Annotated in this window: 37 protein-coding genes and 2 tRNA genes; 15 read left to right on the plus strand and 24 right to left on the minus strand. The window is 58.2% G+C overall.

Annotated features, from left to right (window positions below; translation table 11 throughout):
- Positions 1-320 precede the first annotated feature (320 nt).
- From rlmB to QFX05_RS07950, 9 genes are all read right to left on the minus strand, one after another.
- On the minus strand, positions 321-1307 hold the full coding sequence (rlmB, locus tag QFX05_RS07910) for a 23S rRNA (guanosine(2251)-2'-O)-methyltransferase RlmB (protein WP_279742181.1): 987 nt from the start codon (positions 1305-1307) through the stop codon (positions 321-323).
- A 95-nt stretch (positions 1308-1402) separates the two neighbouring features.
- The gene (gene cysS, locus QFX05_RS07915; RefSeq protein ID WP_279742182.1) at positions 1403-2821 is read right to left on the minus strand and encodes a cysteine--tRNA ligase; all 1419 of its coding nucleotides are present in this window, start codon (positions 2819-2821) and stop codon (positions 1403-1405) included.
- A gap of 71 nt (positions 2822-2892) precedes the next feature.
- A complete protein-coding gene (gene ispF / locus QFX05_RS07920; protein WP_279742183.1) occupies positions 2893-3375 on the minus strand; it encodes a 2-C-methyl-D-erythritol 2,4-cyclodiphosphate synthase in 483 nt (160 codons plus the stop codon).
- Positions 3376-3448: 73 nt separating this feature from the next.
- Complete coding sequence (gene ispD, locus QFX05_RS07925) at positions 3449-4195, minus strand: 2-C-methyl-D-erythritol 4-phosphate cytidylyltransferase (RefSeq protein WP_459550502.1); 747 nt, start codon at positions 4193-4195, stop codon at positions 3449-3451.
- A 12-nt stretch (positions 4196-4207) separates the two neighbouring features.
- On the minus strand, positions 4208-4891 hold the full coding sequence (locus tag QFX05_RS07930; RefSeq protein ID WP_279742184.1) for a response regulator transcription factor: 684 nt from the start codon (positions 4889-4891) through the stop codon (positions 4208-4210).
- Between the two features lie 41 nt (positions 4892-4932).
- A complete protein-coding gene (locus tag QFX05_RS07935) occupies positions 4933-6075 on the minus strand; it encodes a sensor histidine kinase (RefSeq protein WP_279742185.1) in 1143 nt (380 codons plus the stop codon).
- Positions 6076-6242: 167 nt separating this feature from the next.
- Positions 6243-6980, minus strand: coding sequence for a phosphoglyceromutase (locus tag QFX05_RS07940; protein ID WP_279742186.1), 738 nt, complete (start codon positions 6978-6980; stop codon positions 6243-6245).
- Positions 6981-7200: 220 nt separating this feature from the next.
- Complete coding sequence (locus tag QFX05_RS07945) at positions 7201-7518, minus strand: DUF2516 family protein (protein ID WP_279742187.1); 318 nt, start codon at positions 7516-7518, stop codon at positions 7201-7203.
- Between the two features lie 48 nt (positions 7519-7566).
- Positions 7567-8769 carry a trans-sulfuration enzyme family protein gene (locus QFX05_RS07950; protein WP_279742188.1) on the minus strand — a complete coding sequence of 401 codons (1203 nt, stop codon included), beginning with the start codon at positions 8767-8769 and terminating at the stop codon, positions 7567-7569.
- A 159-nt stretch (positions 8770-8928) separates the two neighbouring features.
- Between QFX05_RS07950 and tmk the strand changes: the two genes are divergently transcribed.
- Both tmk and QFX05_RS07960 read left to right on the plus strand, forming a co-directional pair.
- Positions 8929-9645: a dTMP kinase gene (gene tmk / locus QFX05_RS07955; protein WP_279742189.1), complete on the plus strand. Its 717-nt coding sequence runs from the start codon at positions 8929-8931 to the stop codon at positions 9643-9645.
- A complete protein-coding gene (locus QFX05_RS07960) occupies positions 9642-10781 on the plus strand; it encodes a DNA polymerase III subunit delta' (protein WP_279742190.1) in 1140 nt (379 codons plus the stop codon). Before tmk ends, QFX05_RS07960 begins: the two co-directional genes overlap by 4 nt.
- A 114-nt stretch (positions 10782-10895) precedes the next feature.
- On the opposite strand, the gene QFX05_RS07965 is transcribed toward QFX05_RS07960, so the two are convergent.
- The 3 genes from QFX05_RS07965 to manA form a co-directional block, all read right to left on the minus strand.
- Positions 10896-12251, minus strand: a complete 1356-nt coding sequence (locus tag QFX05_RS07965) for a PFL family protein (RefSeq protein ID WP_279742191.1) — start codon at positions 12249-12251, stop codon at positions 10896-10898.
- A 10-nt stretch (positions 12252-12261) separates the two neighbouring features.
- A complete protein-coding gene (locus tag QFX05_RS07970; protein ID WP_254756605.1) occupies positions 12262-12531 on the minus strand; it encodes an ACT domain-containing protein in 270 nt (89 codons plus the stop codon).
- 311 nt (positions 12532-12842) lie between these two features.
- Positions 12843-14030: a mannose-6-phosphate isomerase, class I gene (gene manA / locus QFX05_RS07975; protein WP_279742192.1), complete on the minus strand. Its 1188-nt coding sequence runs from the start codon at positions 14028-14030 to the stop codon at positions 12843-12845.
- Between the two features lie 137 nt (positions 14031-14167).
- Between manA and QFX05_RS07980 the strand changes: the two genes are divergently transcribed.
- The gene (locus QFX05_RS07980) at positions 14168-15574 is read left to right on the plus strand and encodes a phosphomannomutase/phosphoglucomutase (protein WP_279742193.1); all 1407 of its coding nucleotides are present in this window, start codon (positions 14168-14170) and stop codon (positions 15572-15574) included.
- 155 nt (positions 15575-15729) lie between these two features.
- Here QFX05_RS07980 and QFX05_RS07985 read toward each other — a convergent pair whose 3' ends face one another.
- The 3 genes from QFX05_RS07985 to QFX05_RS07995 form a co-directional block, all read right to left on the minus strand.
- Positions 15730-16911, minus strand: coding sequence for an FAD-binding oxidoreductase (locus tag QFX05_RS07985; protein WP_279742194.1), 1182 nt, complete (start codon positions 16909-16911; stop codon positions 15730-15732).
- 614 nt (positions 16912-17525) lie between these two features.
- Positions 17526-17996 carry an RrF2 family transcriptional regulator gene (locus QFX05_RS07990; RefSeq protein WP_279742195.1) on the minus strand — a complete coding sequence of 157 codons (471 nt, stop codon included), beginning with the start codon at positions 17994-17996 and terminating at the stop codon, positions 17526-17528.
- Between the two features lie 360 nt (positions 17997-18356).
- Positions 18357-20207 carry a phosphoenolpyruvate carboxykinase (GTP) gene (locus QFX05_RS07995; protein ID WP_279742196.1) on the minus strand — a complete coding sequence of 617 codons (1851 nt, stop codon included), beginning with the start codon at positions 20205-20207 and terminating at the stop codon, positions 18357-18359.
- Between the two features lie 498 nt (positions 20208-20705).
- Here QFX05_RS07995 and QFX05_RS08000 point away from each other — a divergent pair.
- From QFX05_RS08000 to QFX05_RS08020, 5 genes are all read left to right on the plus strand, one after another.
- Positions 20706-20781, plus strand: a tRNA-Arg gene (locus QFX05_RS08000).
- Positions 20782-21165: 384 nt separating this feature from the next.
- Positions 21166-22653 carry a DNA repair protein gene (locus tag QFX05_RS08005; RefSeq protein WP_279742197.1) on the plus strand — a complete coding sequence of 496 codons (1488 nt, stop codon included), beginning with the start codon at positions 21166-21168 and terminating at the stop codon, positions 22651-22653.
- Positions 22643-23896 carry a cell wall biosynthesis glycosyltransferase gene (locus QFX05_RS08010; protein ID WP_279742198.1) on the plus strand — a complete coding sequence of 418 codons (1254 nt, stop codon included), beginning with the start codon at positions 22643-22645 and terminating at the stop codon, positions 23894-23896. Before QFX05_RS08005 ends, QFX05_RS08010 begins: the two co-directional genes overlap by 11 nt.
- Positions 23897-24175: 279 nt before the next feature.
- A complete protein-coding gene (locus QFX05_RS08015; protein ID WP_005507166.1) occupies positions 24176-24496 on the plus strand; it encodes a 2Fe-2S iron-sulfur cluster-binding protein in 321 nt (106 codons plus the stop codon).
- 2 nt (positions 24497-24498) lie between these two features.
- On the plus strand, positions 24499-25407 hold the full coding sequence (locus QFX05_RS08020; protein ID WP_279742199.1) for a DUF4232 domain-containing protein: 909 nt from the start codon (positions 24499-24501) through the stop codon (positions 25405-25407).
- Between the two features lie 143 nt (positions 25408-25550).
- On the opposite strand, the gene QFX05_RS08025 is transcribed toward QFX05_RS08020, so the two are convergent.
- Positions 25551-26138 carry a malonic semialdehyde reductase gene (locus QFX05_RS08025; RefSeq protein WP_279742200.1) on the minus strand — a complete coding sequence of 196 codons (588 nt, stop codon included), beginning with the start codon at positions 26136-26138 and terminating at the stop codon, positions 25551-25553.
- Positions 26139-26287: 149 nt separating this feature from the next.
- Here QFX05_RS08025 and QFX05_RS08030 point away from each other — a divergent pair, with 149 nt between their 5' ends.
- Positions 26288-31876 carry a DEAD/DEAH box helicase gene (locus QFX05_RS08030; protein ID WP_279742201.1) on the plus strand — a complete coding sequence of 1863 codons (5589 nt, stop codon included), beginning with the start codon at positions 26288-26290 and terminating at the stop codon, positions 31874-31876.
- 273 nt (positions 31877-32149) lie between these two features.
- Here QFX05_RS08030 and QFX05_RS08035 read toward each other — a convergent pair whose 3' ends face one another.
- Positions 32150-32734: a TetR/AcrR family transcriptional regulator gene (locus QFX05_RS08035; protein ID WP_279742202.1), complete on the minus strand. Its 585-nt coding sequence runs from the start codon at positions 32732-32734 to the stop codon at positions 32150-32152.
- 571 nt (positions 32735-33305) lie between these two features.
- Here QFX05_RS08035 and QFX05_RS08040 point away from each other — a divergent pair.
- The 5 genes from QFX05_RS08040 (at position 33306) to QFX05_RS08060 (ending at position 38893) form a co-directional block, all read left to right on the plus strand.
- Positions 33306-34457 (plus strand): pseudouridine synthase, encoded by a 1152-nt coding sequence (locus QFX05_RS08040; RefSeq protein ID WP_279742203.1) that lies wholly within the window; start codon positions 33306-33308, stop codon positions 34455-34457.
- Between the two features lie 164 nt (positions 34458-34621).
- Complete coding sequence (locus QFX05_RS08045; RefSeq protein WP_279742204.1) at positions 34622-35884, plus strand: glycoside hydrolase family 76 protein; 1263 nt, start codon at positions 34622-34624, stop codon at positions 35882-35884.
- Between the two features lie 103 nt (positions 35885-35987).
- Positions 35988-36926 (plus strand): Dyp-type peroxidase, encoded by a 939-nt coding sequence (locus QFX05_RS08050; protein WP_279742205.1) that lies wholly within the window; start codon positions 35988-35990, stop codon positions 36924-36926.
- Positions 36927-37040: 114 nt separating this feature from the next.
- Complete coding sequence (tgt, locus tag QFX05_RS08055) at positions 37041-38351, plus strand: tRNA guanosine(34) transglycosylase Tgt (RefSeq protein WP_279742206.1); 1311 nt, start codon at positions 37041-37043, stop codon at positions 38349-38351.
- Between the two features lie 32 nt (positions 38352-38383).
- On the plus strand, positions 38384-38893 hold the full coding sequence (locus tag QFX05_RS08060) for an SRPBCC family protein (RefSeq protein WP_279742207.1): 510 nt from the start codon (positions 38384-38386) through the stop codon (positions 38891-38893).
- Between the two features lie 138 nt (positions 38894-39031).
- Here QFX05_RS08060 and QFX05_RS08065 read toward each other — a convergent pair whose 3' ends face one another.
- The 5 genes from QFX05_RS08065 to QFX05_RS08085 all read right to left on the minus strand — a co-directional run bounded on the left by QFX05_RS08065 (position 39032) and on the right by QFX05_RS08085 (position 44934).
- Entirely contained in the window at positions 39032-39730 is a 699-nt protein-coding gene (locus QFX05_RS08065) for a hypothetical protein (RefSeq protein ID WP_279742208.1), read from the minus strand.
- A 299-nt stretch (positions 39731-40029) separates the two neighbouring features.
- The gene (locus QFX05_RS08070; protein WP_279742209.1) at positions 40030-40554 is read right to left on the minus strand and encodes an acyl-CoA thioesterase; all 525 of its coding nucleotides are present in this window, start codon (positions 40552-40554) and stop codon (positions 40030-40032) included.
- A 346-nt stretch (positions 40555-40900) separates the two neighbouring features.
- Positions 40901-42406: an amino acid permease gene (locus QFX05_RS08075; protein ID WP_279742210.1), complete on the minus strand. Its 1506-nt coding sequence runs from the start codon at positions 42404-42406 to the stop codon at positions 40901-40903.
- 237 nt (positions 42407-42643) lie between these two features.
- Positions 42644-44098, minus strand: a complete 1455-nt coding sequence (locus QFX05_RS08080) for an amino acid permease (protein ID WP_279742211.1) — start codon at positions 44096-44098, stop codon at positions 42644-42646.
- 107 nt (positions 44099-44205) lie between these two features.
- Positions 44206-44934, minus strand: a complete 729-nt coding sequence (locus QFX05_RS08085; protein ID WP_279742212.1) for a queuosine precursor transporter — start codon at positions 44932-44934, stop codon at positions 44206-44208.
- A 567-nt stretch (positions 44935-45501) separates the two neighbouring features.
- Here QFX05_RS08085 and QFX05_RS08090 point away from each other — a divergent pair.
- Complete coding sequence (locus QFX05_RS08090; protein WP_279742213.1) at positions 45502-46197, plus strand: TetR/AcrR family transcriptional regulator; 696 nt, start codon at positions 45502-45504, stop codon at positions 46195-46197.
- Between the two features lie 91 nt (positions 46198-46288).
- Here QFX05_RS08090 and QFX05_RS08095 read toward each other — a convergent pair whose 3' ends face one another.
- On the minus strand, positions 46289-46612 hold the full coding sequence (locus QFX05_RS08095; RefSeq protein WP_279742214.1) for a type II toxin-antitoxin system VapB family antitoxin: 324 nt from the start codon (positions 46610-46612) through the stop codon (positions 46289-46291).
- 119 nt (positions 46613-46731) lie between these two features.
- Positions 46732-46820 (minus strand) — tRNA-Ser (locus tag QFX05_RS08100).
- Positions 46821-47010 lie beyond the last annotated feature (190 nt).

Consider the following 47010-nt stretch of genomic DNA (forward strand, 5'->3'; position numbering starts at 1 on the left):
AAGTTCTTCGAAAAAAGTTTAAAAACCTTCAAAAGAACCCAAAAAACCTGCAGAAGCTCCCTAAAGAGCCCATATAGAAGGGCGACAGAGCCCCTCAGCCTCAAGAAGAGGAGCCCCCCCCATCTCTGGAATCTCTGGATTACCTATATTTCTCTACCGCTACGATTCCCCGTTTCCCCGTTCTGCAGCCTCCCTATATATGAATATATGAACCCATATATATGGGGAGAGCGCAGAAAAGACAGAAAAGGAGGGCACCCCCTCACGGGGACGCCCTCCTCACTCAAGCTACAAGCCTGCAGCTCGCTAGCTTCAAAACTCTAGTTCACGGTAGCGCGACGACGAGAGACGTCGTACAGAGTAATGCCCACAGCCATCGCCGCGTTCAAAGACTCCATCGCAGAATCAATCGGAATCGACACAATCTGATCGCAGTTCTCAGTCACCAGGCGGGACAGGCCCTTACCCTCAGAACCAACCACCACGCACAGCGGCTCATTCGCAAGCTCCAGAGCCGGCAACTCAATATCACCACCGCCATCCAGACCAATCACGAAAATACCCTGCTCCTTAGCCTGCTGAATCACGCGAGTCAGATTAGTCGCCATCGCAACAGGAACACGAGCAGCTGCACCAGCACTAGTCTTCCACGCACCAGCAGTCACAGCAGCCGAACGACGCTCAGGAATAATCACGCCATCACCGCTAAAAGCGGACACGCTACGAATAATCGCGCCCAGGTTACGCGGATCAGTAATACCGTCCAAAGCAACAAACAGCGGCGGAGTCGACAGCTTACCCGAGTGCCAACGCTCCATAGTATCCAGCACCAGGTCAGTCGCATCCGGGTACTTATACGGCGGAATCTGCATCGCAACACCCTGATGCACAGAACCATCAGTCAAACGATCCAGCTCGCTACGCGGAATCTCCAGCATCGGAATATTGCGCTTATTCGCAATAGTCATGATCTCACGAACGCGGTCATCAACCTCAACACGGCTCATGATGTACAAGTGCTTTGAGGGAATCTCAGTACGCAGAGCCTCAAGCACCGCATTACGACCAGTCACCAGCTCATCGCTAGCACGCTTACCACCCAGACGAGTCTGGAACTTACGGTTCGTACCAGTAGCAGCGCGACGCTCAGCAGCACGCTTCATCTTATACGCCTTGTGATAAACGCGGTCCTCAGCCTTCGGAGTAGGCCCCTTACCCTCAAGCGCCTTACGACCGTGACCGCCAGTGCCCTTAGTAGCACCCTTCTTCTTGCTGGTAGCGCCCGGGCGCGAACCTGCCTTAGCCATTCTTCTCTTCCTTTGTCAAAGTAATGAATACGAGTCTACGCGAGAGAAACCCGCGGGACCTAAGCCTTACGCACAAACGCGTGGCACATCACCCTCTAGCCAACGCTCCAGCTCGAACCATTCGCGCCATCCTTCACCTGCACACCAGCAGACGCCAACAGATCACGCATCGCATCAGCCTTCGCCCAATCCTTCTGAGCACGAGCATCAGCACGCTCCGCCAACACCGCCTGAATCAGTGCATCCAGCGCCTCATGCTCAGCACCCGAAGTGCCCTCAGCGTTAAAACTCATCAGCTGAGCCAAACCCAGCACCTCCGCCATAGCCATCACAGCGTTAGCTGCCTCCGAAGCATCCTCACCAGCAGCAAGCGCAGCATTACCCGCACGAGTCTGCTCATGCAGAACCGCCAAGGCACGCGGAATGTTCACGTCATCATCCATAGCCTCAGCAAAAGCCTCCGGAACCTCACGGCCCGGCTTCAGCACATCCTGAGTTGCAGCAAGGAACGCCTCAACACGCTCAATAGCAGTTGCCGCCTCCTGCAGAGACGATGGACGGTAGTCAAGAATCGAACGATAATGCGCACTACCGAGATAGTAACGAACCACCAGCGGACGAGCCATCTGCAGCATCTGCGCCGGCGAAATCGTATTACCAATCGACTTCGACATCTTCTCACCCTCATAGGTGACCATGCCGTTATGCATCCAGAAGTTCGCGAAATCATCACCGGCAGCGGTCGACTGCGCCAGCTCATTCTCATGGTGCGGGAAACGCAAATCCAAACCGCCGCCGTGAATATCGAAACGCGAACCCAAATACTTACCAGACATAGCCGAGCACTCCAGGTGCCAGCCCGGACGGCCGCGACCCCACGGAGACTCCCACGAAGCAGTCAGAGGCTCGCCCTCTTTATAACCCTTCCACAGGGCAAAATCGCGGGGGTCACGCTTACCGCGCGGATCAGCATCTACCGAATCCTGCATATCATCAATGCTCTGATTAGTCAGCGCACCATACTTATCCCAGGAACGCACATCAAAATACACATCACCAGAATCATCCAGCGCAGGATACGCGTGGCCACGATCAATCAGACGCTGAATCAGAGAAAACATCTCCGGAATATGACCGGTCGCACGCGGCTCATAAGTCGGCGGATCAATACCCAGCGCCGCATACGCCTGAGCAAAAACCTTCTCAAAACGATACGCGAGCGCCCACCACTGCTCATTCGGGAACTCACCCTCAAAACCGGGCTCCATAGAATCAGCAGACTTCGCCAAGATCTTGTCATCAATATCAGTGACATTGCGGACCGTCGTCACCTTCAGACCGCGGTAACACATCCAACGGCTCAACTGGTCAAAAACCAACGCCGAACGGATATGGCCCAGATGTGGTTCACCCTGTACCGTAGCACCACAATAATAGATACGCGCCTCACCGGGCACGACGGGCTCAAACTCGCGAATAGTCGCGGAAGCTGAATCATAAAAACGCATAGTCACACTTTCATTCTACGGGGTCGGTTCAGACACCGGGACGGTAAGTTACGGAATAGGTCAAGCCGACCAGACACCTAAGGACGCTCGAACACCAGCGCCGTCGCAATAGCAGCCACACCCTCGCCGCGGCCAGTCAAACCCAAACCGTCAGTAGTCGTTGCAATCACCGTCACCGAAGCACCCACCGCCTCGCTCAGCACGCGGTTCGCCTCATCACGGCGCAGAGAGAACTTCGGGCGGTTACCCACCAGCTGAACGCTCACATTACCAATCTCAAAACCAGCAGCACGCACAATCGCCGCAGCCTCAGAAAGAATACGAACACCCGAAGCACCCTTCATATCCGGGCGGTCCACACCGAAATTAGAGCCCAAATCCCCTGTGCCGGAGGCGGCAAAAAGAGCATCCGCGGCAGCATGGGCCACCACATCACCATCAGAATGGCCGCTCAAACCACGCTCACCGGGCCAATGCAGACCAGCAATGTACAGAGGAGTGCCCTCCTCACCAAAAGCGTGGACATCAACACCGGTACCAACACGAGGAATAACAGTCATCATAGGACCCTTCAATCGATCAAAAATCTTCTCAGTAGCAGCGCCTCAGCACAAGAGACGTTAGGAGGCAGGCTTAGGCAGTAGAATCACCAAACAGCGCGCGAGCAATCCGCAAATCCATCGGAGTCGTCACCTTAAACGCATCCGCATCACCGGCAACCGTCAACACCGGCTCGCCCGCCGCTTCCATCGCCATTGCATCATCAGTGAGCAGCTCAGCCTCCTCAGCAGGCAGGGAACGGCTACGCTCATGCACCGCCAACAGGGCAGCCACCTCAAAACCCTGAGGAGTCTGCACCGCACGCATCTGCGCACGCGAAGGAGTACCCGTCACCAAACCAGCAGAATCCACAGTCTTCACCGTATCCACCACCGGCAACACAGGAATCACCGCACGCACAACACCCTGCGGGCTCTCAGAACCTAAACCCTCAAACACGCGGTGATACACCTGCGGCGGAGTAAAAGCACGAGCGCAATCATGAATCAGCACATAATCCACTGGAACCTGCGCATCCTTCAAAGCATCCAACGCCGCAACCACCGAAGCAGTACGTGTATCACCACCGGCAGTAATCAACGCACCGGCACGGCGGGCATCCTCCAAAAGCTCCGGGCAACTCACCGAACAATCAGCAGGAACAGTCACCACCACATGCTCAGCAACACCCGAAGCGAGCGCACCCTCCAACGCATAATCCAGCAAAGTACGACCATGCACACGCACAGCGGCCTTCGGAATCGGCTCACCCAGGCGAGTACCCGAACCAGCCGCCAAAACAATCACAGCAGTATTCGCCGCAGAAGCAGAAGTCATCATTCTCAAGCCCGCCTACACCTCGAACTTATAGCCCAATCCGCGAACCGTCACCACATACTGCGGGGCGGAAGAATCCGGCTCAATCTTCGAACGCAGACGTTTAATATGCACATCCAGAGTCTTCGTATCACCCACATAGTCAGCCCCCCACACGCGCTCAATCAGCTGGCCACGAGTCATCACACGACCCACATTGCGCAGCAGAATCTCCAGGAGCTCAAACTCCTTCAGCGGCATAGAAATCTCTTCACCATTAACCGTCACCACATGGCGATCAATGTCCATACGCACCGGGCCGCCCTGCAACACCGGCTCAGTAGTAGAATCAGTCTCCGCCGAACGACGACGCAACACCGCGCGGATACGAGCAATTAACTCACGCGCAGAATACGGCTTGGTCACATAATCATCAGCGCCCAGTTCCAAACCCAGAACCTTATCTAGCTCAGAATCCTTAGCGGTCAGCATAATAATCGGGACCGAAGACACCTCACGTAGCTTGCGGCACACCTCCATACCGGACATGCCCGGGAGCATCACATCCAGCAGCACCAAATCTGCACCCTCGCGGTCAAACACCGGCAGAGCGTCCAGACCGCTGTCAACAACAATCGTCTGGAAACCCTCACGACCCAGTAAAAACGCAAGGGGATCCGAGAGGGCCTCTTCGTCCTCAACAATCAGAATTTTAGACATCAATAACTTCCTTCGATTCCATAAAACCTATAGCGCTAACACTACACTTCGACCGGAGGCTCATTCAGCGGCAACGCCAACGTAAACGTCGAGCCCTCCTGCGGCATCGACCGAACCGTCACGCTACCACCGTGCTGAGTCATCACATGCTTCACAATGCTCAAGCCCAAACCAGTACCGCCCGTCTGACGCGAACGAGCCGGATCAACCCGATAAAAACGCTCAAAAATACGTTTCTGCTCATCCTCCGGAATACCCACACCCTGATCAGTAACCTCAACCAGTAGCTGATCAGCTACACGGTGGACCCAAATATCAACCTTCGTATGCTCCGGGGAATAACGCACCGCATTCTCCACCACGTTCTGCACAGCAATACCCAGTAGCTCGGCGTCACCATACACCTCGGGGAGCTCCTCGATGCGGGTAGAAATCTGAATATCCTTCTCCTCCGCCACAATATTCGAACGATCCACCGCATCAGCCACCAAAGAAAGCACCGACACCGGACCACCACGCGCAATCACATCAGTCGACTGCAGACGCGAAAGCTCAATAATGTCACGCACCAGCGCAGACAGGCGAAGAGTCTCCTTATGCAAACGACCCACAAAATACTCAATCGCCTCCGGGTCATCGCTCGCTTGCTCAATAGCCTCAGCCAACAGACTCACCGCGCCCACCGGAGTCTTCAACTCATGCGAAACATTCGCCACAAAATCATTACGCATACGCTGAACACGAGAAATTTCAGTGCGGTCATCTGCGAGCACCAGAATGTACTCGTCCCCCAGCGAAGCAACACGCACGTCCAAGACCAGCGCCTCACCCTCACCGCGGTCAATCTCAAAAGTACGCTCAACAAAAATACCGCGATGACGCACCGTGCGAATCATCTCCGCCAGCTCATCAGAGGCTACCGTATGACCACGCACCAGACCCATCGCATACGCACCCGGAGAAGCCTGGACCACGCCGCCCACCTCATCAATCACCAGGTAAGCACGACCAATCACAGCAAGCACCTGAGCGGCACCATCACGCAGCGCCGGTACCGACACCAAGCTACGCTCCTGCTCCCGCTCGCTACGCGCCACCGCATTCATGCTCAGGACGCCCACCAGCAGACCTATCATGCCCGAAATAAAGGCGATCAGACCGGCATCCATGTACTTCCCTTCCATTCGGGTACCCCATAAGTATAAATGTGGCCGATACCCAGCACTTGAGCGGACGCCCCCCTTCTCAGGCGGGCTACCCGTGCAGAAACCTTACAGAGAGCGCAATGAGCCGCCCACCTCAACGGTGGACGGCTCATCACAATGACAGGGGTGCAATCCTGCCGGAGATATTACTTACCCTGGTTTGCTACGGCAGCAATAGCGTCCTTAGCAGCCTCCGGGTCCAGGTACTCGCCAGCCTTGACGGGCTTGAAGTTCTCATCCAGCTCGTAGTACAGCGGAATACCGGTGGGGATGTTCAGGCCCGCGATGTCCTCATCGGAAATACTCTCTAGGTGCTTGACCAGCGAACGCAGAGAGTTACCGTGTGCAGCAACCAGAACGGTCTTACCTGCTGCGAGGTCGGGCTTGATGTCCGACTCCCAGTAGGGAAGCATACGGCCCAGAACGTCCTTCAGGCACTCGGTGCGGGGAGCGTTCTCAACATCCGCGTAGCGGGGGTCGTGCGCCTGCGAGTAGGGGTCGTTATCATCCAGCGGGGGCGGCGGAACGTCGTAGGAACGACGCCAGGTCATGAACTTCTCGTCGCCGTATTCCTCGCGAATCTCGGACTTGTTCTTACCCTGCAGAGCACCGTAGTGACGCTCGTTCAGGCGCCAGGAGCGCTTGACGGGAATCCACAGACGGTCTGCCGCATCCAGGGCAAGGTTTGCGGTGTTGATTGCACGACGCTGCAGGGAGGTGTGAACAACATCGGGGAGGATGTTGCGCTCTGCCAGCAACTCGCCGCCGCGCTTAGCCTCAGCACGGCCCTTATCGGTCAGGTTAACGTCCACCCAGCCGGTGAACAGGTTCTTCTCGTTCCACTCGGACTGGCCGTGGCGCAGGAGTACTAGTTTGTAAGTCATACCTCTATTTTTTCATTTACCCGCTGGTTTGTCATGCCTCAAGGCTTAGAAAGTATGCATTCTCCCAAAAATTTATAAGGGTCTTCCTTACCAGAACAGAAGACTCAAGAACCCCACTAGAAAAGGACAAAGCCCCGCACACCACCCGATCAGGCCAAACCCGTCAGACAGCGCACGAGGCTTCACCGTCTATCGCTCAAAGCGAGCGCACAAGCTAATGCTAGAAACGGCGGCGACCAACCGAAGGCCACACACCAGCAAGAAACACGCAGCTAATCACAGCCGCAACCAACTGAAGAATCAGCACAGTATTACCGCCGCCAGTCACCGCAGCAAAAACGCTAAACAGCGAAACCGCAGCAGAACCACCGGTCAAAGCCAACCACGTGTTCTTCGGGCGCTTACCGGCAAAATCGTACGCGTTTGCCGGAGACGCCCACGCACGCATAAAAGCCAGCAGACCAACCGCAGCACCAGCGATAGCCAGCAGCGTATCAACAAAAGTGGTCACATACCAGACCAGCAGAATAGGAGACATAGTATTCCTTAGAATCAGCAGCTTCTCTAGACAACCCTAGCAAAGCGCTTAGCGGACGACCTTAAAGGCCTCAACCAAGTCATTGTAAAGGTCATCCACGTTCTCAATACCCACCGACAGGCGCAGCAGAGACTCCGGAATCGAATCCGGCTCGTTACCGTGGCGACGACGACGCTCTACCAGAGACTCCACACCGCCCAGGGAAGTTGCCGGAGTCCACAGCTTCAGCGCCTCCACAACGTTACGGGCACCAGCAGCGTCCGTATCAAGAGTAACGCACAGAATCGCGCCGAAACCGTCCATCTGCTTCTTCGCAATCTCATGACCTCGGTCGCTCTCCAGACCCGGGTAACGCACCTCAGCCACGAAGGGGTGCTGGCTCAGACGCTCTGCAAGAACCTGCGCGTTCTCTACAGCACGTTCCACGCGCAGTGCCAAGGTGCGCAGACCGCGCAGGCCAAGCCACGCCTCCACCGGACCGGGGATTGCGCCATTGGTGATACGGTGGTGACGCATCGCCTTATACAGCTCCTTATTCGAGGTCAGAGCCATACCCAGCAGAACATCGGAGTGTCCCGCAAGAAACTTCGTCGCGGAGTGAACCACTACGTCTGCACCAAAATCCAGGGGACGTTGCAGAATCGGGGTTGCGAAGGTGTTATCCACCGCGGTCACAATGCCCAAGCGGCGAGCGGCAGAAAGTAGGGCAGGCAGATCAGCAACCTCAAGCATCGGGTTCGTGGGGCTCTCCAGCCACGCCAGGACCTTCGGCTCCGAGTAGTTCACGTTCTCCGGGGTCACACCGGTGCGGGATGCGGCATCCTCCATCGTAGCGATAACGCTCTCGGTGTCTTCAATGTCCACGCGAACGAGCTCAATGATGCCGCGGCGTTCCAAATCCTTACATATGGTTACAGACGCCATGTATGCGTGCTTCGGAATCAGCACAATGGAACCAACCGGCACCAGGTCGATGACAGCAGCGACAGCAGCCATACCAGAGGGGAACAGCAGACCAGGCTGGATAGCGTTCTCCAGCTTCGCCACAACCTCTTCCATACCCTCCCAGGTGGGGTTCGAGAAGCGGGCGTACACGCGGTCCTGCTCAATATTGACAGCATCCACACCGCGGTAGGTGGAAGAAAGAACGATCGGAGGGTTCACCGGCGCATCATGTTCGTGTGCCGGGCGGCCGCCAGAGACGACAAAGGTCTCTGCGGAGTAATTCATGTTGTGGTTATCTGCACTCATGTCCTTAAGCCTGGCACACCCGCGCCCAGAACGCACACCTGCACAGGTGACGGCACACAGGATTTACATGTTTTTTACCTTTATGCGCGCTCAATCCCACGCGGATGTATCACCAAAACCGCACCGGTGCCGCTAAGAGACCCGGTACCCTTAAGGGTGATGGATACTCTCAGCTACACCCCCGATGCACAGAATCTTCCCGCTGACCCGACCGGTCGCCGCGGGCTTTTTATCGTGGTCGAAGGAGGCGACGGCGCCGGCAAAACCACCCAACTCACCCTGCTGAATGAAGCGCTCAGTGCCCGCGGATACCGTGTCATCACCACCCGCGAACCCGGTGGCACCGAGATTGGCGAGAAGCTTCGCACCCTCGTCCTGGAAGCAGGTCAGGGCACCATTGACGACCGCGCCGAGGCGCTGATTTTTGCAGCGTCCCGCGCGGATCACGCCTCCCAGCTGATTCGCCCCGCACTCGCTGAGGGCGCCATCGTGCTCAGCGACCGTTATATTGATTCCTCCGCTGCGTACCAGGGGGTCGGCCGTGATTTGGGTATTGAAACCATCGTCGATTTGAGCCGCTGGGCCACCGCCGACTTGGTTCCCGACGCGACCCTATTGCTGAGTGTGCCGCTGAGCGCCGAGCAGGAGCGCATGGACCAGCGCGGCACCGTCGACCGTATTGAGGCTGAAGGCGCGGCGTTCAAGGCACGCATTCACGGTGCATTCGAGCAGATCGCACGCGAGGACACTAACGGTTCGCACCGCATCATTGATGGTGTGGGCACGATTGAGCAAGTACACGCGCGCGTGCTTAAGGTGATTGAGCCTCTGCTTGCCACCCGCGAACTGGTCCGCACCGGTCAGGAGGACTCATGAGTCTCTGGGATACCCTGCTGATTCCTGCCGATAAGCTCCAGCAGCTACGCACGGATGCCGCTGCCGACCGCCCCACGCACTCTTGGCTTTTCACAGGTGCAACCGGTGCGCCCCACCGTGAGGCAGCAAAAATTTTCGCTGCCGCACTGCTGTGTGAACAGCCCGACCCCCAGAACCGCGGATGCGGTCAGTGCAAGGGCTGCGTAACAGTCATGAACGGTTCGCACACAGCTTTTACGCACTTTAGTACCGAGGCGACGCACATCAGCATTGATGAGGCACGCGAGCTGGTCATGAAGGCTCAGGACCGCCCGGCCGTGGGTCGCTGGCGCGTGATTCTGGTCGAAGACACCGAGCGCATGCCGGAGCGTACCTCCAATGTATTGTTGAAGGCGATTGAGGAGCCACCACCGCATACGATTTGGTTGTTGACGGCACCCTCCCCCACCGATGTGCTGGTAACGATTCGTTCGCGTTGCCGCCCAGTGCAGTTGCCGGTTCCTACCGATGCACAGGTGCACGAGTATCTGCTTACACACGGTGTAGCTGATCCTTTGGCGCAGCGTGCGGCGCGTCTGGCTCTGGGCGATGCGCAGGAGGGGTACCGTTTGGCGACCGATGAGCAGGCTATGGCTCATCGGGAGTTGATTACCTCCCTGATTCTGAATGTTCGTTCTATTTCTTCAGCTTTCAACGCAGCAGAGAAGCTCACCGACCTTGCTGACCAGGACGCACAGGCTGTCTCCGCTCTCAAGGATGAGAAGGAACGCCAGGAGCTTCTGGCGCTGCTGGGTATTCGCGAGGGTGAGCGTGTTTCTCCGTCTTTGCGAGCGCAGGTTCGCCGTCTGGAGGAGGAGCAGAAGCGCCGCGCTAAGCGTGTTTCATCTGATACGCTGTTGCGTTCCGTGGCGCAGGTTCAGACGGTTCTGCGTGATGCATTGACGGTGGCTCTGTCGGCTCAGGCTCCGCTGGTCAATGAGCATTTGCGTGAACCTCTGGAGGCGTTCTGCACCCGCCGTTCCGCCCAGCAGCTGCTGGAGGATGTGCAGGCGGTCGAGCTGACTCTGCGTCGCCTGCGGACGAACGCGAATGCGCGTCTGGCGCTTGAGGCGTTGATGAGCCGTTTCGTGTATTAGTAGCTTCTTGGTAGCTTATACAGCACACAGGGGAGGTACCGAAGAGATGATCTTCGGTGTCTCCCCTTTTCTATTGGTTCTCAGCGCCCCTAGAGCTTCGTTACGGAACCGAGCTTAGTTGCGGAAACCGTGAACCAGCGACGGAATACGACCGCAGCGGGCGATGAACGCCTCCGCGCTGGGGGTGTGGGTGGGCATGACGGGCGCGCGACCGAACAGGCCACCGAATTCAATCATGTCGCCTACGCCCAGGCCGACCGCCGGGATGACGCGGACCGCGGTGGTCTTGTGGTTCATCACGCCGATTGCTGCCTCGTCGGCAATCATTGCGGCGAGGGTAGCAGCGGGAGTATCTCCGGGGACCGCGACCATGTCCAGACCGACGGAGCATATGGCAGTCATTGCTTCAAGCTTGTCCAGAGTGATATATCCAGTGGCTGCGGATTCAATCATGCCGATATCCTCAGAAATCGGGATGAAGGAGCCGGAGAGACCACCAACATTTGAGCACGCCATGAGGCCGCCCTTCTTCACCGCGTCGTTGAGCAGCGCAAGTGCCGCAACAGTGCCGTGGGTACCGACGGTTTCCAGACCCATCTCTTCGAGGATGTGCGCGACCGAGTCGCCAATCTCTGCGGTGGGTGCCAGGGAGAGGTCAATAATGTTGAAGGGTACGCCCAGACGCTCGGAAGCGAGGGTACCAACCAGCTGACCGACGCGGGTAATCTTGAAAGCTGCCTTCTTGATTTCTTCGGCGCAGGTGTCGAAGGATTCGCCCCGGACCCTCTGCAGGGCGCGGTGTACCACGCCGGGACCGGAGACACCCACGGAGATGGTGGTGTCTGCCTCCTGCACACCGTGGAATGCACCCGCCATGAAGGGGTTGTCGCTGACGGCATTCGCGAAGACGACGAGCTTGGCGCAGCCGAAGCCGTGTGCATCCTCGGTCAGGTCTGCGGTGGCTCGGATGGTTTCGCCCATGAGCTTGACTGCGCTCATGTTAATGCCAGCGCGGGAGGATCCGATGTCTACGGAGGAGCAGACCACGTCGGTTTCTGCGAGCGCTCGCGGGATGGAGCGAATCAGCTTCTCGTCAGCGAGGGTCATGCCTTTGTCGACGAGGGCACTGAAGCCACCGACGAAGTTCACTCCGACTGCTTTGGCTGCTGCGTCAAGGGTGCGGGCGAATTCTACGTAGTCCTCGTCACTGGAGGCGCCTGCCACCAGTGCGATGGGGGTGACGGCGATACGCTTGTTGACAATCGGGATGCCGAGCTCAGTTTCGATACCTTCGCAGACGCTGACGAGGTTTGCAGCGCAGCTGGTGATTTTGTCGTAGATTTTGCGGCGGGCTACCTCACCGTCAGAGTCGGCGCAGTCGAGCAGGGAGATACCCATAGTGACGGTGCGAATGTCGAGCTTCTGCTCCTCGATCATTCGGAGGGTTTCTAAAATGTTGGTGTTGCGCATAAGTGGAGCCCTAGATGGTGTGCATTGCCTTGAAGATGGATTCTGCCTGGATGCGAATCTGCACCTTCTGTTCGTGCTCGACACCAATCATGGCTTCCTGCAAGTCAATGAGGTTCTGCTGCGCTTCGTCGAAGGAGCAGTGCATAATCATAGTGAAGTATTCGCCCATGATGGTCTGGGAGACGTCGAGGACGTTGACCTTACGCTCGGCGAGGGTTGCGGTCACGGCGGCAATAATGCCTTCGTGGTCGATACCTGTGACGGTGAGGATGATCTTCACGGTGTTCTCCTAGCGGTTTGGGGCTGCGTACCTGAGGAAGAGGTGCATAAAAGCACAGGTAAACGCATATTTATAAGACCAATTATAGGTTACTTAGAACACATTCTGTAGGGTCAACACAAAAAGCCCTCCCCCCCCCGAGCATCGGGGGAATAAAAAATCCACGTACCCTCACCTTATTCAAAGGTACGAAAGAACGTGGATTCTTTATGAGCATTATTAGCGGAGCGATCTCTTTTGAATGCTCCATTTATCTGTCTGGACTTGAGTGTCTAGAGACATCTCCCAGACATAACGTCTAGAGGTAAGACCTAGACGTAAGAAGCGATGTACAGCTCACCACTACCGCTCAGGGTTGCCACCGAGGGCTCACCCACGTGCAGCACCGACTCGGTAGCACCCAGTACGAATTCCTCAGTGCCGTTGCCGTCTGCTGCGTGAATGGTGATTTCGCCAGATACGCTCAGTGCGGCGCTAATGCCCTCGAAGGTGTATTCCTGCCATTTGCCCTCTTCAACGCGGATGCGGGTCACGCTCATGCGCTCATCCCACATGGCGTAGGTGCCAACGGGTGCATTCTCGGGGGTGGGGCTCTGGATGACGGGGGCATCCTGGCTCTCGCCGAGAACCTTAATGAGCTCCTCAGTATCGATGTGCTTTGCGGTCAGACCCGCACGCATCACGTTATCGGAGGGGTTCATCAGCTCAATAGCGGTACCGGAAACATAAGCGTGCACCTGACCATCGGGGGTAAAAGCGGATTCACCCGGTGCCAGGCGAACCAGGTTCATGACGAATGCTACGAGCAGACCGCGGTCGCCGGGGTACTTGCCGGCAACGATCTGCACGAGCTCAGCGGCGTCAGCAATAGCAACGTTTTCGGAGTCGGCCAGCTGTGCTGCCGCCTCGACAAGCTGCTCAACAGCCGCGGTGGCGGTCTCTTCGGGCATGCGAATAATCTCGGTTAGCAGTTGCTTGGGGGTAAGCTCCACGCGCTCTGCCAGCCAGCCAGCCTTGAACGCCTCGGCAAGCTCTGCCACCTGCGCTGAGGTACGCACGCCGGTGAGCACACGCATCGGTGTCAGCGCGATGACGGTTTCAGGCTTGGAGTAGCGATCCTTGTAGTTACGGTGCGGAGCGTCAATGGCGATACCACGTGCCTGCTCATCCTCGAAGCCGGCAATAGCCTGCTCAGGGGTGGGGTGCACCTGAATCGACAGGGGTGCATCAATCGCAAGGATCTTAAAGAGGAAAGGGAACCAGTCGGAGGTACGATCCGGGCGCAGGAATCGAGAGGGCTCAGCCTGAATCAGCTCGTTGAGCGGGGACTCAGTGCCGTCAACGGTTGCGCGGGAGGGAGCAGCCGGATGCGCACCAACCCACACCTCAGCCTCGGGCTGCTCGGTGGGCACGGGTACCCCGCGCATGCGTCCGAGAATTTCGCGGGAACCCCACGCATAATTCTGAATCTGGTTTTTTAGGGAAAAAATCTCACCCATGGGGGAAAATACCTCTCGACGTGAGTTGTTTGAAGCAAACGACGTGATAAAAAACCCATACATTCAGCGGAATTTATAAGGTTTTACCAGCCCATTATAGAGGCTAGTTGTATTTCTTTACCGCTAGAATAAAAGGCGTGACTACTATTAATCTACATGACTCATTCAAAGCGTACGACGTGCGTGGCATTGTCGGTGAAACCATTACCGCAGAGACTGTTCGCGCTACTGGCGCGGCTTTCGTAGACGTTCTGGGCCTGGAGGGCCAGACTATCCTGGTCGGCGGCGACATGCGCCCCTCCTCCCCTGAATTCATGGATGCATTCGCCCAGGGTGCAACCGCTCGCGGTGCAAATGTTGAGAAGATTGGTCTGATCTCCACTGACGTTCTGTACTTCGCATGTGGCGTTGAGAACGCTGCCGGTGTTACCTTCACTGCTAGCCACAACCCCGCAGAGTACAACGGCATGAAGATGGCTAAGGCTGGCGCTGTTCCGCTGTCTTCCGAGTCCGGCCTGTTCGACATTCGTGACCTGGCTCAGAAGTACCTGGATTCGGGCGAGATTCCTCCGGCGGAGAAGGTCGGCACCGTTTCTGAGAAGGATGTTCTCAAGCCTTACGCAGATTACCTGCGCAAACTGGTGGACCTGTCCTCCATCCGCCCCTTGAAGGTTGTTGTTGACGCCGGTAACGGCATGGGTGGTATGACCACTCCCGCTGTTCTGGGTAACACCATCCTGCCGGGCCTGCCTCTGGAAATCGTTCCGCTGTACTTCGAGCTGGACGGCACCTTCCCGAACCATCCGGCTAACCCGCTGGAGCCGGCTAACCTGGTTGACCTGCAGAAGGCTGTTGTTGAGCACGGTGCTGACATTGGTCTGGCATTTGACGGTGACGCTGACCGTTGCTTCGTTATCGATGAGAAGGGTGAGCCCGTCACTCCTTCGGCTGTGACTGCTCTGGTTGCTGAGCGCGAGATTGCTCGTGCGAAGGCAGAGGGCAACGAAGAGCCCGTCATCATCTACAACCTGATTACCTCGAAGGCTGTTCCTGAGCTGGTTGAGAAGCTGGGCGGCCGCTCCGTGAAGACCCGCGTGGGACACTCCTTCATCAAGGCTGTTATGGCCAAGGAGAACGGCGTTTTCGGTGGCGAGCACTCCGCTCATTACTACTTCAAGGACTTCTTCAACGCAGACACCGGCATGCTCGCTGCAATGCACGTGCTGGCTGCTCTGGGTGGCAATGACATGCCCCTCTCTGAGATTAGCGCGAAGTACTCCCCGTACGTTGCCTCTGGTGAGATTAACTCCGAGCTGGAAGACAAGGCTGCCGCTGTGGACCGCGTGCGTGCACACTACGCTAACGCTCCTGTGGTTATTGAGGACTCCGACGGCACCACCTTCACTAACACTGAAGAAGGCTGGTGGGTCAACCTGCGTCCTTCAAACACTGAGCCTTTCCTGCGCCTGAACCTTGAGGCACCGGATGCTGCGACCATGGAGCGCGTCCGCGACGAGGTTCTGGCTTTGGTTCGCCAGGGCTAAGCACTAGCTAGCTACTAAAAAATCCCGCCCCGCAGATTATTTCTGCGGGGCGGGATTTTTGTTTTGAATTCTCAATCCGGCCATGTTCTTCTGTCTCAGAGAAAGAACCTAGTCGGGCATAAGAAAGCTAACCGGTAATCCGGTGTGCGCAGTTTTTAATCCTCGCGTGCCTGATCGTGGAGCATCCACTGGTCGGGGCCGAAGATTTCGTAGTTGATGTTCTTGCCGGGGACACCTGCCTCTACCAGTGCGGAGCGTACGCCCTGCATGAAGGGCAGCGGGCCACAGAGGTAAACGTTAGCGTTGGCGGGAACATCTAGCTTGGAGACGTCAACACGGCCGGTGAAGTCGCCGCCTTCACCCTCAATAAAGGATACGAGGTGTGCATTGGGCAGCTTACCGACGAGCTCGGTAAGCTCTTCACGCAGGGGCCAGGTATCCAGGCGGCGGTCTGCGTGCACTACGGTCACGGGACGCTCAGAGCCCTTCTCAGCCAGCTCGGAGAGGAAGCTGAGCATGGGGGTGGTGCCAATGCCTGCGGAGAAGAGGTACAGGGGTGCCTGGGGGTCGCCAAAGCCTTCTAGGGTCAGGTCACCGTAAGGGTTGGAAATCTCGACAACAGCGCCAACTTCGAGTTCGTGCAGGACAGAGGTCATCTCACCGTTGGGGTCGAGCTTCACACCAATGCGGCGCTGGTTCTTTTCGCTGGGCAGCAGGGTGTACTGGCGTGCCTGGCGCAGGCCATCGCGTGCGGGAACGATGATGGAGATGTACTGCCCGCCCTTGGACTCGGTCATGGGGGTCTTGTCGGCAGGTTCGAAGGTCAGCACGACAACGTTCTCCCCAGTCTCCTTGCGGTCAACGAGCTTGAAGGGTGCGAACATCACATCGTTTGCCTGAGAAGCATACAGGCCCTTCTCCAGCTTGATAAGGGCGTTGCCCATGAGCCAGTAGACCTCGGTCCATGCCTCAACAATTTCGGGGGTAGCCAGGTCGCCCAGGTTAGCGGCGATTGCCTCGAAGAGATACTTGTAGACGGTGGGGTATTCTTCTTCCTTCAGGCCCAGGGATGCGTGCTTGTGTGCTACGCGGGAGAGGACCTCGTCGGGGTAGGAGTCCGGGTTCTGGACGATATAGGAAGCGAACACAGCGATGGAGCCAGCCAGTGCCTTGGGTTGGGTTCCTTCGAGCTGAGAGGAGCGGGAGAACATGCCGTCCATCAGGTCGGGGCGAGCGGCGAACATTCGACGGTAGAAGTCGGGGGTGATGTCGTTGATGCGCTCAGCAATGATGGGTAGCGTTGCCTCAATAATGGGGCGGGACTTCTCGGAGAGCATGTCTTGCCTTCTTCCTGTACGGTCACCGCGGTCGTTGTGGTGACACCCTTGATATATGTGATGCGGGGGCGTTCACTCGGACAGCTCAGTTGGTGACGGAGTGTTTATAAAGCACCCTTACCGTAGCATTTTGCAGGGTGTTTGCGCTGAGTGCAGGTCACTCTCTAAGGGGTGTTGATGGGTTTAGGTGAGGCTTATGGTTCAGCCTGACTCAAAGAGAGAGCCCTGCATCACACTATATATTTTCAGTGCTACCTTTGAGTTCGCCGCGTGACTAGCCCCGGAGTGTGCATAAAAATTCTGGCATCAAAATATATTTACTGCGGAAAGTATGCAATGCAGTGCAAAAATGAACATGGTCACATTTTCCGCATCTGAAAAGTAGATTTGCAATATTTTGTATTTCCTGCACAAATTTAGGATTCATGCAGACTCCAACAGCCCCCTCAAATAGAGGCAGTATACCCCCGATTTCCTTCGAAAACTCTATAGAAAGTCATCACAGAAAATCTCCAGCAACCCCGGTAGTGGTCACAGAATTCCCCTTTAAAACCCTGTGGAGCCTCCCGCCGGGAAGCTCCACAGGTATCACGTATCCCTTTTAGCATGCAGACTTACCACACAGACAGCGCTTCCTCCGGAGGTGCAAAGCCCAGCTCCACAAACACCGGACCCGCGGGGCGCGCACCGGCAGGCAACTCGCTAATCACAATCGAATCCACCGAAGCGTAGAACGCCTCACGCGCCTTCGCCAGCACATTGCGCAGTCGGCAGAACTTATCGAGGGGGCAGTGGCCGTTCTCATCCTCGCACTCAATCATGGGGATATCTCCCTCAGTAGCCCGAAGAACCATGCCGACGGTCACAGAACGACCCGCATCCGAAAGCATGACACCACCAGAACGACCACGAGTCGAATCCAGGTAACCCATGTTCACAAGGAAAGCCACAGCCTTCGCCACATGGTTATAGGGGGTGTCCACTCCCTCAGCAATCTTCTGAGTAGAGAGCTTCTGGCCGGGCTCCAGGGCAGACAGGAGCATCAGAACACGGAGCGAGACATCCGAAAATGCTGTCAAACGCATGGATACTCCTTCTATCCTCTCGTGTTAGCACCATCTTAACAGAGGCAATAACGGGTGCTCCGAACCGTCACAGGCTCAGAGCGCTCAAAATCTTACATTGGAATTGTATTCCGTGCAGTGAGAGTGCAAGAAATTAAGGTGAGCAACTACCAAAACCTTCAGTGCTCCCCAAAAATTTTTTGAGTATTTCTCAAGAGCAAGTGGACTGCATAGCCTTGCACTCACACTGTTGAGAGAAAACTTATCATTTCACATCTGATAGGGATTCAAAAATTTCCCCTAAATACTAGGAAGGAGCGAAACCTCACAGCGAGATTCCGCCCCTTCCAAACGCCTAACCATGCGGTTCAGCAGAGAACTTTAGTCTTCCAGGGCCTTAGCCAAAGCATCGCGCTGCTCACGAACCTCAGCAGGCAACTTGTCACCGAACTTAGCCAGCCACTCGTCGATGCCAGGCAGCTCAGCAGTCCACTCTTCCTTCGAGACAGCCAGAGCAGCCTTCAGCTCATCCTCGGAGATTTCCAGACCAGTCAGGTCAAGGTCTTCCTTGGTGGGAACGGTGCCCAGGAAGGTCTCCTGGCCGCCAGCCTTACCGTCCAGGCGGTCGCAAATCCACTTCACAACGCGAGAGTTCTCACCGAAGCCCGGCCATGCGAAGCCGCCATCGGGGGTACGGCGGAACCAGTTGACGTAGTAAACCTTCGGCATATTCTCAGCGCCGTGCTTCTTACCCAAGTCAATCCAGTGCTTGAAGTAGTCACCAGCGTTGTAACCGATGAAGGGCAGCATAGCCATCGGGTCGCGGCGAATCACACCGACAGCACCCTTAGCAGCCGCGGTGGTCTCGGAGGAGAGAGTAATAGCGCGGAAGACGCCCTGCTCCCAGCTCTCAGACTCGGACACCAGCGGGATGGTGGTCTTACGGCGACCACCCAGAACAATAGCGCTCAGCGGCACGCCCTCGGGGTCGTAGTACTCGGGAGCGAGCATGTCGACCTGGGATGCGGGGGTGCAGAAGCGAGAGTTCGGGTGAGCTGCCGGGCGGCCAGACTCGGGGGTCCAGTCCTGACCGGTCCAGTCAATTAGGTGCTCGGGAGTCTCGTCGGTCTTGCCCTCCCACCAGACGGAGCCGTCGTCGGTCAGTGCAACGTTGGTGAAGATGGTGTTGCCCTTGGCGATAGCCTTCATAGCGTTCGGGTTGGTGGAGTAACCGGTGCCCGGTGCCACGCCGAACAGGCCAGCCTCGGGGTTGACCACGCGCGCCTGGTGGTTCTCGTCGAACTCGATCCATGCGATGTCGTCGCCGACCATCTCAGCCTTCCAGCCGTCAATGGTGGGTTCCATCATTGCGAAGTTGGTCTTGCCACATGCGGAGGGGAACGCTGCGGAGATGTAGCGAACCTTACCCTCGGGGTTGGTGACCTTCAGGATGAGCATGTGCTCTGCCATCCAGCCCTCATCGCGACCGATAACGGATGCGATACGCAGTGCGTAGCACTTCTTACCGAGTAGTGCGTTACCGCCGTAGCCGGAGCCGAAGGACCATATTTCGCGGGTCTCGGGGAACTGGACAATGTACTTCTCGGGGTTGCAAGGCCAGGGGACATCTTCCTGACCGGGCTTCAGGGGTGCACCAACAGAATGCAGAGCCTTGACGAAGAAACCGTTGGTCTCGTTCAGCTTGGCAAGAACGTCCTTACCGATGGTTGCCATGATGCGCATGGAGCAGACAACGTACGCGGAGTCGCTGAGCTCAACAGCAATCTTGGGGTTCTTAGCCTTCAGGGAGCCCATGACGAAGGGAATGACGTACAGGGTACGACCGCGCATGGAGCCCTCGAACAGACCGGTCAGGGTCTGCTTCATTTCGACGGGGTCGCGCCAGTTATTGGTCGGGCCTGCGCCTTCTTCAGTCTCGGAGCAGATGAAGGTGCGCTCCTCGACACGTGCAACGTCGTCAGGATCGGAGAAAGCTGCATAAGAGTTCGGGAATTCGTGATCACTGAGGCGAACGAAGGTACCGGCGTCAACCAGTTCCTGTGCCAGGCGGTCATATTCTTCCTGAGTGCCATCCACCCAGTAGATGTGTGCGGGCTGGGTCAGTGCCGCAACCTCGCGAACCCAATCCAGGAGGCCCTGGTGGGTGGTGGGTGCGCTCTGCAGCTCCTTTTCGAGTTCAGCAGAGAGAGTACGAGTTGAGGTGTCAGCCATTGACGTTTTCCCCTTCAATCGGTGGCCCGGATACTACATTGATCCGGTTAGGTCTGCGGTAACAAAGAAGCAGTTAAACACTACAAGCGTGCAAACAAAGGTGAATATGCACGCTTGGACAGTCTCCACTTCCTCGTGATGCTTACAGAATAACGCATTAATGGCCTGCAGAGCTTTCTATGACGCCATTTCTTAAGTTCTGCGCATCACATTCTTAGAGTACGGGAGATTTCTGTAAAGAATTTTTAGGTCGTATGGTGGGACCCTTCGGGGATTTCAGGGGCCCACAGCATCGATTTTAGGGCGCTGAGAAAATATTTTGAAAAAATTTTACGCCACCAAAAACCCTGGAATCATGCGGCAAAACAGGTTGTTATCAAATTTTTCGGAGAGAATTTTGGGTCAATTTCGAGCTTTTCGGCTTGCATACCCTTGGGGACATCCGTATAGTAGTACCTGTTGCCGCGACGGGTTGAACAAATCCGAAACGAGGAACATGCGCCTGTAGCTCAACGGATAGAGCATCTGACTACGGATCAGAAGGTTGGGGGTTCGAATCCCTTCGGGCGCACCACCGATCCCCGGTTCTTCGGAACCGGGGATTTTTTATATACCCAGAAGATATACCCCGGAAGACACACCCGGGAAGATGTCTTTGGGAAACAAGCACACAGAAAACGCTCTGACACAAGCCCCGGGCAGAGCTCAAGCCACCGCATAGTACAACATGTTGCAGTACGACACGTTGCAGGGTCTAGCTAGGCGTAGCAAGGATGCTTCACCAGCTGACGCTGCCCCATCCGTGCCAAAAGCCGCACCTAAAAGTACCCCAACCTGTGAATTCACAGATTTACGCGCCCAGATGACGTGCTCCGGGGCACACCCGCCAAAAAACGCCTAGGATGGAAAGAGGACCCTCCACGCATAGGTTGGAGAGTAGACAACGCAAAGGAGTACTATGGCACAGCTATCCATTCCGCAGTCCCTGATAGGTACGCTCATTGATATTGCTGACTTGGGCACCCTCGATTACTTCCCACCCACCGAACGATGCGCCCACTGGTCCCTCTATGACGCGCATCGCCAAGAACTCCTCTGCCCTTGCGCACCCGCCGCCAACACCACCGCAGAAAAGCTCTTTGAGGCCGCGGCGAAGATTCTCTACGAGAATTTCCCCCGATATATCGACTCACCTGAGGAAATCATTCCTTATACTTCCCGTCAGGAACTCATTGCCGCCCTCCGACGCGGCGATGAGAAAACCAGCGACAGCAAGCCTCTTAAAGAAGAACAGAACGACCTGCAGGCAACCGAAACTACCGCAGACTCCACTGCTGAGGCTCCCGTTGCAGAGGCCAACGAGGGTGCAGTCAGTGAGGATGCCGTGGTAAGCGCAGCCGCCACTCCCAAGCCTGCAGCGCCGAAGCCTGCAGCGCCGAAGCCCGCAGCCCCCAAGCCTGCAGTGCCTACTCCCGGTGCTCCCTCCCCCGGCATGTTCCGCAAGTCCACGCTAACCTACCGTCCGCCGCGCATCGAAGAGTACCTGGAGGGTCTGCGTGCCCGTCAACAGACTGCCGAAGCTGCAGAAGCTACTCATACGGAAGCATCTAGCGAGCAGGCACCTGTTGAAGAGTTGCCCGTACTCAGCCAGCCCCTACCGAGTGCGCCCGCCGCCCCGGAGATGAGTGTCCCGAAGCCGAGCAAGCCGAAGCCCGCAGCCCCGATCCCCACGGCTACGGCAGCCATCAGCGCGCCCGCCACTCAGCCGGTAACCACTGAACCGACCGCGCCTCGCGGCATCAGCGAAGAGGACCGCGAACGCAGCTACCGCCTGCGCCCGAGCCTGCGTGCCCGCCTCGAACGCGAAAACATCAGCGAAGAGATCGTGCGCACCATCCTGCGTAAAGGCGCGGTAGAACAACTCAACGACTGGACGATTCGCTTCACTCACGATGATTACCGGGTGGACGTTAACACCGCCTCCGCAGAAATCATTACCGTCATTGACGAATACGACGCCGAATACAACGAAGCGGCACAAGTATCCCTGACGCACGGCAAATACAACTCGCTCAACGCCCTGGAACTCGAATTCAGCGAGCGCGCCCGTACCTTCTTGAAGAAGAACCCGCCTTTCGTCTTCGACCTGATGCTTCATGCCCTGAGCAACCCTGAGAGCGTGCGTATGGCTGAAGGCTGGACCCGCATCTACGCGGCACAGGGTCTGGAAATTGCAATTTCGCCCGATGAGCGGACCGTTATGGCTCTTGCGAAGAGCCCGGACTTCCATCACCTGCACGCCGAAACCCTGCGCAAGGCGCAGCTCGAAGAGCTCAGTAATGCGCTGGCTCAGCAGGCGGAAGACTCAGAAAATGCCACTGACCAGGCAGAAGATGGCGTAACTCAGGCAGAAAACACCACCGAGGAGGAAAATAATGTCCGTTAAGCAGATCACCGTTCCTCTTGAGGTGTACGTTCGTCTGCAGGAACTTGCCTCCCTCGCCGCCTATAGCTACCGCGATGAGCAGGGTTCCGAAGATAGCACTGCAAACAATAAGCCGTGGGATTTGCTCTCCAAGGACGGCGCATCCCTGCTCGATGAGAACGGCGCGCTCAAGCCCGAAGCAGCAGAGCTCTACTTCACCCTCCTACCGCTCATTGCCCAGGAATTCATGGAGCAGCAGCAGGCACTGGTGGACGCGTACCGTCAGGCACCCAAACCCGCCGCCGCACGCGCCAAGATTCGCCCCTCCAACCAACGCCTCATTCCGCTAACCGAGGTACCGCTGGAGAACCAGCGTATTGCCGCGCGCATTGAGAAGGAATTCTACGGTGACGTGCCGCCGCACCGCCGCATCTACGGTGTGCTCCCCGGTGTAATGGATTACATGATGCGCCACGGGCTCACCTACGAGCTGCTTCTGGATATCATCGAATCCCCCGCAAGCACGGTGGTTCAAGAAAGCGCACAAGAGAACCGCTACGGCCGCGAAGTTACCCTCTACACGCATGAAGAGGAAGGCTACCAGGTGGTGCTCAACCCCCTGACCGCCGAAGTGCTCGCGCTACGACCGCTGCAGGCTCTCGCTGGAGGCTATCAGCTCTCCCCCGAGGCTCAGGCTCAGCTCAAGTCGCTCGGACTGACCGGCGAGTACATTGCCCGCATCCTGGATGAGGCCGAGGACCGCCGCCCGATTCCCGGTAGTAGCCGCACCGTGTACTCGCTCAACGGCTACCAGATAGAGTTCTCGCACTCCGACCAGCAGGTAGTTCGTATTAGTCGCGGCACCGCACCCAACCGTAACCCCTTCGAGTCGCAGCCGAGGATGAGCGGTACCAAGAGGCAGCGCGGCCGTAAGATCCCGCACGATGTGGATGCATTCGTGCACTTGCTGCAGGAGCACGGCTTCACCATCACTATGGGCGGTAAGCACTACGATATTCGCCACGAGAAGCTGGCTCCGGGTCAGAAGGCGGTCACCTCCGTAACCCCCTCGGATTCGCAGCGCTGGCACCTGAACTCGGCTCGCCAGATCCGCAATACCTTCGGTATCGACCTGCGCTACGCTGATCCGCGCGATAGTGTATGCGGTATTGTGCGCGGCCCCGGAGGAAGCGTCCAGAACGCCGATCACCACAGCGCAGACACGCAGGACACCGAGAAGACCTCGGAGAAGGAATCCGAGTAGGTCTTCGTCACCATTAAAGCGAGCCTACGTGCCGGTTCTCTATACTGCCCCCAGCATGTCTTTCCATCTGGGGGCAGTATTCATATATGCCTATATCCTGCGCTGTCAGGGCTTTAAGCGGTAGACTGGGAACAATACAGACATGCTATTCAGCATAAAAATTATTCTGCGTTCCCGTGATATGCGTGACGGTAGGGTTGGGGATACACCACAAAGTACGGTGAATAACAGTCCCTACCTCTACAATAGAAACGCATCACTACAGAAGAAGGAGAACGCATGGGCGTAACGATTAAGGTCACTGACGAAGCAGGCGTAAACTACGATATTCAGTGGGAAGACCACCACACCCTCCTGGAAGCCCTCCAGGCTAACGGCGTACCGGTCCTCGCAACCTGCGGTGGTAACGCATCCTGCGCTACCTGCCACGGCTTCATCGACCCCGAGCACTTCGAAGCTTCCGGTGAACGCACCGAAGCTGAGCAGGATCTGCTCGACATGGTCGATGATGTTGCAAACGAGTACTCTCGCCTGTGCTGCCAGGTCGAGTATGCCCCCGGTATGGACGGAGCAGAAATCCAAATGCAGGCGGCGATGTAACTATGTTCAAATCGGCTCAGGTGCTCGCATCAACCACCTTCCTCTGCTGCGCGCTCGCGCTCAGTGGATGCGGCGCGTCCCAGGCCGGTCAGGAAGCTGAAGGCACCTCAGCAAATCCGAGCGCATCAGCTTCGGTCAAGCCCGGCACGATTCGAGTAGCCTCTGACGGGGCTACCGCTTCGGTGACACCGGGCTCCATTACCGTGGTGAATTCCCCCGAGGCGGAGAACCACGAATCTTCCTCTGAACACTCCGAGTCTTCTTCCCACACCGAGACTCACAAGTCTGAGCAGAACTCTGACTCTCATTCTTCTGAGTCCTCCCGCGAGGGTTCCGATCAGAATAAGTCAGACAACTCTGCAGATTCTCAGAAGAGCTCAAACTCGTCTTCACAGTCGGGTTCCAACTCTTCAGGTAGTTCCTCGAACTCCTCGGGTTCTTCGAGCTCGTCGAAGAAATCCTCTAGCTCCTCCAGCAATACTGTTGCTGAGGGCCCGACCCAGTGCGATCTGGATGATTTGAACATTTCAGTATTCATTGGAAATGGCTCTCCCGGCGCCCGAAACTATACCCTGTACTTCCAGAACTCTTCGGATTCTTCCTGCACCCTGCGCGGCTACCCGCGTGTGGTACATGCGGGTCCTTCAGGCACCTGGATTGGTCGTGAGGCATCCACCTCCGACGAGTATATGAACCCTGCAGGCGTAACCCTCAACCCCGGCGATAGCACCACCGCGGTACTGCGTTCGGTGTACCCGGCACGCTTCGGTGATGATTGCGGTAGCCGCCCGGTTCAGGGTTTTCTGGTGGGTCTTCCCTCGGGTTCCGGCGGCGTGATTGTTCCGCTGGATACTACCGCTTGTTCCTCATCTGTTCCGCAGCTGTCGGTGGGTCAGTTTGGTGCCCGCTAACGCGCCCGTTGCAGGTGTGAATACTCTGGCACCTCTTGTGGACCTATAGTTCAAGGGCGGTTCCCCATGATGGGAGAACCGCCCTTGAACTATCTATAAGTCTAAATCTAGGGTTTAGCTTTAGCTATACCGTAGGCGCTCGCTTAGAGAGAGCGAGTAACCTCATCGTAGCTGAAGCGTGCACCGCGCGGGTATGCGGGACCCTCACCGTGACCGAGGTTGACGATCAGGAACGGGATCTCGGCATTGTCCGCGAAGAATTCTTTCCTGATGCCGACGAAGTCTGCGCCGGTCATGGGGCCAGCATCCAGACCGAGGGCACGGATTGCGGTGATGAAGTAGCCTGCCTGCAGGTGAGCGCTCAGCTCAGCGGCGGGGGTGGCAAGCTCCTCAGTGGTGTAGTAGCTCTTGATGAAGCCGGCAGCATTGGGGTTGAAGGTGTCAGCGTGCTCTACCCAGTTTGCGTCTGCGGAGAGAATCGCAGTCACCGGTGCCGCCTGAGTCTTTGCCTTATTGCCGTCTGCCAGGTGTGCGACGAGGCGCTCGCGTGCCTCGGAGCTCTTGACCCAGGTGATGCGCAGGGGCTGGTTGTTGAAGGCGGTGGGGCCGTAGAAGGTCAGTTCCTGGATGCGGCGCAGCTGCTCGTCGGTGACGGGCTCCTCGGTGAAGGAGGAGGCGGTGCGCGGCTCGTGGAAGAGGTTGATGAGCTGTTCTTCGTTCAGGCGGGTCATGGTGAGGCTCCTTTTGGTTGTTCCCTCGGTCGATTACTTTACGGGTAAAACATTACATGCTCTGTAGAAACCCTGTCAAGCACATCTTCCTCCCCCCAGCCCCCAACAATTCAAGAGGTGCACACCATAAACCCCGCCATAATAGATACATGACCGACGCACTCTCCCATTTCTCCGCCCCCGTACGCGACTGGTTCCGCGCCACCTTCAGCGCACCCACCGCTGCCCAAGAATGCGCCTGGGAGAGCATCCGCAACGGCAACAACACCCTCATTATTGCCCCCACCGGCTCCGGCAAAACCCTCGCTGCCTTCCTCTGGGCACTCGACGCCCTGCACCGCGAACACGAAGCCGGAACCACAGGCGGCACGCGCATCCTCTACATCTCGCCCCTCAAGGCACTCGGCGCCGATGTTGAACGCAATCTGCGCGCACCGCTGACCGGAATCACACGCCTGAGCGGAAACAACACAGACGAACCGAACATCAGCGTGGGCGTGCGCAGCGGCGACACCCCCGCACGCGAACGCCGCCAGCTCATCAGCAACCCGCCCGATATTCTCATCACCACCCCCGAATCCCTCTACCTCATGCTCACCAGCGCCGCCCGCAACACCCTCGCGGGCGTGACCACCGTGATCGTGGATGAGATTCACAACCTCGCCGCCACCAAACGCGGCGCACACCTGGCGGTCTCCCTCGAACGCCTCGACGCGCTCCTCGAAAAGCCCGCACAGCGCATTGGACTCTCCGCAACCATCGAAAACCCGGAGACAGTCGCCCGGTTCCTCGGCGGCATTCAGCCGGTGACCATCATGAGCCACCCGGGCACCAAAGAATGGGATCTGCGCCTGAGCGTGCCCGTACCCAATATGGCGGCGCTCGGAGGCGCCAACGACTACGGGCAAGGGCTCTACGCATCCTCGGAGGTAACGGGCGGCGGGGGCTCAGAATCTACCGGCTCACCGCGGGGCACAGCACACCCTACCTCTAGCGCAGCAAATACCCCGGTGAACGTGCCCTACACCCTGGAAGATGCCATTGGCGTATTCCCCGGACAGGAAACCGGTCAAGAAACCGGACAGGCAAACCCGGCGAGAAAGGGCGATAACGCCGCGCCCAAAAATACGCTCACCGTTTCGGAAGAGGTATTGCGAGAAGGGGCGCTGCACGAAAAGGCGTTGCGAGACACAGCCAATAGCGAGCGCCCCGAGACCTCCATCTGGCCGCGTGTGCAGGAGCGCATCGTCAACCATATTGAGAACAACCGTTCTACGATTGTTTTCGTTAACTCGCGCGGACTAGCGGAAAAGCTCACCGCGGCACTCAACGATATTCACCTGCGCCGCGTCCTCGCAAAGCAGGGAATCGACCCCGAAGACTACACGGCAGGCATCTGCGACATCACCGAGGTACCACCGCTCGCCCGCGCACACCACGGCTCCGTATCCAAGGAACAACGCACCCTCATCGAGGAGGCACTCAAGGGCGGAACCCTGCGCTGCGTCGTCGCTACCAGCTCCCTGGAGCTGGGTATCGACATGGGCCACGTGGACCTCGTAATCCAGGTGGCCGCACCTCCCTCAGTCGCCTCCGCACTGCAGCGCGTGGGCCGCGCCGGACACCGCGTGGGGGAAATTTCGCGCGGATTCTTCTACCCCAAGCACCGCGGCGACCTGCTCGGTGCAACCGTCACACTCACCGGAATGCGTAGCGGAACCCTCGAACCGCTCACCATCCCCACCAACCCCCTGGACGTACTCGCACAGCAGACCGTCGCCGCCTGCGCGTTGGGACCCATTAGCGTGGACTCCTGGTACGAGGCGCTACGCCGCAGCGCACCCTACGCCGAACTGCCGCGCGCCCTCTTCGACTCCGTGCTCGAAATGCTCGCCGGACGCTACCCCTCCGACGAGTTCGCCGAACTGCGCCCACGCATCATCTGGGACCGCACCCCCACCGAGGAGGCGCCCTCCGGCAGTATTGAGGGCCGCCCGGGCGCACAGCGCCTCGCAGTCACCAGCGGCGGCACAATTCCCGACCGCGGGCTCTTCCCCGTCTACCTGGTCAGCGGCGATGAAGAGCGCGGCCCGAAGCGTGTGGGTGAGCTCGACGAGGAAATGGTGTACGAATCCCGCGCCGGCGAGGTTATTACTCTCGGCGCGAGCAGTTGGCGTATTGAAGAAATTACGCACGATGCGGTGCGGGTCTCCCCCGCGCCCGGTCAGCCCGCGCGCCTACCCTTCTGGCACGGCGACCGCATGGGCCGTCCCTACGCCCTGGGCGTGCAGACGGGTGCATTCACGCGCGCGCTCTCCAGCCTGGACGCCATCGATAGCGCCGCCGCCCGCCAGCAGCTCGAACAGCTCGGACTGGACACCTGGGCGGTTGATAACCTGCTCACCTACCTGCGTGAGCAACGCGAATCCACCGGGGCGGTCCCTTCCGACACCCGCATGATCGTGGAACGGCACCGCGACGAACTGGGCGATTGGCGCGTGATCCTACACTCACCGCTCGGCTACGGGGTGCACGCGCCCTGGGCTCTAGCGGTACGCGCCCGCATTGAGGAGCGGTACGGGGTGGATGCCTCCGTCATGGCGAGCGATGACGGCTTGATTCTGCGCCTGCCCGCCATGGAGGATGTGCCACCCAGCGCTGACCTGTTCCTTTTCGACCCGGATGAGCTGGAGGCAATCGTCACTGAAAGCGTGGGCGATTCAGCGCTTTTTGCGTCTCGGTTCCGTGAGAATGCGGCGCGTGCCCTGCTGTTGCCACGCCGTGATCCGGGTAAACGCACCCCGCTGTGGCAGCAGCGTCAGCGCGCTGCGCAACTGCTGGATGTGGCGCGTAAGTACCCTGACTTTCCGGTGCTTTTGGAGACGGCACGCGAGTGTCTGCAGGATGTCTACGATGTTCCGGCGCTAGTTCAGGTACACCGTTCGTTGCAGTCTCGGGCGGTGTCCATGCTGGAGGTTGAGACAAACGACCCTTCGCCTTTTGCAAGAACTCTACTCTTTGAGTACGTTGCCGAGCACCTCTACGACGGGGATGCGCCCGCCGCCGAACGCCGCGCCGCCGCGCTGTCGCTGGACCCCGCGCTACTGGCTGAATTGCTGGGGTCGAGCGGTCTGCGTGACCTGCTGGATCCGGCGGTGCTGGTGCAGACTCAGCAGCGTCTGCAGCGCACAGGTGAGCGTTATCGTGCCTACGGTGTGGAGGGCGTGGCGGATCTTTTACGTCAGCTGGGTCCGTTGAGCGCGCAGGAGTTGAGTCTGCGTATGCGGACTGACAGCCTGCAGGCTGCGGCGCACGGTTCGCAAGATTTCGGCGAGTCCGAGGACTCTGAACACTACGGCGAGGAGTACGGCGCGCGCGCCAGCACGACTGAGGCGCATGCCCTAGCGGAGGAGCTGGTGCGCTCACGTCGCGCGTTCTCGTTCATGGGAGCTGCCGGTAGTTCCGCCGAGCCGCAGCTGTACTATGCGGTGGTTGAGGATGCCGCGCGCCTACGCGATGGGCTGGGTATTATGCCCGCCGCGGCGATTCCTACTGCCCTGTTGGAGCCGGTCGCCGAGCCTTTAGAGGATCTGGTTTCTCGCTATGCGCGCACCCATATTCCCTTTACGGCGCAGCAGGCGGCGGAGCATTTTTCGCGTCTGACCCCGGTGGGTGTGGGTGTGCTGGCTCCGGTGTTGCAGCGTCTTCAGCAGCAGCGCCGTCTGAGCTCTGGTGAGTTCCTGCCCGAGGTGTTGCGTGCCTCCGGGACGGCTGGTGTTGAGTGGGTGGATGCGCAGGTTTTGCGCACGATTCGCGCCCGTTCTCTGGCAGCGTTACGTGAGGAGATTGAGCCGGTATCGGCGCAGGTCTATGGCATTTTCCTACCTTCGTGGCAGAACGTTCGTTCTTTATCTGTGCGGGTTGCGCAGACCCTACCGGAGGCAAGCGCCTATGGTGCGTTCATACCCTCCCGCCGCGCCGCCGCTGTGGTGGGCGAGAGGGTGGCACCCCTCGGCTCGGCAGCGCCCAACCCGATGGCACTCAACTCGGCGGCACTCACCCCGATAGCACAGAACGGTGCAGAAAACGGCATCGCTCATGCGGGCCAGGATTCCGCCTCCACCACGGAGGATCTGCTCACCGCCATCGACCAGCTCGCGGGTGTGCGCGTACCGGCTTCTGCACTGGAGACGCTGATTCTTCCAGCACGCGTGCCCGGTTACCAGCCGCACATGCTGGACGAGGTCATGGCCAGCGGCAGGGTGTTCTTCACCGGTGCCGGTCAGCTCGGCGGGGGTAGCACGCAGAAGTCTGACGGCTGGATTCGCCTGCATTTGAGCGAGAGTTCTTCGCTGACTCTGGGTGAGGACTACCCGGAGCAGCTATTGCGCACGGAGAACCCGGAGCTCTGGGAGGCGCTGCAGGCTCCGGGCACGCTCGAGCACGCCATCTATGAGGCGCTGGCTCACGGCGGCCTGTTCGTGTCGGCACTGCGTGAGCGGGTGGTGCAGCTGATGAGGGCGGCGGCACCTGCTGGTCAGGTAGTGACTTTCCCGGATGCTGCGGAGGTTTCGGCGGCATTGTGGCGCTTGGTGTGGGCTGGTGCGGTGACGAACGATAGTTTCGCACCGGTTCGGGCGATGCTTGCCGGTGTCCGCAGTGCGCATCCGACTCCGGCGGCTGCCGCGCGTCTGTCGCGGGTAGGTCGCCGCGGTGCGGGTCGTATTGCGGCGGCACGCGCCTCCATGGGTAACGGCATGGCGGGCGGTTTCAATGCTGGCAATTATGGTTCCGGCGGCTACTCTGCGCCTGCCACCGGGCGCGGTCTGCATTCCCTGCGCAACAATTCCCTCCGCGGCGGGCTCCATACCATCACTCCCACTGTTGCCCCGCAGGATAGCGGTCGCTTCTCACGCGTGGACACGCTGCTACAGGAGCCTGTAGAGGCAACGGTTGCGGCACTCGCACGCGCCGACCTGTTACTGGACCGCTACGGTGTGCTGACTCGCGGATGCTTGCAGGTGGAGGATTCTACCGGCGGATTCTCGCAACTGTACCGGATTTATTCGGCGGCTGAGGATCGTGCGCTGGTACGTCGCGGCTACTTTATTGAGGGTTTGGGTGCGGCGCAGTTCGCCGCCCCCGCAACCGTGGACCTGCTGCGTTCTACCGCCGATAATCTCAGCGTTCCCACAGGTCCACAGAGTTTTGGTGCGAGCGCCTACACCCCGCAGCGTACAGATACGGAACAGGTGTACGGCACGTTCACGGTGACCCTGTTGGCAGCAACCGACCCGGCGAACCCGTACGGTGCGGCGCTGAGCTGGCCCACGATTCCCTCCTTCGCGCATGAGGGGGCGGGAGTCGTCAAGCACCGCCCGGCACGCAAGGCGGGCGCCTGCGTAGTACTGGTGGACGGCGCACCGGTGCTGTATGTGGAGCGTGGCGCGAAGACCCTGCTGGCTTTTACCACCGACCCGATACTTCTGGAGGCGGCAGCCCCCGCCCTGGCGCGCCTGGTGTCTGCCGTTGGTGCGGAGAAGATTTCGGTGGAGAAGGTCAACGATGTGGAGCTTTTGAACACCCACACACTGGATACATCCACACCGGGCGCATCTACACTGGGCATCTCTGGCGGCGAGGTTATGGAGCATCCGGTGGAGGCACTGCGTGCAGCACTGCAGGCGCAGGGTTTCTACGCAACGGTTCGTGGCCTGTCGCTACACCGTTCCATTTAGGCTGAGCAGAACCTCAAGCTTAGCATCAGATTGAATTATTTCTCTCACCCTCAACCTGAGCATCATAATACCCCGCACCCTCACGGAGGGGGTACGGGGCATTATGTTTCCCTACTCACGAACCGGGTGGTGTTTCCGGAATCCACCACGTCGCAAGCGGCGCGGCGGAGGAGTAACTACCCGGATGCCCACGGCATCTTCACCCTGGAGCACATAACCAAACATCGGAGCGGGAAGTCTAGGGCGCTCCCCTAATAGCTTCAGAATTGTCGGCTAGTAGCCACCGGTGAGGGTGTCAACGGCACCCAGGCACAGGTCGATGGCTTCTTCGAGCCCGAGCCCGCGGGAGCGAACGGTACGCTGATCGCGGGGGTTGAGTTGCACAACGTGCAGGGCGAAGTAGTCGACAAGTTGCAACCAGCCTCCGAGAATGACGCGGGTGCGGTCATTAATCGGCATACCAGTACGTTGAAGCATCCATTCGAGGTAGTCGGTGGGGTTGTTCGGGAAGTCCTCCCCACCGGGGGTGGGGACACCGGCTACAACGAGGAAGTAGGTGCGCAACGCCCTGCGGAGTGCTTCCTCGGGGTTTTCGTGATGCTCACCAAGAGCCTCAAGGACTGAGTTGGCTTCGCGTCGGGTGACGGCTGCCGCCAGGGAGTCCTTGCCGGGGAAGTAGTGGTAGAGCAGAGCGCGGGTAATGCCTGCATCGCGGGCGATAGCGCTCATGGAGGCACCGAGCACGCCACGTCGAGCGAAATGTTCTGCAGCAATTTTTAGAATTTGCTCTTCGCGTTCGTGCGGGTCCATACGCAGGGCACCGGTGCGAGGCTCCGCATTCTTTTGTGAATGTTCCATACCCTCTCCTATCGCATTTTCCGGTGCTTTGGAATTGTCCGATTGCACCGCTGTAATTTGGGGTTTTCCTTTAATCTGTGCGCCCTTGCGCTGTTTCTGTCCCATTTCGACCCCTTCGTTCGAAATATCGAACTTCTGTTTCTTAATCGTACCGCTTTAAGGGTAATTTCAGTCTTTATTAAGGCTTTTATGACGTAGGTTGCCTAGCTTAGCAGGTCTTTAATTGCTTTACATCTTTTATACTTAGAAAAACCACAGGGGCTAAATTGAGGCTTATTAGTTTCTGATTTGACAGTATTTTCGAAAATACCGCACTTAAACGCTGTTTTTTGCAAAAATAATGCAGTTTTTTAAATTAAATGTCCGATAATTTCAAGAATTTGTGAAGTTTTCGTTTTTTGTTCCACATATTCGCACAAACATTCATGAGTGTCAGACAAAACTGTATTCCCCAACCGCACATCAAACCCACGACAATATTTCTGTCTGCCTCATCAGCAGGCAATCCGGTTCAGCTTACCTCGACCCCAGCCCCGCTCAGGTGATAAGGTTCAGGCGGTAGAGTAGAGCCATGCCCACACAGAACACCGCACGTACACAGCCTAACGCACGCCCCGATACACAGCAGAGAATACAGCCCGATGCCACCTATCAGGCAAAACCGGCACGCCGCACGCATCGCCGCCTACTGACCCCTCCTCTGACTCAGAAGAATGGTATCGACCCGATTCAGTTAACCCTGCCACTCTTGGAGGAGCTCCCCGCCGAGCTCACCCCGAACAATGCAGCTCCGGTAACCATTGCGGATTATCTGGTTGCGCGCTTCTACCCAAACGACCCGCAGATTATTCACGCCCGTTTCAATACCGGTGAGGTGCGTCTGGATGGCGGCACGATTCTGAGCAGCGATAGCCCGTACATGCCGGGCGAGCGCATCTGGTACTTCCGTGAGCTTGCCGATGAGCCGCAGCTACCCTCCGATATGCCGGTGCTCTACGAGGATGAGCACGTGCTGGCGATTGATAAGCCGCATTTTCTGCCGACCACCCCGCGCGGCTCCTATATTGCGCAGACCGCGCTAACCAAGCTGCGGGTGCGTGAGCAGAACCCGTTGCTGATTCCAATTCACCGTCTGGACCGCCCAACCGCCGGCGTACTGCTTTTTGCTAAGACGGTTCAGGCGCGCCGCCCTTTCCAGATGATGTTTCAGCATCGTCAGGCGTCGAAGACCTACCGCGCTGTGGCGCCGGTTCCCTCCGATGTTACCGCCGCCGAGCAGGCGTTGAGTACGGAGGGACTGCAGGTGCGTTCGCAGATTCAGAAGATTCGTGATCAGCTGCAGGTTCAGCAGCTGTCCGAGCAAGAGTGTGCGGCACAGGGCGTGGAGCCGAATACGCTAACGACCGTAAAGATTCTGCGGACTTTCACCCCGAGCGCGCAGGCTGTTGAGGGGTGGCGTGCCGAACCTGCACTGAACAAAAAACAAGAATGGGCGCTCTATGATTTCGAGCCTCACACCGGTAAGACCCACCAGTTACGGGCGCACCTGAACCTTTTGGGTTCCCCCATTCTGGGCGATGTGCTCTACCCGCAGGTGCTGCCCGACACCCCAGACCGTCCCGAGTACCCGTTGCAGCTGCTGGCGTACAGCCTGCACTTTGAACACCCCATCACCGGCGAGCGGGTTGACCTACACAGTGGGCGTTCACTGGCCGCCGCCTAACTCGTTTTTGAGTGGCGTTCACCCCGTTCCCCGCATTGTGTCTTCTCGGCAGGCTCTCGAAAAGGGATCACACCCGAGAGCCCACCCCACAGTGTTCAGGCGCTCAGAGGGCAAAAAGTGGGATAATTTCAGACGTAATACTTCACCACAACTACAGAGGGTCCATGAAATTCCAGCCGCCTTCCCACAACGAGCAGTCTCTGGAGTCGATTAGCGAGTACGCCCAGCGCACCTCCTCGCAGGCTGCTACCGCAGCCGACAGCGTCACCGACACCTTCGTGCACCGCATCCTCGGTGTTCCCGGCGCCCTCATCGGTTCGGTGCAGGTTCCCGACCCGCGCCCGCTGAGCCAGCGTCTGAGCACTTGGCACTACTGGTGGCAGGCGCACCTGCTGGACTGCATGATTGATGCCGGTCAGCGTCACCTGCGTGAGGGCGATATGACTGCCGCCCAGGAACAGTTGCACCGCGCCCGCGCACTATTGCGCGGCATTAACATGCGTAACTACGGCCGCTTCGCCAACGATTATTTTGACGATATGGCGTGGCTGACCCTCGCGGTGGACCGCATGAACTCCTTCTGCATTGACCTGACCGGCGCTACTGACGTTGCCGCCCAGGACGCTGGCGCAGCTCTTTTTGAGCAGCTAGCAAAGGGCTTCTCCTCGGTGGGCGGCATGAGTTGGCGCAAGTCCAAGCGTGATTTTGTAAATGCTGCAGCGACCGCGCCAACCGCTCTGGCGTATGCGCGTGCAGGCGACCCGAAGACTGCCGCCGCACTCATGGACTGGATGAACGAAACCCTCTGGGATGCAGAGCATTCGCTCTATATTGACGGTGTAAACGTGCGCGGCGACAAGTACGAATACGAGCACAGCGAATTCACCTACAACCAGGGAACCGCCCTGGGCGCCCTACTGGGCCTCGCCGCATCCGATGTACCCTGCGAGGTGGACCCTGCAGAACGCGCCGAGCGTCTCATCGTCGGCATCGTCAAGCACATGACCGAAGAGGTAGAATTCCTCTCCGGTGTGCGCGGCCGCATCCTCATCTCGCACGGTGACGGTGACGGCGGCCTATTCACCGGCATTCTTGTGCGTTACCTAGGCGTGGCAGCTTCTTCACCACTGCTCAGTGACGAGGCTCAAATACTCGCCTCGACCCTGGTGTACTCAACCGCACGCGCCCTGTGGGAGGGCCGCCGCGAGTTCGACCCCAACCTGCCGATGAACGAGTACGGCATTGACCCGAATGAGATTCGCGGTAAGGCGCTCGTGCAGTTCTCCCCGCGGTTCACCGAGCCGATGAGCAAGGTTGTGAAGCCCGGTGCGCCGGTGGAGCTGTCCACTCAGGTGCAGGCGTGGACTATTTTCGAGACGGCGGCACGCCTGGCACATGCGCGTCACCTCGCCTCCCACGGCCTCTAAAAACCTACGATTCTTTGCCCCACCCCTCATCTTCTCCGTTCAGCGCAGAAGGTTAGGGGTGGATTCATTGCAGGGGCGTACACACGGGCGTACGGTGAATTTTATGCTTGCTTCAGAATCACAACAGGTCACTGCCAGCCCGAACACTAACACCATTTTCATGGTCTGGAAGTTCAAGGAAGGTATCTCTCAGGACGCGCTCATTGAGGGGTTCCAGAACCTCTGCGGGCTCGTCATTAACCTTAACCACACCGCCGCGAACCGCTACTCGCCCGAGAATGCCAGCATTGTGCTGGGTATCAGCCACAGCGCGTGGCTGGCCCTGGACCTGCCCAAGCCGCTGCCGCAGGAACTCGTGGAGTTCGAGGAGATTCGGGGCCCCAAGTACACCGCAGTGTCTACTCCCGGCGACTTGCACTTCCACATCCGCACGACCCATCCGTCCGTTGCCTACGATATGGCCTCCGCTATTACTGCAACTCTACGCGATATTGCTGAGAGCGTGGATGAGGTACACGGCTTCCGCTACTGGGACGGCCGCTCCATTATCGGTTTTGTGGACGGCACCGAAAACCCGCAGACCCCCGCGGCACGCGAATACTTCGGCCTCATCGGTGACAACGACCCCATGTACAAGGGCGGCAGCTACCAGTTCGTTCAGAAGTACATCCATGACATGACCGCGTGGAATGCCCTGCCCGTCTCCGAGCAGGAGAAGGTCATTGGCCGCTCCAAGCACGACGACATCGAGATGAGCGAGGACGAGAAGCCCACCAACTCGCACTCCGCTATTGCCAATATCGGTGACGACTTCAAGGTCATTCGCGATAACATGCCCTTCGGCACCGTGGGCAACAACGAGCTGGGTACCTACTTCATCTGCTACGCCAGCACCTTCTCGACCGTTCAGAAGATGCTCATGAACATGTTCATGGGAGTGGATGGCGCCAACTACGACCGTCTACTGGATTTCAGCACCGCGGTGACTGGCACCCTCTTCTTCGTGCCAACCGTAGATATGCTCGGCGACTTCGCTGGCTAAGATCAGCTACCCTGAGCTGAAATCTCGTGAACTCCGCCTCCGGCAAGAGAGGCGGGGTTTTCCGGTAGGCTAGGGTGTAGACATTCAGACGGAAAGCAAACAATCGAGAGAAGAATGAGCGTTCTAGATAACTCTTTCCCCACCGAGGACTTTGGCTTCGCTATCACCAGCCGCCTGGCGGACACCGCATCCCCCAACGCTGAACGTGTAGAAGCCAACGGCGGACAGTTCCGCGGACGCACCGGTGTTATCACCACCCCGCACGGACAGATCGAGACCCCCGCCTTCACCCCCGTGGGCACCAAGGCAACCGTCAAGGCGGTCCTGCCCGAATCCATGAAGGAGCTCGGCGCTCAGGCTCTGCTCTCCAATGCCTACCACCTGTACCTGCAGCCCGGCCCCGAAATCCTCGACGCGGCAGGCGGCCTGGGGGCCTTCATGAACTGGGACGGTCCCACCTTCACCGACTCCGGCGGCTTCCAGGTTATGAGCCTGGGCTCCGGCTTCAAGAAGGTGATCGACATGGGTACGGTCGCGGACGCTAAGGGTGCCGACGGCCGCCCCCTCGGTGACGACGACGTGGCACAGGGCAAGGAACGCCTTGCTCACATTGACGATGACGGCGTGAACTTCAAGTCGCATATTGACGGCTCAATTCACCGTTTTACTCCCGAGGTGTCCATGCAGGTTCAGCACCAGATCGGTGCCGACGTCATGTTCGCCTTCGACGAGCTGACCACCCTCTACAACTCCCGCGGCTACCAGGAGGAGGCGCTCGAACGCACCCGTCTGTGGGCGCTGCGCTGCATCGCTGAGCACCAGCGTCTGACCGCAGAGCGCGTGGGCAAGCCCTACCAGGCACTATTTGGCGTCATTCAGGGTGCACAGTACGAGGACCTGCGCCGCAAGGCATGCCAGGACCTCGGCTCCATGCCCTTCGACGGCTTCGGCATCGGTGGTGCGCTCGAGAAGGAAAACCTCGGAACCATCGTGCGCTGGTGCGCCGAAGAGCTGCCCGAATCCAAGCCCCGCCACTTGCTCGGCATCTCCGAACCCGACGATATCTTCGTCGGCATCGAAAACGGTGTAGACACCTTCGACTGCGTCTCCCCCACCCGCGTGGCACGCAACGCCGCCCTCTACTCCCCCACCGGCCGCTACAACATCACCAACGCGCGCTTCAAGGCGGACTTCTCGCCCATCTACGAGGGCTGCGACTGCTACACCTGCACCCACTACACTCGCGCCTACCTGCGTCACCTTTTCAAGGCGGACGAGCGTCTGGCGGCCACCCTCGCCTCCATCCACAATGAGCGCTTCATCGTGCGCATGGTGGACGACGCCCGCAAAGCCATCAAGGACGGCACCTACTTCGAGTACCGTGACGAGTTCCTCGGCAACTACTACTCCGGCAAGAAGCCCTAAACCCGCTCTTCAACCCGTTTAAGGAGAACCCTATGAGCATCACTCATGTTCCCGATGAGGAGCTTCTCGTCTTCGACCACGAGATCGCAGCCTCGGTCGAGGATATCTTCGGCGCCTACCTGGATCCCGAACTGTTGGTCCGCTGGTACGGCCCTGCCGGCTGGCATGTGCGCCCCACCGACGTTGTGGTGGAGCCCGTCGTCGGCGGTCTGCAGCGTCTGTCCATGATCAACGAGGTTGACCCCTCGGTGTCCTGCATTCTGCAGAGCCGCTTTTTGAGCATTGAACCGTTCAAGGAGCTCGAATACGCCGAGCAACTGCCCGACCACCTGGGCAACCCCGGTAGCGTGCTGGTGTACCAGCGTCACCGTTTCTTCCCCGAAACCGTGATTACCGCCGACGGCGTGGGTTCCGGTACCCGCATCGTCATTGAGATTGGCCCCATGCCCGCCTCGGTCCACGAGGAGGTGCGCACCACCTGGCGTTCGACCTTCGCCCGCCTGGATGATGTGCTTGCCGCCCGCGCTCGCGGAGAGTTCTAACTCGCACCAGCTCTAATTCTGCCCGCCTGCAAGTGGGAATACTAAAGCGCCGCGTTGACGAATGATTCGTCAACGCGGCGCTTGTGTGTAATACCCGTGCCTTGCCGGGGGTGCGCCTAGCCGGGTGTGAGTCGTAAACTAGTTGGTCAGCTTTACAGTAATGACGGTGCTGCCACCATCCAGGGACACGCACTCGGGGGTTGCACGATCCGCGCCGTCACCCGGCTTCCAGTAGCAGCGCGCCGACATAACGGTACGCTCACCATTCGCCTTATCGGTCACCTCTGCGGGGTTCTGCACCACAAACTGGCGAATCAGCTCACGCGCAAACAGGCAATCCACCGCGCCAGAGGCTACCTGCACGGTCGCATTATGCTTCAGGTAGCCGGTAGCGTCCATACTGCCGCAGCTACCGCCCGCAGACTGAACGTCCGAGCTGGATAGACTCGCGGTGCTCGACGCCTTCGCCACTTCACTCGCCGAAATATTCGCCTTAGCCGATGCCGCCGCGTTCGCCTGAGCAGTCGTTACCGGGCTTACGGTAGTGATGGTTCCGGGGCTCACGGTAGCCGCCGCGGTGGGGGTGTGCACAGTACCGGCAGTCGGAGTGCTTTCAGTGACCGTTGCGGTGCGAGTGGGGCTGGGGGTCGCCTTCGCGCTCGTAGCACTGGGGCTAGGGATTCCGGTGGCGCTCGGGGAGGCGGTGGTGGCGGCACCGGAGCATGCCGACATCGTCAGCAGCAGCGTGGCACCGAGTGCTACGGGACTGTAGGTGCGGAGCGTAGTAGAACGAGCCTGGGTAGAAGTCTGGGTAGCGTAATTCTGTGCCGGGTGCATAGTGACCTTTCTGCGTCATCGGTTCGGGTTCCTAACCAGTATTCTAAAGACGCTACCTGTGAGCTAGCTATACGGTATCTTAGAAACCCGCAGGATGACCCCTCTAGGGTACAGCGGGTAGGGCGGCGGCGCATCCGGTGGCACGCATCGTGCGGCGACCTCATCCGGCGGGGTCTCACTGAGCGTGGTAAAACGACATTGTTATCTCTCCCGGGAATACCTTTTGCTTCCTTTGCAGAAGGTCTTTAAAACATACGTTTATCCCCGTTCAATACCATTCTATTACAGCGGAGCACCCTCTACTTCTCCGGCAGGTAGGAGCTCAGCAGTTCACGCTGCTCGGGGGTCAGTCGAGTCAGTCGCCCCGCAATGGAGTCCCAGAATGCCAGCACGGTAAAAGCACGCACACATTCACCGCCGTCCACCGGGGAGAGAATCGAGTAGCCAATACGCACAGATGCGGCACTGACCTTCTCCACTCTCAGGCGTACCGGCACCTGCTCACCGGTATAGGGCAGCTGAGCCAGGTAGCGGATGCTGTGCTCGGCAATGAGCGCCTGCACGCCCTCGGTAACCAAGTCAAAAAGCGGAATCGGAGGCTGCGGTGCCACGGTAGGCTTCTGCCCGGAGGACGGCGGCGGACCGAAGAGCGCCACACGGGCTTCTTCCATGACCGAGAGGATGGCAACGTTGTTGACGTGCCCGTAGGCGTCCATATCGCCCCAGCGTGCGGGTACGTACACCAACAATTCGTCGGTGGTGCCAGCTTCAGAGGTGGGAATCTTTTCGGGGGTATTTTCGCGTTTCTTTTCGTGGCTTTGCATGGTTTTAACTCTACCCCCCCGCCGCCGTGAAGGGGGTATTCGTACGAATCCGCAAGGTACAGCAAATGAATCAGCTGATGATAATTCGGGTACTAGAAATATATTTGGTGGGTTAAAGCGATGAGGCTCGAAAGCTACGATGCTTTCGAGCCTCATCCAACACACAGACATTTGAACGCATACAAGATCATACGGTTCACTGTCTATGATAGACCCGCTCTGAGGGTCAACGGCATTTTTACGGTTTTATTACGAGCAATTCCAGAGATTTTCCGTATTTTTCGTTTATTGCCTTCTTGGAGTCTCAGCAGTCCCCAACACAAGCCTTCCCGGCAGCTACAGAACCTTAACGGCCCAGCTTTGCCGCAGTCTCCAGAGCATGATCAGCGTCATACTTCATGGCGTCGTACTCGGCAGTTGCCTGCTGAGCCTCCACGAAGGTCTGCTCATCAATCACGTGAGTGTGGCGAATACGAGCGAAGTACAGCAGGCTCAGCACCACAAAATACCCCACGCCCACGATCGCCGGAACCATGGAACCACGCACCATGAAGAGCGCAATCCACACCGCGAAGAGCAGCAGAACACCGAGCGCCGCGGTGAACTGGCCACCCCACAGTCGGAAACCATCAGTTACTGGCTCAACACGCTTGTACACGATGTAAGCGAAAAGAATCAGAACCCACACGGTCAGCGCGCACACCATAATCACAAAAATCATGGAGAGGAACGCTTCCTTTGGGCTGTACAGAGCCAGCAGAATAGCAATCACCATACCGCTGGTTGACAGCCATACCGAACGAGCCGGAACGCCAGCACGGTTCACCTGAGCCAGCTGACGAGGCGCCATGCCGTCAGCCGCCAACGAGTGCATCAGACGCGCACCCGCGTACAGGTTCGCATTCGCACTCGACAGCGCTGCAATCAGCACCACAAAGTTCACAAAGTGCGCCACACCATGCACACCCAGCTGCTCAAAGACCAGAACAAACGGGGAAGCTTCCACCGCATCGCCCAGACCGGACGCCGAACGCCAGGGAATAACAGCCACAACAATCAGAACTGCCAATACGTAGAAGGTTGCCAGTCGGATCATCATCGCCTTCGCTGCGGAACGCACCGAACGAGAAGGATCCTTCGCTTCCGCAGCGGAGATCGAGATCATCTCAATACCACCGAAGGAGAACATCACAACAGCCAGCGACAGCCACACCGACTGGGGGCCATTCGGCATAAAACCGCCGTCGTTGAAGAGGTTCGCGGTACCCACCGCAGCGTGACCGGGCAGACCGAAGAAAATCAGGCACAGGCCCACCAGCAGGAAGGCAACAATCGAAATGACCTTAATGGACGAGAGGAAAAACTCCAGCATGCCGAAAGACTTCACACTCGTCAGGTTCAGCACAATCAGCGCCACGCCAAACACAGCAATACCAGCCCACAGCGGCAACTGCGGCCACCAATAATTCAGGTAGGTAGCCACCGATACTAGCTCAACACCGGCAATCAGAACAGTCGCCGTCCAGTAGGCAATGCGAGTCAAAAAGCCCGCGAAGGGGCCCAAGTAGCGGGTAGCAATAGTACCGAAACCGCCACGGACAGGGTAGCGAACCGCCATTTCACCGGTTGCCGCACCAATCACCGAAGCAAGCGCAGAACCAATAGCGTAGGTGAGAATGACCGCAGGACCAGCCATCGCAATGGCGGTGCCCGATCCCAAGAAGAGGCCCGTACCGAGCGCAGAACCCATCACGATCATGGTCATCTGTCCGTGGGACAGAGAACGTTTCAGGGTGCGTGATCCAGCGGTCCCCGATGCAGCGTGGCTGCGGGTATCGTCGTTGTGGGACACGAAGGTGCCTTCCGTCAGTACGCCTTAAGGGGCGTGATGTGCAATGTGTGCTCGCACCCGACTTCTGCATCTTCTAGTCTCGTTGACGGGTACGAATAGTTAACTATTCTACGGGCACACTCCCATCGCTCAGAACGTCACCGTCTAGAGCACACAAGCGAAAGGCACCGAACGGGGGTACTCCCCCATCCGGTGTCTTTTATGTTTTAGCCTCGCGAGGCTTTCACGCTATTTAATTTAATGCTGCGCCGCGCTGGTGTCCTCGTCGGCGTGCATAGCGTCCAGATCGGGGCGCTCATAACCGCCCTGAACCTTCGAGGAGATGGTGTAGCCAATAGAAATCAGCACAAAGAAGACGATACCGACCATGATGGATTCCTGAACGCCCGAGCCGGGCAGCATGAACATTGCCGCCAGGGTTGCCAGAACACCCGCCAGAGCCAGACCTGCGGTGACGCGGCCACCCAGCACGGTGAAGGAGGAAGCGTCCTTCTGATCCTTCTTGTACGCCTGGTAGGTCAGCAGAATCATGACCCACACAACCAGGATGCACAGGGTCACCAGCGCCATGAGCAGCGCAAAGATATCGCCAATCTTGGCAACAGCCATCACGGTCGCTACGACAACACCGGTGAAGGAGATGAGCAGAGCCACCACCGGCACGCCGCGCGAGGAGGTGCGTGCAGCCACTGCAGGAGCCATACGGTCAGAGCCCAGGGCGTGCAACAGGCGAGTTGCCGCGTACAGGGAGGCGTTAGCGCCAGAGAGCGCAGCAACGAGTACCACAAAGTTCATGATGTCCGCCGCGAAGGGGATACCCAGTTCAGAGAAGACGAGCACGAACGGCGACTCGGTCAGCGCCGAGTTCTGTGCGGCGGTCTGCCAGGGCACCAGGCACAGAATAATTGCCATAGACACCACGTAGAAGGTGGACAGGCGCCAAATCATGGCCTTCACGCTGGTTGCCACCGAGCGTGCTGGGTCTTTCGCCTCCGCTGCCGAGAGAGAAATCATTTCCACACCACCGAAGGAGAACATGACAACAGCCATCGAAATCCAGATTGAGGCCGGGCCGTTGGGCAGGAAGCCACCGTCATTCACGAGGTTTGCGGTACCCGCCGCGGCGTGGCCGGGCAGGCCCACGAACACCAGCAGTACACCAATCACCATAAACACGATGACGGCAGAAACCTTAATCGAAGAGAGCATGAACTCCAGGGCACCGAAGGACTTCACGCTCACCAGGTTCAGCACCAGAATAATTGCCCCGAAGAGAACGACGAATACGGCCAGGGGAACATCCGGGAACCAGTACGCCATGTAGTGGCCAACCGCCACCAGCTCAGCACCAGCCAGCGGCACGGTGCATGCCCAATATGCCCAGCGAGTCAGATAGCCGCTAAAGGGGTTCAGGTATCGGCTCGCAATGGTGCCGAAACCGCCCTGGACGGGGTGACGCACAGACATTTCACCCGCACACGCAGCAATGGTTGCCGCAATCATCGCACCAATAGCGTAAGAGACGATTGCACCGGGGCCCGCAATTTTAATGGCTGAGGAGGACCCCAGGAACAGGCCCGTACCCAGCGCCAAGCCCATTGCAATCATGGTCAACTGGCCGTGGGAGAGGGAACGATTCAATGAGTCGTTCTTCTCCGACTGCTCGGGGGTATTCCCCTGCAGTTTAGACATAACGTATCTCTTTCTTAGACATGCTGTGTATTGAATAAAGCTGAAATGGCAACGCCGCCCAGGCATTAGGCCGGGCGGCTCTGCACATCAGCTATAAGGAGGTTAGCTTACGCCACGTACTCGAGTTCGTGACGCTTGAACCAACCAATAATCGGGTAGCTGATCGGCATGAGGAGCACCTCGACCAGGCACTTGTAGATATAGCCAATCAGTACGTAGTTGATGAATGCTTCCGCGGTGTCGATGCCGAGCACCGGTGCCGCGATGGAGCAGAAGATGAGGGTGTCGAGTAGCTCACCAACCAGGGTGGAGACAATCATGCGTAGCCACAGGAAACGGCCTTTGCATGCCTTCTTCATTGCCACCATGACCCAGGCGTTCAGGGTCTGACCGAAGAGGTAACCGAGCAGGGAGCCCGCAAAAATCTGCCAGACCGGGCCAAGAACCTGCGCGAATGCCTCCTGGCCGGTGTAGAAGCTCGCAGCGGGCAGGTGCACGATCAGCAAGAAGCATAGGGCAGCAAAAGCAGCCGAGCTGAAGGACGCCACAATCGCGCGGCGGGCACGCTTGAAGCCGTACACCTCAGAAAGAAGGTCGCCAATCACGTAAGCGAGCGGGAAGAGAAAGAAACCACCATCGGTGACAATGGTCGAACCAATCAGAGGCAGTTCGAAGGGTAGCGGACCGAACTCCACACCCTTGGTTGCACCAATATTCGAGATGATTAGGATGACACAGGATGCGCCCAGCAGCAGATCAAAGTAGCCGCGGCGACCAGCCCAGGGCACCTTAACGGTGCTCGCCTGAGCCTTAGATTCGCTAACGGGTTTAGCCATTACTTTCCCCAAGTCTTTCTTCATGCGATGTGTTTCTTCACGTAAGGTACGAGCCTTCACGCGTGGTGGTAAGCCTGCAATGCAGGGCAGGGTTCACCAGCTCGTCTGCCACCCGAGCCTATCTAATAGTACATATATGCCGTGCCGGCGGCAGGTTTATGGGCTTCGTTCAAGAGTGTGGACGCTATATGCGCCCGGCTACCCGGTGTGGGGTGCTTGCGGAACCGCCTTATCCCAGCGGAGGCGGAACCCTCACACCTACACAATGGAGGTATGAAGAGTCTGAGCCGCAGATTTCGTCACAGCGGAGTTCACGGTACCGGTGCTCACCATACCGGGCAGGTGGCGTCCCCACTGGGGGCTGGGCGTACTTTACGCGCCTCGGTGCGCCGCTTGGTTCGGGGCTCTATACGGCGAGCGCGGAGGTGGCGGCACCGTAACCAGCGGCAGCTGAATGCGCATATTCCGCGTCTGCATCCGTTTTTTGACTATGCGGCGCGCGCAAATTTCTTGGTGACACATTTAATCAATTCGTCATTTACTGACGGTTTGGGGTAGAGTGTCACTATGCCTCGTATTTCTGCAGCAACCAACGCCGCCCAGCGTGAGAACACCAAGCGTGCCATTCTCGACTCCTTCGGCGAGATCCTCTACACCCGCGGCCTGCCCGGCCTGACCATGACCGACGTCGCCAAGAACGCCGGTATCGGTCGCACCGCGGTCTACAACTACTTCGCTGACATGGGCGAACTGCTGGTCGCCTACGCCTTGGACGAGACTGAACGCTTCCTCAACGAGCTGCGCGTCGGCCTGGATGGTATCGAGAACCCGATTGACCAGCTCGCGGTCTACGTTCGCCTGCAGATCAACGATTTGGCGCGCCGTCACCTGCCTCCGGGCCCGGCGATGCGTTCCATGCTTTCCCCCGAGTCCTATGCGAAGCTCGGCAAGCACGTGCACGAGCTGCAGATGGTGTTGGCGCATATTCTTTCTGCCGCCATTGCTGAGAACTACATTCCGAAGAACGATATTCGTGAACTGGCGATGCTCGTGCACGGTTCCCTCTCCTCAAGTGCGGGCCGTGCGGAGGACGCGCCGGATGAGGAGACTCGTGAACGCCAGATTCTGAGCACAATTCGTTTTATTCAGATGGGTTTGGGTGCCCGTTTTGATGCTCAAGGTGCCCCAGTTCGCTTGGATTCTCAGGAGTCCCTGCCAGAGCAATCGCCTGTGCAGGAGGTAAACCTGAAGGTTGCTTCCTAAGGGTTTAGCGAGCTGAATAGCTACATATAATGCCGCGGGCCTAATGCTTCTTTGTATCGGTCCGCGGCATTTTCTGTATTCGGGTGGGTTTTTATGCGCCGGACAATAGTGCCGGGGAGATGGAGTCCAGGTCTAGTACGCGCGCGTACATGACGGCACGGCGGTGCAGGGCGTTACGCAGTGCGCGGTGCACGCCGTCTTCGAGGTAGAGTTCGCCGCCCCATTTGACCACGTGCGGGAAGAGGTCGCCGTAGAAGGTGGAGTCTGCGGCAAGTAGGGTCTCGAGGTTGAGGGTTTTTTGGGTGGTGATGAGGGTGTCGAGGCGCACCTGCTGCGGCGGGATTCCTCCCCAGTCGGCGTGGGTCATGCCATGCTGGGGGTAGGGGCGACTGTCGCCTACTTTTTTGAAAATCATAGTGGTGCTTTCTACAGGTATGGGGAGCCTCGGCGGCACGTGCAACCGTGGGGTTCTGAAGAAATAGTACCAAGGGGCGTAAAAAATCCCCGGTCTTAGAATCTAAGACCGGGGATCGGTGGCGGAGGATGGGGGATTTGAACCCCCGAGGGCTGTTAACCCAACACGCGTTCCAGGCGTGCGCCATAGGCCGCTAGGCGAATCCTCCAGCTATGTTTTCTACGCATTGCGTAGGCAACGAATAAAACTTTACTACGCTTTTGCAAAACGCGCAAGCCCTGGATAGGAAAAGTAACAGAAAGCACACTTGTGAATGCTGGTGCCCCTGCTTTTGGGCGGAGCACCAGCGGAGCGGGCACGCAGTGCATATGACGGGTGCAAACTATCCAGGTGCCTAA

Source organism: Rothia similimucilaginosa (genome assembly GCF_029850875.1).
In the GTDB taxonomy this organism is placed as follows: Bacteria; Actinomycetota; Actinomycetes; order Actinomycetales; family Micrococcaceae; genus Rothia.

Coding starts and splice junctions, on each gene's coding strand:
- rlmB (WP_279742181.1), bottom strand. CDS start 1,307: ATGGCTAAGGCAGGTTCGCGCCCGGGCGCTACCAGCAAGAAGAAGGGT.
- ispF (WP_279742183.1), bottom strand. CDS start 3,375: ATGACTGTTATTCCTCGTGTTGGTACCGGTGTTGATGTCCACGCTTTT.
- ispD (WP_459550502.1), bottom strand. CDS start 4,195: ATGATGACTTCTGCTTCTGCGGCGAATACTGCTGTGATTGTTTTGGCG.
- QFX05_RS07930 (WP_279742184.1), bottom strand. CDS start 4,891: ATGTCTAAAATTCTGATTGTTGAGGACGAAGAGGCCCTCTCGGATCCC.
- QFX05_RS07935 (WP_279742185.1), bottom strand. CDS start 6,075: ATGGAAGGGAAGTACATGGATGCCGGTCTGATCGCCTTTATTTCGGGC.
- QFX05_RS07940 (WP_279742186.1), bottom strand. CDS start 6,980: ATGACTTACAAACTAGTACTCCTGCGCCACGGCCAGTCCGAGTGGAAC.
- QFX05_RS07945 (WP_279742187.1), bottom strand. CDS start 7,518: ATGTCTCCTATTCTGCTGGTCTGGTATGTGACCACTTTTGTTGATACG.
- QFX05_RS07950 (WP_279742188.1), bottom strand. CDS start 8,769: ATGAGTGCAGATAACCACAACATGAATTACTCCGCAGAGACCTTTGTC.
- tmk (WP_279742189.1), top strand. CDS start 8,929: ATGGATACTCTCAGCTACACCCCCGATGCACAGAATCTTCCCGCTGAC.
- QFX05_RS07960 (WP_279742190.1), top strand. CDS start 9,642: ATGAGTCTCTGGGATACCCTGCTGATTCCTGCCGATAAGCTCCAGCAG.
- QFX05_RS07965 (WP_279742191.1), bottom strand. CDS start 12,251: ATGCGCAACACCAACATTTTAGAAACCCTCCGAATGATCGAGGAGCAG.
- manA (WP_279742192.1), bottom strand. CDS start 14,030: ATGGGTGAGATTTTTTCCCTAAAAAACCAGATTCAGAATTATGCGTGG.
- QFX05_RS07985 (WP_279742194.1), bottom strand. CDS start 16,911: ATGCTCTCCGAGAAGTCCCGCCCCATTATTGAGGCAACGCTACCCATC.
- QFX05_RS07990 (WP_279742195.1), bottom strand. CDS start 17,996: ATGCGTTTGACAGCATTTTCGGATGTCTCGCTCCGTGTTCTGATGCTC.
- QFX05_RS07995 (WP_279742196.1), bottom strand. CDS start 20,207: ATGGCTGACACCTCAACTCGTACTCTCTCTGCTGAACTCGAAAAGGAG.
- QFX05_RS08005 (WP_279742197.1), top strand. CDS start 21,166: ATGGCACAGCTATCCATTCCGCAGTCCCTGATAGGTACGCTCATTGAT.
- QFX05_RS08010 (WP_279742198.1), top strand. CDS start 22,643: ATGTCCGTTAAGCAGATCACCGTTCCTCTTGAGGTGTACGTTCGTCTG.
- QFX05_RS08015 (WP_005507166.1), top strand. CDS start 24,176: ATGGGCGTAACGATTAAGGTCACTGACGAAGCAGGCGTAAACTACGAT.
- QFX05_RS08020 (WP_279742199.1), top strand. CDS start 24,499: ATGTTCAAATCGGCTCAGGTGCTCGCATCAACCACCTTCCTCTGCTGC.
- QFX05_RS08025 (WP_279742200.1), bottom strand. CDS start 26,138: ATGACCCGCCTGAACGAAGAACAGCTCATCAACCTCTTCCACGAGCCG.
- QFX05_RS08030 (WP_279742201.1), top strand. CDS start 26,288: ATGACCGACGCACTCTCCCATTTCTCCGCCCCCGTACGCGACTGGTTC.
- QFX05_RS08035 (WP_279742202.1), bottom strand. CDS start 32,734: ATGGAACATTCACAAAAGAATGCGGAGCCTCGCACCGGTGCCCTGCGT.
- QFX05_RS08040 (WP_279742203.1), top strand. CDS start 33,306: ATGCCCACACAGAACACCGCACGTACACAGCCTAACGCACGCCCCGAT.
- QFX05_RS08045 (WP_279742204.1), top strand. CDS start 34,622: ATGAAATTCCAGCCGCCTTCCCACAACGAGCAGTCTCTGGAGTCGATT.
- QFX05_RS08050 (WP_279742205.1), top strand. CDS start 35,988: ATGCTTGCTTCAGAATCACAACAGGTCACTGCCAGCCCGAACACTAAC.
- tgt (WP_279742206.1), top strand. CDS start 37,041: ATGAGCGTTCTAGATAACTCTTTCCCCACCGAGGACTTTGGCTTCGCT.
- QFX05_RS08060 (WP_279742207.1), top strand. CDS start 38,384: ATGAGCATCACTCATGTTCCCGATGAGGAGCTTCTCGTCTTCGACCAC.
- QFX05_RS08065 (WP_279742208.1), bottom strand. CDS start 39,730: ATGCACCCGGCACAGAATTACGCTACCCAGACTTCTACCCAGGCTCGT.
- QFX05_RS08070 (WP_279742209.1), bottom strand. CDS start 40,554: ATGCAAAGCCACGAAAAGAAACGCGAAAATACCCCCGAAAAGATTCCC.
- QFX05_RS08080 (WP_279742211.1), bottom strand. CDS start 44,098: ATGTCTAAACTGCAGGGGAATACCCCCGAGCAGTCGGAGAAGAACGAC.
- QFX05_RS08085 (WP_279742212.1), bottom strand. CDS start 44,934: ATGGCTAAACCCGTTAGCGAATCTAAGGCTCAGGCGAGCACCGTTAAG.
- QFX05_RS08090 (WP_279742213.1), top strand. CDS start 45,502: ATGCCTCGTATTTCTGCAGCAACCAACGCCGCCCAGCGTGAGAACACC.
- QFX05_RS08095 (WP_279742214.1), bottom strand. CDS start 46,612: ATGATTTTCAAAAAAGTAGGCGACAGTCGCCCCTACCCCCAGCATGGC.